This window comes from Galbibacter sp., from assembly GCF_035306585.1.
GTDB lineage: Bacteria > Bacteroidota > Bacteroidia > Flavobacteriales > Flavobacteriaceae > Galbibacter.
Map to the genome: position 1 here is coordinate 1 of NZ_DATGNU010000043.1, position 57,671 is coordinate 57,671.

Below are 57,671 nucleotides of genomic sequence, written 5' to 3' on the forward strand. Positions count from 1 at the left end.
TTTATAGGCAAAAAAGGTGGTGATAGAATTTAAAATTCCTCCGAACATCAATCCGACAATTGGGATGAAAATGACGTTTCTATAGCGAATACGATCGGCTATTTTTAAAAAGATAATACTGGCCAAAAAGGTAAAGCCAAAAGCGAAAAGAGATTTGAACCAGATACCCACTTGAGGTATAAATATCAAGGAGGCCAAAATCCCCATCTTAGCCGCGTCTAACGAACCCGCGGTGGTGGGAGAAACAAAGCGGTTTTGGGTCATCTGCTGCATAATCAGACCACAAACACTCATTCCAACACCTGCTATAATAAGAGCCGCTGTTCTAGGGATTCTACTGATTACCATCACGAGCTTCTGTTGCTCATCCCACTTTAGAAAATTCAATAGGGAAATATCGGTTACCCCAACAAAAATTGATAGTATTACCAACAAGAATAACAGTATAATGAGCTGAGATATCTTCAATTTATTTAAACTAATTCTAAATAGCGAAATTATAAAGAATATCCCGGATAATAAAACCCAAAACTCTTAAGAGTATGTTAGAATTTAATGACTTAAAACCCTATTCTAAAGAATAAAACAACTATTGGAAGAAAAAAAACCCGATACGTTTGTACCGGGAATTTAAAGCTTATATAAAAGGGTTCTCAATGGATTTAAACCTCGAACTCCTTTAGGGTGTTAATAATAATAGATACACAGTCTAACAACTGCTCTTGTGTCATTACTAAAGGCGGTGCAAACCGAATGATATTCCCATGAGTTGGTTTGGCCAGTAGCCCATTGTCCTTTAGTTTTAAGCATATGTTCCAGGCAGTATCACTTTGATCGCTATCATTGATCACAATAGCATTTAACAACCCCTTACCCCGAACCTTGCTAACTATGGAACTTCCTTCGATATATTCTTGTAGTTTTTCTCTAAAGAGCACCCCTAATTTCTGGGCATTATCGGCGAGTTGTTCATCCTTAACTACCGCTAAGGCTTCCATTGCTACCGCGGCAGCAACTGGATTACCACCGAAGGTACTTCCATGTTGTCCAGGTTTAATGACTTCCATAATATGGTCATCAGCAAGTACCGCACTAACGGGATATACCCCTCCACTTATGGCCTTGCCAAGGATTAGCATATCAGGTTTAACCTCTTCGTGGTCTACGGCTAGGATCTCCCCTGTACGAGCTATTCCAGTTTGAATTTCATCCGCAATAAACAATACCTGATGTTTTTCACAAAGCTGCTTTGCTCCTTTCAAATAGCCCTCAGAAGGCACATATACACCAGCCTCTCCTTGAATAGGCTCCACTAAAAAACCTGCTATATGCTCTTGCTCTTTAAGCACTTTTTCAAGTGCTGTAAGATCATCATATGGAATCTTGATAAATCCAGGAGTATAAGGACCAAAATTCTCTCTGGCATCTGCATCGTTAGAAAATGAAATGATGGTGGTCGTTCTACCGTGAAAGTTATTTTCGCAAACGATTATTTTTGCCTGTTGCTCTGGAATGTTCTTTTTCTCATATGCCCATTTCCTACAGATTTTTATAGCTGTTTCCACAGCCTCTGCCCCAGTGTTCATAGGCAAGACCTTATCAAAGCCGAAATACGAAGTCACATAGGCCTCAAATCGCCCTAACATATCATTGTGAAAGGCCCTTGAGGTAAGGGTAAGGGTTTTAGCTTGCCGAGTCATCGCCGCTACAATACGAGGGTGACAATGCCCCTGATTAACGGCCGAGTAGGCGGAGAGGAAGTCGTAATATTTTTTCCCTTCAACATCCCACATGTAAACTCCTTCTCCTTTACTTAAAACAACAGGTAGAGGATGATAGTTATGCGCACCATACTTTTCTTCGAGTGCAATAGCACTTTGGGAACTTAATTTTTCCAATACTGACATTGTGAAATTATAATTTAAATGTGATACTTTACTATTCCTTCTTATCGGAGAGAAATCATCCATGTAGTTACAGCAAATTTGAAACTATTTTTTTTAGCCTCAAAAAAATAGAAGAAAAAATTACAGTGAAAGCAAAAAAGTTCTTAACCTAAAAAATAGGCTAAGAACTTTTTCGGATTCGATCCTTTTAATAATCTACTTCAAAGTGCCCAAAATAGCAAGCACTGTGGAGATGACTACTCCAGATAAAACTGCAATCAATAAAAAGACTATAGCTTTAAGTGCATAGATTAAAACAGGTGAATCATGATGTAATTCTTGCCCCATAATAATTGATTTAAAGATTAATAAAAAAATTTAATTTGGGGCTCTTAAACAGATTCTTAAATTTAACGAATTAATTAATGAATCACAATCAGTTTAAGTATTATTTAACTCAAAATCAACATGTTTAAATCTACAGAGTGATCCATTCCCCGTTATTTCGAGCCGACTTGTATATCTGTTCCACGATGGCAATATCTTTTAAACCTTCGATTCCAGGAACTAATACATCGGTGTCTTCTATGATAGCTAGGGCATCGGTGTCCATCTGTTTGGCTTGTTGATTTCCTTGAAAGGCTTTAAGCATGGTTCCATCACTAGTGGCTCCAGATACGCCTTTGTAAGACTGGAATGGACGTAAAAAATAATTTCCATGTTGGCAATCAACTTTCAAATTATTGATGTTCTCACCAAAACTTGTTTTTCCACTGGCGGTAGAACCATCTTCAAATTTAAAATCAAATAAAGTGGTCTCATCCACCTCATGGTAAATTTCTGGTCTCGTGGTTTGATGTCTAGCACTCACAGCAATTGGTTCCAATCCCTTGGTGTAACGGATGGCATTAAGGGGATATACTCCCATATCATACATTGCCCCTCCCCCTAATTCTTTGATTTGTTTCCAGTGGGAAATGCGACTTTCATAATATCCAGCCTCGGCGTAGATATGGTTTATTTTTCCATAAGGTGTGGTTTTTGCCCATTTCATAATTGTTTGAGTATTGGGCTCATGATGCATGCGATAGCCGATGGATAATTTAACATTATTCTTAGCACAGGCATCTATAATAGATTGGCATTTTTTAGCGGTAATTTCCATAGGTTTTTCACACCAGACGTGTTTACCTGCATTAGCGGCAATAATACTATATTTCGCATGTAACGCTGGAGGAAGCACAATGTAAACCACATCGATCTGCTCATTATCCGCTATGGTATGCATGTTTTGGTAATTGTAGACATTCTTGTCTTCAATACCATATTTGGTCTGCCATATCGGAATCTTCTCAGGACTTCCAGTGACGATGGCTTTGAGTTCACAATGTCGGGTAAGTTGTAATGCGGGTGCTAATAGATCGGTACTATAATATCCTAATCCGACTAATGCAACCCCTAATTTCCTTCTTTTTTTGGCAAATAAATAACTGGGTGAGGCTAAAAATGCCGTAGCGGTAATCATCCCAGTGGACTGAATAAAATGTCTTCTTTTCATAGCGATGGTTGAATTTATTGAAAGTTACTAAATAATCCATAAAAGCACCAATAGTTCACAAAACAATGCCGTATTGTTTACTCAAATTTAATGGAACGAGCTGGCGAAATTTTGGTGATAATATAGGATGGAAGTAGCAACATTAATGAACAAAGTAACAATACTCCTATATTGAGCAATACAACGTGCATTGGATGAATATAAACAGGCGCTTGGGACACATAATAAGAGGCAGGATCTAATGATATAAACCCAAAGGCATCTTGGAGCCATAGGAGTCCTAAACCGATGAGATTCCCCCAAAAGAGTCCAATTGCAATTAGATAAACAGCATTGTAGAGGAAAAGTTTTCTAATACTCCAATTATTACTCCCTAATGCTTTTAGAATACCGATCATTTGAGTACGCTCAAGAATCAATACAAGCAAGGCTGTAATCATATTAATACCTCCAACTATGATCATAATACCAATAATGATCGCTATATTAAAGTCAAAAAGGGAGAGCCATTCAAAAATGGTGTAATACTTATCTGCAATACTTTGGGAGTCGAGAGTAGAGAGCGTAACCCCGTAGATCGCCCTACTCATTTCACGAATCTTATCAAAATCATCGATAAAGACTTCAAAGGATCCAATTTGATCGGCAGACCATCCATTGATCCGTTGAATATGCCTGAGATCCACAAATAAATAGTTTGCGTCAAACTCTTGAAATCCACTGTCATAGATCCCCACAATTGTAAACTTTATTTGATTAGGGATGTCATTGACATCCTCTTTAAGAAAAAAGGCCCAGAACTCTGTACCAACCTCAAACTCTAGTCTATTGGCCAAATAGGAGGAGATAAGAACCTCTTCATTTCTTTTTTTAGAATAATCTGGCAATCGTCCTTGCACTAAAAATTCCCTGAAGGGTTCCCAATTATAATCTTGCCCTACTCCTTTTGCTATAATCCCTTCAAATGTACTCTGGGTTCGTATAATACCACCTTTAGTGGCTACGGCCTGGACATGGTTAATCCCGTCAAGGGTTTTAAACTCTGGGTAGAAATCCTGATCAATGGAAACAGGGTTTACGGAGACCTCTGAATTATTATTGTCATAGTTATAAATTTGCACATGCCCGTTAAAAGCAGCTATTTTTTCTCTAATTTTATGCTGTAGACCTACTCCGGTGGCGATAGCAATAAGCATCATCACCAATCCGAGTGCAATAGCCGAAATGGCAATTTTTATAATTGGTGCTGAAATACTATTTTTATGTCCCCCTCCTTTGATGAGGCGTTTAGCAATAAAATATTCTAAATTCAAACTATGCGAAACTTTAAGATTTTCAAAAATACATTATTATTATCGTTTTTACTCATCATTTCGTGCGCAAATAGTAGCCAAAAAGAAAAAACAAAGGTTGTGGAATCAGCCCCTGATGCTACACTTCAAAAAATTGTTGTAGGTGCCAACCAAACCTCCTTATACCTTCCCTTAATGAGGGATAAGAAAGTGGGCATTGTAGCCAATAACACCTCGGTGGTTTTTAAAGATGATGGAACCTATACTCATCTGGTAGATTCGCTACTGGCTTTGGATATCAAGGTTCAAAAAATATATTCGCCTGAACATGGATTTAGAGGAGAGGCTGATGCAGGAGAACATGTGGTAGGGAACAAAGACACCACAACGGGGCTTCCCATAGTATCCCTTTATGGAGATTCAAGAAAACCGAGTAAAAAGCAGTTAGAAGGCATTGATCTTATGGTATTTGACATTCAGGATGTCGGAGTTCGCTTTTACACCTACACCTCAACCCTTCATTTGGTTATGGAAGCTTGCGCTGAGAGCAATATCCCCTTAATTGTTTTGGATCGTCCCAATCCAAATGGATCTTATGTGGATGGCCCAATGTTAGATGAAGAAAATAGCAGCTTTTTAGGACTTGTTCCAATTCCATTGGTCTATGGGCTCACCATAGGTGAATACGCAACGATGCTCAATGGTGAGAAGTGGCTCAAAGAAGCAGTGCAATGTGATGTAACAGTGATCCCTTTAAAAAACTACACCCATCAATCAAGCTATAGCCTTCCTATTCGCCCTTCCCCTAACCTTCCAAATGACCAATCCATAGCACTCTATCCTAGCTTAGGTCTATTTGAAGGAACACACGTGAATGCTGGAAGAGGAACGGAATTTCAATTTCAGCGATTTGGCGCACCATTTTTAGACAAAGAATTCTTCACCTTCACCTATACTCCTAAACCTAATTTTGGTTCAAAAGACCCCAAACACAACGGTGAATTGTGCTATGGAAGGGACTTAAGTCAAATCACCCCACCAAAAAAAGTAGATTTACGCTGGATCATAGAGGCCTATACACACAGCAATGATAAGTCAAAGTTTTTCAGGACTTCCTCCTTTACCAAACATGCGGGAACGGCAACGCTTCAAAAACAAATTGAAAGTGGACTAAGCGCTGAAGAAATCCGCAAGAGCTGGCAACAAGATTTGGATAATTTTAAAGAAATTAGGAAAAAGTATCTTTTGTACAAAGAGTCGTAAATACCATTATTCAAATTTTGCACCTTCGGGTGCTCTGTATTTCTGAAATGGCAATTTTAAAAGGCGGCCAATATGAGTATTGGAGTCCACATCCGGATAGGTGTCTATCCCATAGACTAGGTCCTCATTTTTCATGGCAGAAAAGGTTCCTAACAAACGATCCCAAATGGAAAATATATTTCCGTAATTGGTATCGGTATAAGGCAACATGTAATGGTGATGCACCTTATGCATATCAGGAGAAACTAGGATCCAGCTAATTGCAGTATCTAATTTTTTTGGTAATCGAATATTGGCATGAGTAAGCTGTGCAAATACAACTGACAACGATTGATAAAGTAAAACCACCCCTATTGGAATCCCTCCTATTAAAACTCCTAAAAGCGTGAAAAAGAATCGAATTACACTCTCTCCAGGATGGTGCCTATTGGCCGTGGTAGTATCCACAAAGTTATCGGTGTGATGAATCAAATGGAACATCCAAAGTGGTTTAATTTTGTGCTGCACCCAGTGGGCAACCCATGCGCCTACAAAGTCTAAAACCAAGATACCTACAAGTACCTCAGCCCAAAGTGGTAGGGAAACTAGGTGAATAATTCCAAATTCATGTTCACTCACCCAGTCACTGCTTTTTAAAAGCAAAAAAGCCAGAAGGAAATTAACCACAACAGTGGTCAGGGTAAAGAAAATATTGGGAATAGCATGCCTAACCTTTTTGTAATTGAAATTAAAAAGGGGAAGGCCATATTCCAAAATCCAAAAAAAGGTAATCCCTCCGACTAAGATCAAACTCCTTACCCAGGATGGAATGGTCTCAAAATATTCAATCAACTGTTGCATACCACAATATACTATTTTTTTTAGCAAAAAAATAGGGTGAAAAAGTGGTTGAGGCTTTAAAAATTGTAAAGTCGCTACATCGGTAGATTCTTTTTCATCTTTTCCACAATCTCAAAAGCTGCAGGACAGATAGCAGTATTTTTAATGGTAAGCGATCCTATTTGCTGGAACTTTTTTCGATCGGTATGGGGATATTCGCGGCATGCTTTGGGTCGCACATCATAAATCATGCAGTAGTTATCATGGTCCAAAAAGGAACATGGCAGCTCCTTTAATACATAATCATTATCCTCATCAATTTGCAAATAAGTAGCTATGAATTGTTGTTCCTTCATCCTGAGATGTTTGGCAATACGAGTAATATCTGCACTTGTAAACAAGGGTCCTGTCGTTTTACAGCAGTTGGCACATGCAAGGCAATTGGTATGGGCAAAAGTCTCTTGGTGGAGTTCCTGCATTTGGTAATCTAGATCCTTCGGCGGCTTCTTTTTTAACTTGGCAAAATACTTTTTATTCTCCGCATACTTCTTCTTGGCAAGCAGTGGAAGCTGCTCTAAATATTTTTGAAAATCTACATTTTCCATACATATGCTATACATAACCCATTACCCGCTACCAGGTGGTAGGAATAAAGCGTTCCTTTAATTTTTAATTGACATACGCTCACCTCTAACGACAGTGAGGTTCTAGGTTCTCCAGTGAAAAGTACCGGCTTAACACCCGTATTACTTTTACTTAGAAAAGGCCAATGCTCTGGTCTAAAATATGACTGGATGCTACGAGTTCCCTATCGGAGAAATTCAGAATCAATTCCTATAGCCATTGGACCATGCAGTCTTTTCCAGTACAAGTTTTTATGGTCTCACTTGGTTAGGTGTTTTACTAATTTTTCCATTGGGATTTAGCTACCACACCATCGAAAGTGTCGCTTTTACAAAACAAGACAATGCTATCAAATCAAACAAGTAGCTACACTTAAAGTGTACAAGTGCTTTGATTGATAGGATTTCTATGGTATATATTTTAAATTTAGCATTTTCAAAGATACTATATATATATTTGTAAGGCCTTTAATTTTTAGGTGAGATTAATTAAAAGATAGACCACTTGCTTACCTACTGTTCGCAATCAAGGATATCCTTTAATTTGCTGTCCATAGTACTGGAGAAACGTATTCACCCAAACTATTGCAATAAAATTAAAAAAACTTCTTTAATAAAGGGCCGAAAAGTATAGGTATAGAGATTAAAAAATTGGAGATGATCCCAGACCACTTACATTTATTTGTCAAATTAAAACCCACCTTATTTCGATGAAAGATCTTTTCGGCAAAGCGCTATTGAATTACCTTTCAGGAGTTTCAAAAGAAGACCTTCGCACTGAGACTTCCCTATCTGAGGAAGACATTTTACCCATGTCTTACCTCTTTAGAACCTATGATCAAATGCCACCAATAGAGAAAAAAGCGCTAGCACTCTGTAAAGGAAGTGTATTGGACATTGGTGCAGGAAGTGGAAGCCACAGCTTATACCTACAGGAGGTTCGACAAATGGATGTCACCGCTATTGACTGCTCCAAAGGAAGCATTGAAACTTGTAAACATAGAGGCATTAAAAAAGTTATAAACGCAGATGTATTTGATTTGCAACAAGGATCTTTCGATACCCTCCTAATGCTTATGAATGGTACAGGTATCTTTAAAAGATATCGAGATGTTACTCGGAAATTAAAAAAAATAAAAAATCTTTTAAACCCTGGAGGACAAATATTAATAGATTCTTCCGATATTATCTATATGTTTGACCAAGAAGAAGACGGTGGACATTGGGTGAACACCCCATATGAATATTACGGAGAATTAGAGTACACCCTAAAATACCAACAGGACACCCAGACCACTACCTGGTTGTATTTAGATTTCAATAGTTTGCGCGCTCTAAGTGCCAATGCAGGATTCAAGTGTGAGCTGATCCTAGAGGGTGATCACTTTGACTATCTCGCTCGCCTTACCAACCATTAAACGAAAAAGAATCGCTTAGTAATCCACTTGTAAAGGATGTAAAAAACTAAACCGATCAACATTCCAAATGTTATACCAGTAATTACATCAAGTGGGTAATGAACCCCAATATAGATTCTGCTATATGCCACAATCATTCCCCAGATAATCAAAACAAATGGTAACCATTTAAAAATCCTATTAAAGATCAAAGAAAAGAAAGTAACCACTACAAATGAATTGGATGCGTGCGCTGAAAAATAACCAAATTTCCCACCACAATAAGACTTCACCAAACGCATCTGGCTCTCGATAAGTACATCGTGACATGGTCGTAATCGCTCCAATCCATATTTAAACGCATTAGACAATTGATCGGATACCGTAACCATTAGGGCTACTAAAACTAAAACAAGGAGGGTTCTTCGCCATTTTAATTTAACTAGGCAGAGCATCAATAAAAAAACATACAATGGAATAGAAGACCATTTATTAGTCATAAACATCCAAAACCCATCCCAACTGGAACTCCCTAGTCCGTTTAAATAAAGAAATAATTCTTGATCAAGATTAATTAGGGTGTCCATAAGGCTAGGATTCGTTATATCGGTTCACTTCACGATCATAAAAATCGTTGGCCGCTTGAATTAAATTTTCAGCCTCCATGGACAATTCCTTTTCATCCTCTGCTGAGAAATCCTCAAGCCACTCCACCTGGTCGTTTTCAAGGTTTATAATAAACCTAGGATAATCCGTATGTATGATAAATATTGCCGTTGGATAGTCCGTATTATCACCCAACAAAAACTTAGGTAGTTCCATTTATAGTTTAATTTAAACAGTTACAATCCAGAGGAATCACCTATGGGTTGGTCAAAATGAGTTTTCGAGATAAATAATTAAATCTAAAATACAAAAATATTGCTGCAATAGTGAGTCCAGATAATAAACCTATCCAAATTCCCATATTACCCAGATCTGTTTTAAGTCCTAAATAGTACGAAATTGGAAATCCGACCAGCCAGTAGGCAACAAAGGTAATAGCCGTTGGCACCTTTACATCTTGAAGACCTCTTAACGCCCCTAAAAAGGCAATTTGTAAACCGTCAGATATTTGAAAAAAGGCTGCCACTAATAATAATTGAGAAGCAATCATAATAACCTGATTATTGTCAGCTAAGTTTACCAGATCATTTTGATCTAAATAAACCGTTGGAAGCCAATTTCTAAAAATAATAAAACACAAGGCAAAGACCACCTCAATTAAAAATGTAAGACAAAACACCGAGATCGCAATTCGACGAAGCTCCTTATAATCTTTGAGTCCTTTCTGATTCCCCACTCGTATCATGGCTGCAACACTTAATCCAACGCCAACCATGTAGGTCATACTCGATAGGTTAAGGGCAATCTGATTGGCCGCCTGAGGGTTGGTTCCAAGAACACCACTAAGCCATACAGCAGCGGTAAAAATTCCAACCTCAAAAAACATTTGTAAGGCCGAAGGAAGCCCTAAATCAGCTACTTTTTTCAACATTGATTTCTCGATGATTCGCCACTTAAAGTTGACTAGATACGGTTTTATCTTATTGTTTTTCATAAATAAATACCATAGGTAGGCAACCATTCCAAAACGAGACACTAACGTCCCAATTGCAGCACCAATGATACCCAATTCCGGGAATCCAAATTTACCGTAAATCAAAAGATAATTTAGCCCTATGTTAACAACATTGGCAACTACAGTGGCGTACATTGGATATTTCGTCTGTGAAAGACCGTCAGAGAATTGCTTCATAGCCTGAAAGACCACTAGGGGTACCAAAGAAAAAGCCACCAAATCCAAATAAGGTAAGGCCAATTCCACCACTTCTAAGGGCTGATCCATGGAGTACATGAGCGGTTTTGCAATTAAGAGTAGACCAAATAAAATAAGGCCGATAACAGTACACAACAACAAGCCATGTTTAAAAGAGGATCGCCCACCTTCAATATCCCTGGCACCATCAGCTTCGGCTACCAGTGGAGTAATAGCCGTAGAAAAACCTATCCCTAAAGACATCGCAATAAAAACAAAACTATTCCCAAGTGATACCGCGGCTAATTCCGTAGTTCCCAGCTGTCCTACCATTATATTGTCGGCAAAAGCGACAAAGGTATGTCCTAACATCCCTAGTATAACTGGAAACGCTAATTTTAAATTATATGAAAACTCTTTTGTGTATTTTGCAAAAACCATCCCAAAAATTTAAGACGGCAAAGATACATCTTACCCATTCGACGACCTAATGTATGCGGAGGTTTCAAAAGTTAAAAAATTGCAAAGATTAGCAGCACACCTTTTGCACCAATGACCACTTATAAACCGATCCTACCAACCAAAATCCATTGCAGCATTCGATATAAATCTAAAGTGTTTTAGCCTCCTGCCAGTAAAGATCCATCTCAGCAAGGGTCATTTCACAGAGCGGTTTATTCAAGGATTTGGCTTTTTGTTCTAAATACTGGAATCGTTGGATAAACTTCTTATTGGTTCTCTCTAAGGCATTCTCTGGATTAATTTTTAGAAATCGTGCATAATTAATCATCGAAAACAAGACATCACCAAATTCAGCTTCCATTTTATCCGGATCCCCATTGTTGACCTCCAATTGAAATTCTGCCAATTCTTCCTTTACTTTTTCATACACCTGTTCTGGTTCTTCCCAATCGAATCCAACGCCAGCAACCTTATCCTGGATACGATTGGCCTTAACCAAGGCCGGTAAGCTTTTCGGCACCCCTGATAGAACGCTTTTATTGCCTTCCTTTAGTTTTAAGTTTTCCCAGTTTCGCTTCACATCCTCTTCGTTTTCTACCTTTATATCACCATAAATATGAGGATGTCGGTGAATTAATTTTTCACAGATTTCATTAGCGACATCTGCTATATCAAAATCATTGGTTTCACTTCCTATTTTGGCATAAAAAACAATATGCAGTAAAACATCTCCTAATTCCTTTTTAATCTCAGCTAGATCATTATCCAAAATAGCATCTCCCAATTCATAGGTCTCCTCAATAGTAAGATGTCTTAGAGATTGCATGGTCTGTTTCTTATCCCACGGACATTGCTCTCTTAGCTCATCCATAATGGTTAAAAGCCTATCAAATGCTTTCAGTTGCGCTTCTCTGGAATTACTCATTGTTTTTGACTTAAGGTTTATTTTTTCAAATGACTGCAATTTACAGTCTTTTTAAAAATTTAAGTAGATCGGAAGGGATTAAATTCACTATCTACCCTTAGACAACACCCAGGATACGCTGCCCTACTGGTCGCTCCCATAAGGGGTTGTGCAAACCTTTCGATGTTCGTCTGACCACATTAGATCACGGCATTGCTCAGATTTTCTGTGGTAGAAGTGGTTATAAGGTTAAATTATTGACTGTATGTCAGCAGCTTATCCTTGTATTTGCGCACTATAAGGGCGTGCTTACGGACTTTCACCCTAAAGTTTTCGCCCATGCTAGGCGCATTAAAAAAAAAGAGCCATCCTACAACAGTGTATGACAGCTCTATTTATTATGATAATAAGTAAAAACTAGGTTATTCGTCCTGCTTTTTCTCATTTTGTTCTTCCTGCTTCCCTTGAGCTTCATCTTGCTCCAGGGTATCAAAATCTGTAATTCCTTTATCGTGGAGCAGGTTATACCACTGAATAATTTTCTTGATATCACTTGCATACACACGGTCCTCATCATAATCTGGTAGAACTTCGAAAAAATATTCTTCCAATTTAATTTTTGGATCCTTATGACTTATCTGAGTTTTACCGCCATTTTCTTTTTCTTTAATCTTGTTAAAGACCTCTTTCAAAGGAACCTCCTCTTCCAAGGTATAAATCGCTATTTCAGAAAGTAAGCTCACATTGTTTTTGAGCCCTACACTTAGCTTCTTTCCATCAATTAAAGATTCCGCAACAAATCCACTACGTGTTTGTGCTTTTAGTTCATATAGCCCTGGTTTCCCGGAAATCGATAATATTTTTTCTAAACCCATATATCACTTTAAATTTTGAGTGCGCAAATATCTGTGCTTTGCGCAAATAAACAAAATGATTATCTCCCTTTTTTAGCATCTGGGAATTTCATCCTGTAATCCACATTTATTTTTCCTTTCGAAATATTACCCAACTTACCTTTTAGCAATCGCTTTTTAAGACTTGATAATTTGTCTGTGAACAAAATACCTTCAATATGATCGTATTCATGCTGAATCACACGAGCAGCCAGGCCATCATATTCTTCCACCACTTTGTTAAAATCAGCATCAAGGTATTCAATTTTAATTCGCTCACAGCGTGAGACATCCTCTCTAACTTCCGGGATACTCAAACACCCCTCGTTAAAGCTCCACTGCTCACCAGTCTCCTGAATAATCTTAGGATTTATAAAAACTTTTTTAAGCCCTGCTAGGAACGCACGCTGTTGGTCTGATAAGTCTTCATCCTCGGCAAAGGGACTCGTATCGATTATAAATAAACGAATAGCGAGCCCAACTTGTGGAGCGGCCAGACCTACTCCATAAGCATTATACATGGTTTCGAACATATTTTCAATAAGGGTATCCAAATTTGGATAATCTTTTGAAATATCTTTCCCAACCCTTCGAAGAACAGGATCGCCATAGGCAGTAATCGGTAATATCATAATATTCTTTTTCGATTAAGAGTGCAAAAATACAAAGTAAATACGAAAAATATAGTGTAAAGAATTAAAAGAAAGGTTAAACACTTATACACTTCGATACTTTTACAGACAAAAGGCTATCATCCTGTTAGGCAATATGGAACGGTAAAAATGAGCGGATTTCCTATTGGACAATTACCTTTTTAGCGGATTGATAATTAGGGGTAGAGATGTTTAAAATATAAACGCCACTGTCCAAATCCGATACACTAAAGGAAAAAGCCATCCTATTGGTCTCTAAAATCTTCACCACCTTTCCGGTAATATCGTAAAAAGCAAGCTTCTTTGTCCCAGGATCATTTGTTGTAATATGTAACATATCTTTACGCTTGACAGGATTTGGAAAGACCTTTAAAGAATTCTCCACAGGCGCTGCGTAAAAAGCCAACATTAAGTCCAGGTTTAATGAAGTTAGTATGGGTGCATTGAAATCAGATTGTTCATGAGCTACTGCTTGGGGCACTATCTCAGCATCCTCTCCCACATTAGCAGGGAATGCCATTTGAATAAATAAAAATATAAGTAGGGTAATTCTCATCTCATTCACTTTATTTTTAGATTAGACTTTATTTAATAATTCGCTATAAAACTTTGGGGAGCTCTATAAACAAATTTAATAAAAATTCCTTTTTCTTTCTACTATATCTGTAAGATGTAGTATTTTTTGGTTGAATTTAACGTTTTAAACCTCAACCCCTTATAATTTAACGATTGTACAAATATGATTGCAAAATTACCGTTGCACTCACTTTATCCAAAAGTTCCTTTTTCCGTCGATCTTTCTTCTTTACCCCTGCATCCAGCATACTTTGAAAAGCAATTTTAGAGGTAAACCGCTCATCTATTCGTACCACAGAAATCTCTGGGAGTTCTTTATTGAGGGCTATGATAAATTGCTGAATTTTATGTTCCACCTCTGAAGGCTCGTTATTAAGCCGCCTAGGCTGTCCTACAACAATGCGTTCCACTTGTTCCTTTGACACATAATCCTTTAAATATTTCAATAAATCTTTGGTGCTTACCGTGGTAAGGCCAGAGGCGATTATTTGTAAAGGATCCGTTACGGCAATTCCCGTGCGTTTTTCTCCATAATCTATTGCTAGTATCCTTGCCATTGTAAAATGCTTTACAACAAAAATACGTCTAAAATCAAGTCTTGGATTTTAGAGCACAAGAACTTATCCATGAAGTTATTCACAATTCATGGTATTGATAAACCAACACGCTTCAATATTAGTGACTTATACCATTATTGTCAAAAGAATGTTAAGAGCCATATTGGTGGCCAACAACCAAGCAAAGGATGTTTTTTATAAACAAATCACCTATTAATGTTATAGCTATCAAATCCTTTTAAAAATACAAACAACAAACTTATATTTGTAACAAAATTTGATATTTATGAATGCACTACGTACGATCATTGAAGCAGCCTGGGAAGACAGGGAGCTGTTAAAGAATAACGATACACAAAACTCCATTAGAGAGGTGGTGGACTTATTGGACAAAGGAAGTCTTCGAGTAGCAGAACCAACTAATAGCGGTTGGCAAGTCAATGAATGGGTAAAGAAAGCCGTGGTATTGTACTTCCCAATACAAAAGATGGAAACTTTAGAAGCTGGTCCGTTGGAATTCCATGATAAAATTCCATTAAAAAGAAATTATGCGGAGAAAGGAATTCGCGTAGTTCCACATGCCGTAGCTCGACACGGAGCATATATTTCTCCTGGAACCATCCTAATGCCAAGTTATGTAAATATTGGAGCTTATGTAGATGAAGGTACCATGGTCGATACCTGGGCAACAGTTGGTAGCTGTGCTCAAATTGGAAAAAACGTACACTTAAGTGGCGGTGTAGGAATTGGAGGCGTCCTTGAACCTTTACAGGCAGCACCCGTTATTATAGAAGACAATGCCTTTTTGGGATCTAGAAGTATCGTTGTAGAAGGTGTTCGGGTTGAAAAAGAAGCGGTGTTAGGTGCTAATGTTGTCTTGACTGCATCTACTAAAATTATTGATGTGACCTCAGATGAGCCTGTGGAGATGAAAGGTTTTGTTCCAGCTCGTTCGGTAGTAATTCCAGGAAGCTATACCAAAAAATTCCCAGCAGGAGAATACCAAGTTCCTTGTGCACTAATTATTGGCCGTCGTAAAGAGAGTACTAACAAGAAGACCTCTTTAAACGATGCCTTAAGAGAATACAATGTAGCCGTTTAGAAGTAAACTCTACCTATAACAGTACTTAAAACCTAGCTTAAGATCTCGCTTTAAGCTAGGTTTTATTTTTTTATTGCTCCACTACCCAATATATTTGCAAAAAAGCACCAAGTTGAGCACAAGCACTAAATTATCCGTGGTAATTATTACCTATAATGAGATTGAGTATATTGAGCAATGCATAGACAGCGTAATTTTTGCCGACGAGATCATCGTTGTTGACTCCTTTAGCAACGATGGAACATGGGAATACCTACAAGGTCGACCAGAGGTTACAGCTCAACAACATCCCTTTGAGAATTTTACCAAACAAAAATCCTATGCCTTAAGTCAAACAACAAATGATTGGATCTATTTCTTTGATGCTGATGAACGCGTTACTCCTAGACTGCAAAAAGAAATCATTCAAACCATCAATGACCCCAACAGTTGTGATGCCTATTGGAATTACCGAAGTTTTATGTTTAAAAACGAGCGCTTGTATTTTAGTGGATGGCAGACAGATAAGGTATATCGTCTATTTCGAAAAAGTCGTTGCTCGTTTGTAGAGGACCGTATCGTTCATGAAACCCTAGAAGTTCGTGGGACCGAGGGAAAATTAAAAGAAAAGCTCCTTCACTACTCTTATAAAAACTACGAGGATTATAAGGGGAAAATGATACGGTATGGTCAGCTAAAAGCCAAACAAGCACATTTAAAAGGAAAAAAATGGTCTATATTAAAGCAATATTTACGACCTGCTTGGAAGTTTTTTAATCATTATTTGCTGCGATTGGGAATACTTGATGGAAAAAAAGGAATAATCATAAGTTACTTAAATGCCTTAGGGGTATATGAACGCTTTCGCGAGCAGCGCGCTTTAGAGCTTAAGAATAAGCACTAAAGAAACTTTTCTTCATACCAGTGAACCTGCGCTGTAAGACCATCTTTTAAACTCGTATTTGGATTATAACCTAGTAATTTACGTGCTTTATCAATAATGGCCGTAGTTTGTAATTGATCTCCAAGCCTTGGAGGATGCATCTGAATCGATGCTTTTATGCCAATAATCTCTTCAATAAGCGTTATACCTTGGCCAGTAGTGTAGGAAAGCTCTGTACCAACATTAATAATCTCACCCCTAATGTGATCCTCTTTACCTATCACTGCGTCCATTGCTTGCACAACATCACCCACATAAGTAAAGCTACGAGAATGATTTTCACTGCCTTGAAAAAGTGGAAATGAAGTTTGTTCAAAAATTGATTTGATCAGTTTGGTGTATAATTTTTCTGGACGCTCTCTTGGGCCGTATACGGAATACAGGCGAAGTGAACAAGCAGAAATCTTTCCACTTCGGTGCGCTCCAAGGACCAATTGTTCAGCCGCCAGTTTAGTAACCCCATAAAAAGACACCGGTTTGGCAGCGGTGGTTTCTGGGAAAGTAGCCCTTTTTCCATAAATGGAAGAGGTGGCTATATTTATAAAAAGTTTTAATTTAGGACTTGAATCACAGACCCAGTCCAATAAATTTTGGGTTGCACAAATGTTGTTTGCTACAAACTGGCTAAATTTGGTTGTTGTAGAAATTCCAGGTTGGGCAGCAAAATGAAAAACATAATCAAAGTCATTTGGAAGTTTTACACTTAAGTCACCCTGTAAATCTGCCTCAATAAAAACAACCCCAGATTTCACAATATCGTGTTGATTCAACTTCTTTAATGACAAATCGTAATAGGGATCAAAATTATCTACACCATATACTTGGTGTCCTTGGGTGGCAAAATATTCTGCACAATGTGAACCTATAAACCCGGCTGCACCGGTAACCAAAATCTTCATCAGTTTGTTTTTTTTTACTTAAAAAGACACCGCTTAAATTCTTTTGGTTATCCTTTATTTTTGTCCTCTTGCTTAACGATCCCATAAGGAGTCCAAGTTGATTTATTAGACTTGGTTTGATCTCTAATCTTTTTATTTCTTAGAAGGGTTTCTTCATTTTTGTATCCTCTGGAGTGATCCAGATGGACACTTGTTGTACTATAGCGAATCTGTTTGGGTTTAATGCCATTGTTGATCATACGCTCCCCTAGCTCCCTGTCCTGACCACCATACTGCATTCGCTCATCAAAACCGTTTACAGCTAAAATATCCTTCTTCCACCCCGAAGCATTATTCCCATTCCAACTCGGTGTAGTTGGTGTCAGAAAGTTTAAAAGTGTGGCTTTTAGATTATTTTTAGTAAGCTTATTTAATTTAAAGGATCTTTTAACCCCATTGTTTACCAGCCAATCGACCTTAAAACAATCCCCTGAGACGATCTCTTTCTTACCTATTTTCTTAGAAGTCTCCATGGGGAGCTTAAAATAGCCTCCAGAGAGAAAATACCCCGTTTGTTTTAATTCATTATGAACTTTTAGAAAATCTGGTCTTGGGATGCAATCACCATCACTCATCACAATGTAAGGAGTTTGGCATGCCACTACTGCTTTATTTAAGATCCTCGACTTTTGGAAACCATCATCTTTTTGCCAAATGTGTCGAATGGTATAAAATACCTCTTGTTGCATCCGTTCCAATAAGTCTTTTGTTTTTGGACCAGAGCCGTCATCAGCGACGATGACCTCAAAATTTTTGTATTGCTGTTGATTGTAACCAAGCAACACTTTTTCAAGCCACTCCTCCGAATTGTACGTGCTTATAATGACTGTAATCTCGAGGTTATCCATAAACATAAAATCTAAATTACTAACAAAAATAAGAAGTCCATTTTATTTATCTTTGCTTTTTAATTATTTAATTACCGCGATTAATTCCAATGAGAAAATTAACCATTATTATTCCTACTTTAAATGAAGCGTTTCACATTGAGGAAGTCATTAAGAGTGCGAGCTTTGCTGATGAGATATTAATAATCGATTCTTTTAGCACCGATAAGACTGTTGAAATTGCTCAAAAATATAAAGTAAAAATATTAAAAAGAGAATTTGATGGTTTTTCAAGTCAAAAGAATTATGCTATTGAGCGGGCCGCTCATGACTGGATATTTATTCTCGATGCTGACGAAAGGATACCACAACCGCTGCGGGAAGAAATACTAAATGTGCTCGAAAACGGAGCATCTAACATTGTAGCTTACGATGTGTTATGTTCTCATATTTTCATGAACCGAAGAATGGAACACAGCACTTTTAAAAACGAATGGAAAATGCGATTGTTTGATCGCAAATTCTGTAGGCATGGTAATAAACTTGTCCATGAGGACATGATTATAAACGGTCAGAAAAGTCGTTTAAAAAACCATTTTGATCATTACACTTACAGAAGCTTTGATCGCTTTATTGCTAAGAAAAATCACTACGCTAGACTACAAGCAGAGCAATATTATAAAAAGAATAAAAAACCGACTTTTTTTCATTTTATGGTAAAGCCTGCTTTTCGATTTTTTAATCAATACATATTTCGAGGTGGGTTCTTAGACGGCTTCCCTGGATTCGCGAGCGCCTACATTAATTCCTATGGCGTGATGACTCGTTATATTAAGCTCTGGCTCCTTCATCATAAAATGAATTAACAATTTACATCGCTATAAATGGATCTCAACGATGAAATTCTAAAAACCATAGACATCCTAAATAAAGGGGGACTTATACTATATCCCACCGACACTGTTTGGGGCATCGGGTGTGATGCCACTAATAAGGAGGCTGTAAAAAAGGTATATGACCTTAAGCAACGTGAGGATAGCAAAGCCCTTATTTGCCTAGTCTCGGACACAAGAATGTTAGAACGCCATGTTTATGAGGTACCAGAGGTAGCTTATGATATTATCCAGTATAGCAATAGACCTACGACAATCATCTACGACAGGCCGATTAATATGGCTAAAAACCTCATTGCCAGTGACAATACAGTGGGCATCAGAGTCGCCTCCGATGAATTTTGTCAAAAGCTCATCAGAAAATTTAAAAGGCCTCTGGTTTCAACTTCGGCAAATTTAAGCGCAGCCCCAACACCAAAAAGCTTTGGAGAAATAAGCTCGGAAATTTTAAAAGGTGTAGACTATGTGGTAAATTTGCAGCTCGAAAAATCCAATTCACGACCTTCATCAATTATTAAAATAAGTAATGATGCCGTTGTGAAGATAATTCGAAAGTAATTCCACTATCAAGCTGATCCAAAAACAATGTCAAAACAATACATCCAAGCTATCCAAGACCCGATATTTGAACTTATAGCCAAAGCTTCTTTGAATTTAGGCATTCGATCGTACGTTATTGGTGGTTTTGTAAGAGATTACCTCTTACATCGAAATGTTCCTAAGGATATTGACATTGTTGCTCAAGGAAGTGGAATCAATCTTGCGAAAGAGGTTGCTAATTTAATACCTGGACATACGAAAATTTCTGTATTCAAAACCTTTGGGACGGCCATGATTCGTCACCAAGAGTTGGAGGTAGAGTTTGTAGGTGCCAGAAGAGAAAGCTATTCTTCAGATAGCAGAAAACCATTAGTGGAAGATGGGAGTTTGGAGGACGACCAAAACCGAAGGGATTTCACCATCAACGCTTTGGCCATATCACTGAATCAAGATGATTATGGAAAGCTACTTGATCCTTTTGACGGAATTTCGGACCTTCAGAATCAACTTATCCGAACTCCATTAGACCCTGATATTACATACTCTGATGACCCCTTAAGAATGATGCGTGCCATTCGGTTTGCTTCACAGCTAAACTTTAAGATTGAAGAGGAATCTTTTCAGGCCATTAAAAGAAATGTCCATAGAATTGAGATTATTTCCAATGAGCGTATTGTAGATGAATTACATAAAATTATACTGAGTGAGAAACCTTCTCAAGGGCTCAAATTATTGTTTCAAACGGGACTACTCTCCAAAATACTCCCAGAGCTGACCAACCTTCAAGGCATTGAAGAGAAGGAAGGACAGACGCATAAAGATAATTTTTGGCACACCTTAGAGGTGGTGGACAATATCGCCAAAAACACCGATGATCTTTGGCTACGGTGGGCAGCGCTTTTACATGATATTGGAAAAGCACCCACAAAGCGGTTTGACAAAAAAATAGGTTGGACATTTCATTCCCATGAATTTGTTGGAGCCAAAATGGTGTACGCAATATTTAAAAGGCTGCGCATGCCACTTAATGATAAAATGAAATACGTCCAAAAGCTCGTAATGATGAGTTCTCGACCAATCGTACTTGCTCAGGATATTGTAACAGACTCAGCGGTAAGAAGACTTATATTTGACGCAGGCGATTACATTGAAGACTTAATGACCCTATGCGAGGCAGACATTACCACCAAAAATCCAAGGCGTTTTAAAAAGTATAGTAACAATTTTAAAATTGTTCGTCAAAAGATTTCTGAGGTGGAGCAGCGTGATCACATTAGAAACTTCCAGCCCCCGATTTCAGGTGAACAAATCATGGAAACTTTCAACATAAAGCCATCACGCGAAATCGGCTTGATCAAAGAAGCGATCAAAGAGGCTATTTTGGAAGGAGAAATTCCAAACCAATATGATGAAGCCTACGAGTTCATGCTTAAGCGTGGTAAAAAATTAGGTTTAACCCCCGTTAATAATAAAAAGTGAAAAAAAGATTTCGAAAAATCGCTAAAATCACCCTAGTCTTTGTCTATTTGGTCATTGTTGCCGGCGCAGTTGTACGAATGACAGGAAGTGGAATGGGATGTCCAGATTGGCCAAAATGTTTTGGATATTACATCCCTCCTACACAGATCTCTCAACTTGAGTGGCAAGCCGATAGGTTCTTTAAAAAAGGGCAAGTGATTATCGTAGACAGTACTTTAAAGGTGGCTATTGAAGATTTTACCACTGGAGACACCTATAACGAATCCCATTGGGAGACCTATACCAAGCATGATTATGCTATTTTCAACCCTATCCACACCTGGACCGAATATATCAATCGCCTTTGCGGAGCTTTGGCAGGGTTTGCAACATTTATAATGGCTATTGCCTCTTTATATTACCGAAAAGAAGACATCTGGGTTCCTATACTATCATGGTTAGCCGTTTTTGGTATGGGGTTTCAAGCGTGGCTTGGCGCAACGGTAGTGTATTCTGTACTTGCCCCAGCTCGAATAACCGTCCACATGTTAATGGCCTTTGTAATTGTCGCCCTTCTACTTGTGATCATCTATAGAACCAGGGAACACAAACCGATCGCTAAACCCAATAAAACCTTTAAAAATCTACTCATTTTTGCCGTATTGTTGACCACGGTTCAGGTAGTATTTGGAACTCAAGTACGTCAGTTTGTCGACGAACAAATTGATCTGTTAGGAGACTCGGCAAAGAGTCTATGGCTTGCAAAACCAGAGTTATCGTTTTACATTCACCGTTCTCTTTCCTCATTGGTGTTTTTAATCAATACCTGGATCTTGTACTTAAACGTAAAGAACAACCTAGGTTTTGAAAAAGTACGTTGGGTATTTTATATTATTTTCCTTGAAATTGCATCTGGTATGGCAATGTATTATTTGGATTTTCCGTTTGGAACACAAACCATACACCTGGTGCTTGCCACCTTATTATTTGGGGTACAATTTTACCTGATTTTGGAAACAGGAAAAAGATTCAATAAAACAAAAACTTTGTAACTTGCAGTTGCAGTAAATCTTAATGAGATGATTTATAAATTTAGAATTATACTTGACGCGCAAGAGGACGTCTTTAGAGATATTGCTATTGAGTCGACAAATTCCATGGAAGACCTTCACAATGCCATTGCACAAGCCTTTGGTTTTGATGGTACCGAAATGGCTTCCTTCTATGTAAGTGATCCTGAATGGAATCAAGGGGAAGAAATTGCCTTGTTTGACATGAGCGAAGCTGGTAATAATGTACGACTAATGAATGAGATCATCATTGAAGACCAACTCGATCAAGACAACCGTAATTTAATTTATGTATACGATTTTTTCAGCATGTGGACTTTTTATGTCGAACTTGCTGATACCACCATCGAAAGGGAAGAAGGAGTTACCTACCCTAGCCTGTTATATGTCCATGGTCAACTTCCAGATTCTCCCCCACAAAAACAGTTTGAGGCAGAAGAAATATCAGATGATTTTGAAGATTCTGATGATTTTGACTTGGACAGTTACGACGATTTCGATTTTAACGAGAATTGGAACTAATCCTCCAAAGTGTATAAAATAGTAGTAAAAACCTTCTACCCTCATAAGAAGGCATTATCGAATGCATAACATCTAACATTGAATAACAAACGCGATTAACAAGTATTATATGATCAATCTGTATCTAACTCAAATTGAAAGCCTTTCCATTCACCGTATTGGAAACAAAAGTAAGAACGAAGGGACCTTCTTTTCAGAACAACCCTATCAGCTGAACGATGAATTGAACGAGCTTCTTAAAGAATTCTTCTTTAGACCTTTTAGAGAAAAAGAAGAAAACTACTTTCGGTTTGATCACGAAGTGGACCTAGAGTACAACGAGCTCTATAACATCGCAACCGAAGTATTTGATAATCCAAACAGTATACATGAGCAATCACAAAAGATTACTAAGCATTTGTACGACCAATCGAATCACCCGCATATTAAAAGCGGCGAAGTATATGTGGCTTATTTAAGTGATGTTGTGGTTGATAATGAAAAAATGAATGCCATCGGAATTTTCAAATCAGAGCTCAAGCATGACTTCTTAGAATTTGAAGAGAAAGATAGCAATATTGAAATCCTCATTAGACAAGGGATAAATATCAATAAACTGGACAAAGGGTGTCTTATTATTAACACCAATAAAGAAGAAGGCTTTAAAATCCTCTCTATCGATAGCAACCGCTACGACACTAAATATTGGTTAGAAAATTTCTTGTCAGTGGACGCGCTTACCGACGAGACATTTTTCACAAAGAAATACTTGAAATTCTGTCAAGATTTTGCCAAAGATGTGGTCCTGCCAGCGGAGGACAAAAAACAAGAAGTGATGTTTATGAATCGTGCGGTAAACCACTTTGCAAAAAATGATGAATTTGAAGAGACAAACTTCCTAAATGAAGTGATGGACAATCCTGATCTTATTCCCGAGTTCAAACACTATAAAACCGAAAAAGGTCCAAAATACAGCATAGAGGATGTATCGACTTTTCCCATTGCTAATAAGGCGGTATCAGATGCACGTAAAAAGATTAAAAACGTAATCAACCTCGATACAAACATCCAAATAAAAATGGATTTCATTAACCCTGATTCAGCAGAGAAGTTTGTTGAAAAAGGATGGGATGAAGAAAAACAAATGTACTATTACTTGGTATACTTTAACAAAGAAGAAAAGAATTAGCCAATTAATTTTTTACAAGAAAAAAAAGTACCTGTTAACCAATAGCATAATTAGACATGGAGACACATAAAATATACAACATGCCTTTCTCTAAAGTCTATCTCCTATATATCCAAAAAGCGCTAAGAAGGGATCGAACAAAACAAGAGGTGGATACAATTATTTGTTGGTTAACAGGATTCACTCCAGCTATGCTAGAGGAATTAATTGACCAACAGGTAGACTTTCAAACATTTTTTAAAAAAGCAAAGCTACATCCCAATGCACAAAAAATCACTGGCGTGGTATGTGGGATAAGAGTTGAGCGCATTGAGCAGCCCTTATTACAACAGATCCGATATCTAGACAAGCTCATCGACGAACTAGCTAAAGGAAAGGCTATGGAAAAGATTTTAAGACCATAGTCAATACCCTAACAGCCTATATAAAGGAATTAATAATTCCTACTGCTTTGCAGTAATCTTTTCATATTCACATCTTCATAATTCCTGCGAACGAACTCTAGTGCAACCCTGAGCACCTGTCCCATGGATCTACAGCGTTTAAATTTCATATCTAAGGTGTAATTATAGAGTTCCATCTTTAATTCTTCTAAATTCTCCTTGGAGGTAATATGATCATTGACCATACAACGTAGTAAAGCTTTAAGGCGTTTTCTAGAGGTGAGAATTCGCTTTGCCAAAAGCGAACGTTCCTCCTTCTTATACTGCTCAATAGAGGCAGGCTTTAACCGCTGTTCTACCATTTGAACCATCTGATAGTTCTCTTTGAAAAATTGAGGCTTATACACCTTAAAATTCCCCTCGTAAGATTGCTGATCAAAATCAATGGCTCTTATTTTAAAAATCACATTGTCAAAATCATGCACTGGAATAATTACATAATTATAAGAACGCATATCCCCTAATAATCGAATCATACAACGCTCATTGAATTTCACAAATTCCTTCGCAATTTGACTCTTTTGGATATCAGTACACTGGGGTAGTGAATTTTTAATGAATTCATCCCCTGGGATGCCAGAGATATGCTCCTCTATTAAGGTATCATCAAATACGGCAAAGTTAATCCGATTAGGAGATAAAATATGTTCGAGTTCAAGACCATACACCCTTGAAGCATCCGCTTTTTTCACATAGAGATACGTATAATTATCATTGAGTACATTTCGAACCTTTATTCGAAAGGGTTTTGAATTTCCAAAGGTGCAAAAGTCAATCGCATCAACATTCAAATATTGAAAAATATCCTCATTCCCATCCGAGAAAATCAACGTATAGACTTTCTTTAGTTGATAATCTATTTCAGGACGCTCAAACTCTGAGTAATAAACACGAATCCACAAGGTATCCTTATCATTCTCATCATAAACCACTACAGAACCCGAGAATCGTAATAAATCATCATACGAAATGGCGATTTCGGTATTCCTATTGTAACGCTCCAAGTATTCATGCAACCTGGGATAAATCGGAAAGGAAGGTTTCTTTCTAGACATTAATCGCTCACTCATAAGCTATCATTTTTTTAAGAATATAATCAAAATTACTTTAATTTCCATAATCGCTGTTTTGATTCTACAGCTGATTTCCGATGCCCAAAACAGATTTCTGATTTGTTATAAGGAAAAAACAACAAACAGGTTCATGAAAAATCTATACCCAACTGTAACAAAATATAATTAACTTCGTCAAGTAACTAGCTACCATTTTTAAAAACATACAATTTTGGAGACCATACTCAATGTCAATCACCTCACTAAGAAATTTCATTTTCTCACTGCTGTCAATGATGTTTCCTTTACGATAACAAAAGGGAATGTCTACGGGATACTAGGCCCCAATGGGAGTGGAAAATCCACCACACTTGGCATGGTTCTCAATGTGGTCAATCAGACCTCTGGATCTTTCACTTGGTTTGAAGGAACCACTACCACCCATCAGGCTTTAAAAAAGGTGGGGGCTATTATTGAGCGCCCGAATTTTTATCCCTATATGAGTGCGGAACAGAATCTTAAACTAGTTTGTAAGATAAAAGAAGTCTCCACGGAGAAGATTCATGAGAAATTAGAATTAGTCGGTCTTTTGGACCGTAAGGACAGCAAGTTCAGAACCTACTCCCTAGGTATGAAGCAACGACTTGCCATTGCCTCTGCCCTTCTTAATGACCCGGAAATCCTGATACTGGATGAACCCACCAATGGACTTGATCCACAAGGGATTCATCAGATTCGAAACCTTATAAAAAAGATTGCTGGCATGGGCACGACTATTTTACTTGCCTCTCATTTATTGGACGAGGTAGAAAAGGTTTGTACACATGCCATTATTTTAAGAAAAGGACATATGATTTACTCCGGGAGAGTAGACCAGATGACAGCCAGTTATGGATTCTTTGAGCTCAAGACAGCGCAAATGGACACCTTAATGGCTTATCTTCAAGAGAACGATCACTTTAGTACGGTAAAGCAGGAGAACGGTTTAATTACGGCCTTTTTAAGCGAACCCATGGAGCCTGCAATCTTCAATCAATTAATGTTTGAACAAAATATTGTCCTCTCTCACCTTATCTGGCGAAAAGAAAGCCTAGAAGAACAATTTCTTTCGCTAACTACTAACACAGCCAATTAATTATGAAGAGATTACTATCAATTGAGTTTATCAAACTTTGGAATAACAAAAGCAGTAAATTTCTAATCCTATCATACTTCATTTTACTCACCTTTATCGCACTCTGTGCAGCCGTTCAATTCGACATAGGAGACTTTCATTTTAATTTAGCCGAACAAGGAATATTCAACTTTCCTTACATCTGGCATTTTACCACCTATTTGGTGGCATTCTTTAAACTTTTCTTGGCCATTGTTATTGTATCGATGATGTCCAATGAGTACAGTAATAAAACACTCAAACAGAATCTGATCGACGGGTTAAGTAAGAAAGAATTCATTCTTTCAAAATTTTATACCGTACTTAGCTTTTCGGTACTCTCCACTATATTCATCTTTGTGGTAGCCTTGATTCTAGGACTTATTTATTCCGATTACAACGAACTCAGTATCATCTTTTCGGATTTAGAATTCTTAGTAGCATTTTTTGTCAAGCTTTTAGGTTTCTTTTCTTTTTGCTTATTTCTCGGAATACTTGTTAAACGTTCCGCATTTGCGCTTGGGTTTTTAATCCTTTGGCAAATCTTTGAAGGGATCCTCTTTGGTGTTTTCGCCTGGAAAGGTAACTCTGAAATGGCATCCAATATCATGCAAATTTTTCCTTTAAGCAGTATGAGCAATTTGATCACAGAACCCTTTAGTAGACTCAATGCCGTACAATCGGTAGCCAATCAAGTAGGTCAAGGGTTTGAAAAGGATTACGCCGTACATTGGTATGAAATACTCATCGTATTAATCTGGACATTCTTGTTTATTTATGGTTCCTATGTCCTTTTAAGGAAAAGGGACTTATAAGCTTTTATCATGGTATCATATTGGACAAGGTTTTACCTGAATAGTAGCACATTATAACTAGGACTTTAATTTTAATAGCTTAATTTTGTGACATGCAGTTTAAGATACAGTCAGAATACAAACCTACCGGTGACCAACCCACCGCTATTGCTCAACTCTCTGAAGGAATTACAAGTCAGGAGCGCTACCAAACCCTATTAGGAGTCACGGGGTCAGGAAAAACATTTACAGTAGCCAATGTTATTGAAAATGTTCAACGTCCAACTTTAGTATTAGCACATAATAAAACCCTAGCGGCTCAATTGTATTCAGAATTCAAGCAATTCTTCCCTGACAACGCAGTAGAATACTTTGTTTCCTATTATGATTACTATCAACCTGAGGCCTATATTCCAGTTACGGGAACCTATATTGAAAAAGATTTGTCCATTAATGAAGAAATAGAGAAACTGCGTTTAAGTACTACCTCTTCCCTTTTATCAGGACGAAGAGATGTACTTGTAGTTGCATCGGTTTCTTGTTTATATGGTATTGGAAATCCTGTAGAATTCCAGAAAAATGTCATCGCTATTGAAAGGGATCAAGTCATCCCCAGGACCAAATTTTTACACCGCTTGGTGCAAAGTTTATACTCGCGAACAACAGCCGATTTTACACATGGAAACTTTAGAGTTAAAGGTGATGTTGTAGATGTATTTCCCAGTTATGCTGATGATGCCTATAGGATTCACTTTTTCGGTGACGAAGTAGAGGAAATCGAAGCCTTTGATCCCAATACCAATAAGGTTAAAGAAAAACATGAACGATTAACGATCTATCCTGCAAATATGTTTGTTACATCACCAGATGTACTTCAAAATGCCATAAAATCCATACAAGATGATTTGGTAAAACAAATAGATTTTTTCAAAGAAGCTGGAAAACACTTGGAAGCGAAGCGTTTGGAAGAACGCACCAATTTTGATTTGGAAATGATCCGTGAATTAGGTTATTGCAGCGGTATCGAAAATTATTCAAGATACCTCGACGGAAGAGAACCTGGAACACGACCCTTCTGTCTTTTAGACTATTTCCCAGATGATTACCTGATGGTGGTCGATGAGAGTCACGTGACCATCCCACAGGTTCATGCCATGTATGGTGGTGACCGAAGCAGGAAAGAAAACTTAGTGGAATATGGTTTCAGATTGCCAGCGGCTATGGACAATCGACCATTAAAATTTGAAGAATTTGAAGCGCTACAAAATCAAGTGATCTATGTCAGTGCAACTCCCGCAGACTACGAACTTCAACTCAGTGAAGGAACCTATGTAGAACAGGTGATTCGTCCTACAGGACTTTTAGATCCCGTTATTGAAGTGCGGCCAAGTGAAAATCAAATCGATGATCTGGTGGAGGAGATTCATCAACGAATTGAGCGCGATGAACGAATTTTGGTAACTACACTGACCAAACGAATGGCTGAAGAACTCACTAAATACCTTAGCCGTATTCAAATTCGTTGTCGCTATATTCACAGTGATGTCGACACCCTTGAACGTGTAGAAATCATGCAAGATCTCAGAAAAGGACTCTTTGATGTCCTTATTGGTGTAAATCTACTTAGAGAAGGATTGGATCTTCCAGAGGTATCGCTTGTGGCTATCTTAGACGCTGACAAAGAAGGGTTTTTAAGATCAGCTCGTTCCCTTACCCAAACCGTCGGAAGAGCGGCAAGGAATTTAAATGGTAAGGCGATTATGTACGCCGATAAGATCACCGCCAGCATGCAACGCACCATCGATGAGACCAATTATAGAAGGGAAAAACAACTAAACTACAACAAGAAGCACAACATTACTCCAAAGGCACTAAACAAGAGTCTTGATAGCTTACTGGCCAAGAACTCCATTTCGACCAATCAATTAGAGAAGGAAGCTGCTCGAAAAGCATCAGAGCCAGAATTAGCGTTTTTACCCAAAGAAAAGATCGAAAAAATCATCAGAGAAAAGCGTAAGGCCATGGAAAAAGCAGCCAAAGCACTCGACTTTTTGGAAGCCGCCCAATTAAGGGATGAAATTGCTGCGCTAAAGGAGCGTATCTAAGAGGAAAAGCACCCTGGTTAGCAATTAATAACCGCCATCATAAAAGTAATGCAAAAAGACAAGCCTAGTGGCCAAAATCAATAAATCTTAATTCAAAGATAATATTATCAACCCCGTAAAGTTCTAACAAACTATAGAAAAAGCGCCCCTTCTCTAAGGAGAAAAGGAGCGCTCTTTAACTAACTAACTCTACTAACCACTTATGAAAAAACTATCTTCTTTAGCTTATGCAATTTCCACCAGCCTTTTTGGCGCTGGAAGTGCAGTCTCTAACTTAGGTAGTGTTACATGCAATACCCCATCAGTATATGTGGCATTGATTTGATCCTTATCAATGGTCTTTGGAAGGGTAAATTCGCGCATAAAAGAAGCATATTTAAACTCTCTACGGTTGTACTTCCCATCTACCTCAGTCTTGGAATCCTCAGAAACTTCAGCAGAAACCGTTAATACATCCTTGTCAAGTTCAATTTTAAAATCTTCCTTCTTCAGCCCAGGCGCAGCAAGCTCTAAAGTAAAGGCCTTATCTTGCTCTTTAATATTTACCGCTGGCATGGTATCACTAAAACGCTCTAAACCTCCAAACCAATCTTCTCTGGCCATGCTATCCAAAAAACTTGGAAAAAATCCGCTATTTCTTCTAACTAAACTCATACCTTAAATTTTTATATTAATGATTAATTTTTTATTGCTCACTTACCAATAGACAAATTTGGTTCCAATTCAATTATAGTGACATTATGGCATGTTTTATTAGGTTTTTAATGACATTTTGTCTTTTATGCCGCGGAATACAAGCCTGTATAGAAAGTCTCATGCCAGTTTGATCTTATCACATTCCTACCTCAAAAGGTTAAAGATTTCTAATTTGTAAATAAGTATCCCCTGTTAAGTCAAGATATTTTGAAAAAAAAACTATCTTAGCACCTTTAAAACTAATTCCCTATAGAATAAATAGATTAATATGCTAGAAAAAGAAGTTATTGCAAAGAGAACCTATACGGATAAAGAGCTACAAGCGCTCAATACCAAATATAAACCTCTTACAATCGAGCAGCGTATTGCTATGTTGTACGAGGATTTTTCACCGGATGAGATTATGCTAACAAGTTCCTTTGCTGCAACATCCGCTTTTTTACTTCATCTATTCTCCAAGGTGAATAAAGAACAAAAGGTATATTTTATAGATACTGGATTTCACTTTCCAGAAACCCTGGATTATAAACAAAAGCTCACTGATCTATACGGGCTTAATGTAGAATCCATCAGCGCCATTAAAGAGGAGCACGATTTTACCGTACAAGATCAAACCTACCGCAAAAACCCAGAATTCTGTTGTACCATTAACAAGGTGAAACCTTTGGATGTTATTAAAAAAAAATACACGGTATGGGTATCTGGTCTTATGAAATGGCAAAGCGACCATAGATCAACACTAAACATATTTGAAGAGAGAGGAAACATTATAAAGTTCTATCCCCTACTCGATGTTACTAAAGAGCAAAGGGACGCCTTTATCGAAAAACACAAGCTTCCTTTCCACCCTTTGGTATTCCAAGGGTATAACTCCATCGGCTGTAAACACTGTACTGTGCCAGGAGAGGATCGTAGCGGCCGCTGGAACAACAGTCCTAAGACAGAATGTGGCTTACATCTATAGACACTAAAATAATAAACTACAAAGGGTTGTCTGTAACAGACAACCCTTCAATTTTTTAAGAAGATTCTTTTTCAATTACACACTTCTTATCGTGAGAGAATACGAACATCCACAGTGTATTCCTTTCCAATTTCTAATCCAGGAACATCCACCTTGCGATAGTTCATTCTACCTTTAATATAGGACTCCACTAGTTCGTTTTCTGATTTTACGGTAAGGACAACGATTTCAGATTCTACATTAACTTTAAAACGAACACTGGCCACTAAGACCTTCTCTGTTAGTGTAAAATTTGGTGTTCCAAGAATAGAAGACAATTCTTTGGAGATCTCTTTAGCCGATGGATTGGGATCAACATGAGCCATTAAAAGCGATGTACTAAAAATGGCGAGCATTAGCATTAACTTTGACTGTTTCATAACGATTGTTTTTAATTGTTGAACAAGACAAAGCTACTTCAAAATAAGAACATATCCCGTTGACATTTAACTAGTTAACGGAATCTTAAATCACATAACCTTTATCTAATCTTTTGTTTTCTTCATGATATATAGCCAATAAAACATACGAATCCTTTTAAGGATAGCGTATTGGTAAATTCAAGGTAGCACTAAGTTTATGAACAGCCATTTTTCATAAATTCTTAGGTGGTATCATAAATCCATGAGTGTTCCTTGTTTAATTTCTTAAACTATTGATGCATTGTTAAAGATAAAAGATATTCCTTGAGAAATTAAAAGTTAAACAGCTCTACAACAAGCTGTTAACCCTAAGGAAACATTACAGGATCGAAAACCAAAAAAGTAGATAACAAAAAACCTCGGATCAACCGAGGTTTTTCTACCAAAATGATACATATAGCAAATCAATAGCTTGCTATACAATATGCTATTGTAATACTTCTTGCACTTTATCAGCTGCTTCTTTAAATTCAATTGCTGAATGTACTGCTAGACCTGAATTATCAATTAATTCTTTAGCGAGCTCAGCGTTGGTTCCTTGTAATCTCACAATAATTGGAACCTTAATGGCATCACCCATGCTTCTATAGGCATCTACAATACCTTGAGCAACACGGTCACCACGAACAATTCCTCCGAATATGTTCACCAAAATAGCTTTTACATTAGGATCTTTTAAGATGATTCTAAAGGCCGTCTCCACGCGTTGCGCGTCCGCAGTTCCACCAACATCTAGGAAGTTTGCAGGTTCTCCACCAGCCATTTTAATTAAATCCATGGTGGCCATTGCTAAACCAGCTCCGTTGACCATACATCCCACATTACCATCTAGATTCACATAATTTAATCCAGCTGCTTTGGCTTCTACTTCGATAGGATCTTCCTCTCTAATATCACGCATTTCTTCATAGTCCTTATGACGATATAAAGCGTTATCATCAATGGTTACCTTCGCATCAACAGCCATGATCTTATCATCAGATGTCTTAAGAACTGGGTTGATTTCAAATAAAGAAGCATCAGAAGACTCGTACGCCTTGTATAAAGCACTAACGAACTTTACCATTTCTTTAAAAGCCTGGCCACTTAGCCCAAGGTTAAAAGCAATTTGACGAGCTTGAAACGGAAGAAGACCTGTAGCAGGATCGATCTCTTCATTGAAAATTAAATGAGGTGTCTTTTCAGCGACCTCTTCTATATCCATTCCACCTTCGGTAGAATACATAATCATATTTCTCCCTGTACTTCTATTGAGTAGTACCGAGATATAGAATTCTGACGTTTCACTATCCCCAGGATAATAAACGTCTTCTGCCACCAATACCTGATGAACTTTTTTACCTTCTTTACTGGTTTGGGGTGTAATTAAGTTCATTCCGATAATAGCATCAGCTATTTCTTCCACCTCTTTAAGGTTTTTGGCAAGTTTAACTCCACCACCTTTACCGCGTCCACCTGCGTGGATCTGTGCTTTGATTACGTGCCAACCAGTACCTGTTTCCTCGGTTAGTCGTTTGGCAGCATCTACAGCTTCCGCTGCAGTTTGAGCTACAATTCCACGCTGTATGCGTACTCCAAAACTTGCAAGTATTTCTTTTCCTTGATATTCGTGTAAATTCATAACGATGCGTTGTATAATTTAAGCGGACACAAAAGTAACAAATGGAGATTAATAAACCCAATTAAGAATAAGAATTTTAATAACTGTTTTACTGGCTTCTTACGGTTTTAAATGAATTACCATAGAAGCAGATCTCTTTTGGAAATCTTCTTTAGTGTGTTATAAATATAACAATGTGTTTTATATTTATTTATATCTAGCAATTATCTGGATTGTATTTGAAGATTATTTAGCTTTGTGGTCTAATTATGTAAAAAATGAACCATAGCGACTTATTATCGATAACCAAACAGTATGGTGGCCCAGTCTACGTATATGATTCGGAAAAAATAATTTCACAGTACAAAAGGCTCACTTCTGCTTTTAAGCATGTAAAGCACCTAAAGCTGAATTATGCCGTGAAAGCGTTGTCCAATGTTGCAATCTTAAGGATCTTTAACTCCTTAGGAAGCGGCTTGGATACGGTATCCATTCAAGAAGTACAACTTGGGTTAATGGCAGGGTTTAATCCAGAAGATATCATCTTTACACCTAATGGTGTTTCTTTAGAAGAAATTGAAGATGTCGCCAAATTAGGCGTTCAAATAAACATTGATAACCTCTCGATTTTAGAACAATTTGGAGCAAGCAATCCCGATGTACCCGTGTGTATTAGGATCAACCCCCATGTTATGGCTGGGGGAAATTCTAAAATTTCTGTAGGTCACATCGATTCAAAATTTGGAATTAGTATTCATCAGATTCCACATATACTTCGCATTATTGACAACACCAAAATGCGCGTAAATGGAATTCACATGCATACTGGTAGTGATATCCTGGATGTGGAAGTCTTCTTGTACGCCTCAGAAATTTTATTTGAAACCGCTAAGCATTTTCAGGATCTAGAGTTCATGGACTTTGGTAGTGGCTTTAAAGTACCTTATAAAGACGGTGATATTGAAACCAATGTAGAAGAACTGGGTAAAAAATTAACCAAACGATTTAATAATTTCTGTAAAGAAATCGGAAAAGATTTAACCCTAGCCTTTGAACCTGGTAAATTCTTAGTCAGTGAAGCAGGTTATTTCCTTTCCAAGGTAAATGTTGTAAAACAGACCACCTCAACAGTATTTGCAGGGATCGATTCTGGTTTTAATCACTTGATCCGTCCGATGTTTTACAATTCATACCATCATATCGAGAATATCTCAAACCCCAATGGAAAAGAGCGCTTCTATTCTATTGTTGGATATATCTGTGAAACAGACACCTTCGCAAGCAATAGACGTATCACTGAGATATCAGAAGGAGACATCCTATGCTTTAAAAATGCAGGAGCCTATTGTTTTTCAATGGCCAGCAACTATAACTCCAGATACAGACCAGCAGAGGTTTTATGGCATAACGGTCAAGCACATTTAATTCGCAAAAGAGAAACCATTGCAGATATTGTAGCAAATCTAGTAGATCCGGATATCGAGGAATTTGCCGCAAAGGAGCTGGTAAAAGAAGCCTGATTTAAGATATAATTATCTTTAGCTTAATCCTGAAAAGAACAATTGAATGTTCCTTTTCAGGATTTTTTTTGTTCTTTATTTGCAGCTACATAATCATTAAAAAAATCATTGATTTAAATGAAATTAGTATCTTTATACGTTTTAAGTCTTAGCAGATAAAAAACACTCATTACAAACCTAATACAGTACCATTTAGAACAAACTGCCCTAAGTGGCAATTATTAATAAGGTAAATTAAAAATTATAGATCAATGAGAACCTACCTACTGAGTTTATTTATCTTCTGCAGTATTCAGAGTATAAATTCCCAAGATATACAATGGATGAGTTGGAGTGAAGCTGTGCAGAAAGCCAGTTCAGAAAAGAATCCAAAAAAGATATTCGTCGATGTATACACTACCTGGTGTGGATGGTGTAAAAAAATGGACAAAAACACTTTCAATAATCCAAAGGTTTTGGACTATATGAAGGATAAGTATTATATGGTAAAACTAGATGCCGAACAAAAAGAAGATATCCAATACAAAGGGAAAACTTTTAAGTTTATTGAACAAGGAAGAAATGGATATCACGAGCTAGCTGCTGCTTTACTGCAAGGCAAATTGAGCTTTCCAACGACTATTTTTCTAAACGCCAATCAAGAGATCTTATCTCCAGTACCAGGATACCAAGGTCCAGAAGATTTTTTAAAAATAGCAAAATACTTTGGGGATGACATCTATAAAGATAAAACCTGGCAAGAATATGATCGGCCTAAAAGCTGAGCCTTTCTAATATAAAAACCAACCGATTATGCCAACCACTAAACTTATTTTGTTCTCTTTGCTTTTATACATAGCCATTGGTTGTGCTCCAAAACAAAGTGACCCCGAGAACCCACTTGAAAAAGCTATACAATCCGAACACCCTAAAATAAAGCCTGTAATTGACAGCGCTGCGCACTATCAAGTACAGATTATGCTTAGCACCATCAAGCGAGATAACAATGGGGTTAAATTTACTGATTATCAGTTTGGTGTAAATGATTCGAATTATTTCTACCCTGCCAGTAGCGTTAAACTCCCGATCAGTCTACTAGCCTTAGAGAAATTAAACAAAGATCCACGTTTTGATAGAAACACCTTATTTTACATCGATGGAGATACGATAGAGACCACCTTTGCCAATGAGATTAATAAAATCTTTGCCATAAGTGACAACCCAGCTTATAACCGATTGTTTGAATATTTAGGTAAAGATTACATAAACCAAACGCTAGAAGAAAAAGGGATTCAACCTGTGCGTATCAGCCACAGACTTTCTACCTCAGATGCCTATAATCCTGTATCAAAGGCCGTTATTTTTCATCAAAATGATACTACCCTTACTCAATTGCAAGCACCCACTAGTGGTCCAGTGGAAAGATTACCTTTACCCTCTATGCTAAAAGGAGAAGGATATATGGATACTAATGACTCCTTGATTAGAGAACCGATGGATTTCGCCACTAAGAACTACCTTCCTATTAACAGTCTGCACGCCATTATCAAACGCGTCATTTTCCCAGAGGCTTTTAGTAAGCAAGAACAATTTGATCTAAGTACGAGTGATCGTGAATTCCTACTCCAGGCGATGTCTTCAACGCCAAGAGCATTGGGTTTTGCTCAAAAAGACTATTATGACAGTTTTGGAAAGTTCTTTATCTATGGTGACACCAAGGAAAATATTCCAGAATCCATTAAAATCTATAATAAAGTTGGTTATGCCTATGGATACTTAACCGATTGCGCTTATATTTATGATGCGCAAACAGGTATAGAATTTATAATAACTGCGAACCTATTGGTAAATGAAAATGGTATTTTCAACGATGGGATTTATCAATATGATTCTGTGGGAATTCCGTTTCTTGCTCAACTGGGCAGGGAACTGCTAAAAAATCTTAACCATTAAATCAAGCCAATCAATAAAATGAAAAAAACCAATTGTTTCATCCTAGTTATTTTATTTACACTTATGAGTATACAAACAAAAGCCCAAGATTTTAAATTAGGCTTTGATCATTTTGCTATTTTAGTACAAGACCTAGAGGAAAGTTCCAACTTTTACCTGGATATTATGGGCTTACAAGAAATCGAAAACAAGACAGAACAACCTCATATACGCTGGTTTGCAATGGGAACCAAAGCCGCATTACATGTTATTGAAGACAAACAACATACGGTCCCAGATGTCAAAGGTGTTCACCTGGCTTTATTCACCAATAATTTAGATGGCTTTATCACCCATTTACGCCAAAATAACATTTATTTTGAAAACTGGCCGGGTGAAGAAAACACTACCAATGATCGCCCTGACGGGGTTCGACAGATATACCTAAAAGATCCGAACGGTTACTGGATCGAGGTCAACGAAAATTAATAGCCATACCGTTATTTAACCCACATTCCCCCTTACTTCCTCTTCCTCTGTAATAAAGTTGGAGAGATTAATGGCAGTCTCTATTAGAGCCAGATGGGAATATGCCTGAGGGAAATTTCCCAACAGTCGTTTAGTTTCAAAGTCCAAATCTTCACTAAACAATCCTAGGTGATTGCTATAAGACAAGAGTTTTTCAAAAAGATAGGTTGCTTTCTCATGCTCCCCAATCTTATTTAAGGCGTTGATATACCAAAAGCTACAAATTGTAAAAGAAGAGGTAGGCAAACCAAAATCATCCTGGTTCTTATAACGATACATGAGCCCGTCGTGCGATAATTCTCTTCCTGTGGCCTGAACTGTGGCAATGAATTTAGGATCCTTAGCATCAATAAAACCGTAAGTTTCCATAAGCAATACCGATGCATCCAAATGGGTTGAATCATAGGACTGTGTAAAACTCTGCACCTGATCATTCCACGCATTATCATGTATACTTTTACGTATTTGTTGTTCTAAGATAGACCACTTTTTAATTTTCCGAGTCTTATGTAGTAATTTGGCGACCCTTAAGGCACGCTCAACGGCCACCCAACACAGCACCTTGGAAAAGGTAAAATGACGCTCCTCTGTTCTAAACTCCCAAATTCCTTTGTCAGGTTCTTCCCAGTGTTTGTTCACCACCCACACAATGCCCTTGGTGATGGTCCACAAGTCTTCGATATTCTCAATTTCGGTTTTAAACTTCATGAACTGTTCATAGATCACATCCATTAGAATTCCGTAAATATCATTTTGCCTTTGAACATAGGCGGCATTTCCGATCCTAACTGGTTTACTACCCATATAACCCCTCAGGTGATCTAGGGTATGTTCGGTAAGCTTTTTCTCTTTGTTAATACCATACATGATTTGCAACTTTTCATCCTTGTCTGGTATAAGATCTATGATAAATTTTAAAAATTCCTTGGCCATGTTTTTATGACCTAATTCTGAAATCACTTTAATCACCATCGAGGCATCCCTTATCCAACAAAACCTGTAATCCCAGTTTCTTACCTCCCCAATGGTTTCTGGTAAGGAGGTCGTCGCTGCCGCTAGGACCGCCCCAGTTTTTTCATAAGAAAGCATTTTAAGTACCACCGAACTCCTTCGAATTTGTTCATTGTACTTTTTGTATTCTGGTGTTTTCTCATTCCAATCCAGCCAGTAGACCTGCGTTCTGGTAAGCTCTAAAAAGGCTTTTTCGACAGTAGGTTCAAATATCTTTTCATTGTAACTCAATTGAAAAAAACCATCCGATTTTAGGGTGATTTCATCCCCTTGAACGACGCTTTGTTTATCAAAATTAGTATAGAGGAAAATAGTATCAAATTTATCATGGTGGGTTAAACTCACCATAAATTCCTCCTTTACATAAGTACTGGTTTCACCCGCTGCATACTCGAGTTTCGGTTGATAGTCAATCTTGAAATTTGGCTTGCCTTTGGTGCGTTCAAAATACCGGATAATATCTGGTGGTGAATGAAACTCATTAGAGATCATTCTGTACCTAGGCATAAAATCCCAAATAGTAAAAGCATCCGTTCCATTATCAAAAATGGTTAGTAGTATACCTGTGTTTTTATAGTACTTTTGATCGATATGATAGTCCTCGCTTACTTTAATAGCAAAGTGCCCACCAATGTCGTCATCGAGGATCTTAGCAAATACTGAAGGAGAGTCAAATTCGGGCAAACAGCACCAATCTATAGACCCATTTTTGGAAATCAGTGCAGCGCTTCGACAATTTCCAATAATACCATATGCTAAATTATCCATTTATTAAGTTTTTTCTAACGTTATTATATGATTAATTCCTTAAATTAACGAAAATATGACTGCTTAATCAAGCAATGGAACAGAAATCTAGGTAATACACTACCGAGAAATCATATCAAACGTGTTTCTAAAATAACCAGAGCTGTGAATTTAAAGTCAACTTAAATTAAGAGTTCATGGACAACAAAACAATCATTGTATCGAATCGGTTACCCCTACAACTACACCTTAGGAATGGTCAACTAAAAATGAAACCTAGCGTGGGTGGACTAGCCACTGGGATGAAATCTGTTCATAAGGATGAAAAAGGTATTTGGATAGGCTGGTCTGGACTTATCGAAGAAGACATCGATAAGGAAACTCACAAAAAAATAGATCGGCTGGTAGCTAAGGAAAATTGCGCCACAGTGAGTTTATCAAAGGACGATGTGGATAACTTCTATTACGGGCTAAGCAACAGAACACTCTGGCCCCTATTCCACTACTTTATGGAATACACAGAGTTCGAAAATGAGTTTTGGGAATCCTATAAAACGGTTAATCAAAAATTTGCCGATGTGGTATTACAGCACGCCGAGGATGGGGATCAAATTTGGGTTCATGATTATCAGTTGTTATTACTTCCAGCGCTCATACGACACCGCAAGCCCAATGTTACTATAGGCTTTTTTTTACATATTCCCTTTCCCTCCTACGAGATTTTTAGATGCTTCCCATGGCGAGACGAACTGTTACACGGTATTTTAGGAGCAGATTTAATAGGCTTTCACACCTATGATTATGAACGTCATTTTTTAAGTTCGATTAAAAGAATTTTAAGATTAGAGGTGAATTTCAATGAAATTGCTTATCACGAGCGCATTGTAAAGGTAGATTCGTTCCCAATGGGGATTGATTATAATAAATTTCATGAAGCTGCTAAAAGCCATAAGAAATTATGTAGTGAGGAACGATCAGAATTACAGCGGAAGCTCGATGAACATTTTCAATCTACCAAAGACACCAAATTAATTCTTTCCATCGATCGATTGGATTATACCAAAGGCATTCCAAATCGTATAAGAGCCTTTGAATATTTTTTAAACAAATATCCCGAATTTCGAGAAAAGGTTCGACTGATTATGCTTTCCGTCCCTTCCAGATCCGACGTTCCGCAATATCAACTCTTAAAGAAAGAGACAGATGAATTGGTCGGTCGGATCAACGGAGAGTTCTCTACTATCAACTGGACCCCGATCTGGTATTTTTACCGTTCACTACCTTTTGACAATTTGATTGATCTTTATAGTGCAGCAGATATTGCTTTGATCACCCCTATTCGAGACGGTATGAATTTGGTTGCAAAGGAATATATCGCCACAAGAACTAGAAAAGATGGCGTACTTATTTTAAGTGAAATGGCTGGAGCTTCCAAGGAAATGAATGAAGCCATATTGATAAATCCCAACAACTTTGAACAAATCGCAGATTCCATAAAATTTGCATTAGAAATGCCTTTAGAACAACAAATCTCCAGAAACCATTTGCTTCAAAAACGACTCAAGAGATATAGTGTTGAGAAATGGGCTCATGAGTTTATGAAATCGCTAAAAGCCACGAAAAATATTGAAAAAGTCACCTTATCAAAGCGCTTAGATGAACAGGAGCGCAAAACGATGTTTGAAAAATATAATTCCGCCAAAAACAGACTACTTTTATTAGATTACGACGGTACCCTCACAGGATTTCAAGACAATCCACAAAATGCACAACCCGATGAAAAACTCTTCTCATTGCTCGATCAAATAAATAACCAAAATCAAACCAATATGGTCATTATAAGTGGTCGTGATAGAGAAACCTTAGAGCAGTGGTTTAAGACTAAAAATTATGCTATGATCACCGACCATGGAGTTTGGGCTAAGGAGAAAAATAATTCGTGGAAGCCCTTAGAACGGCTTCGATCCGACTGGATGGAGATCATACGACCTGTATTAGAGACCTTTGCAGATCGTACACCTGGAACCTTTATAGAGGAGAAAAAGTATTCCCTTGCATGGCATTACCGAAAAGCAGACCCTGAATTGGCGCAAATACGGGCCATTGAACTCAATACCGTAGTTACAAGTTTGATCTCGAACAATGAGCTAACGGTACTCAATGGAAATAAAGTTATTGAAGTTAAAAATAGCCGTGTCAATAAAGGACGTGCTGCCGGCTATTTGTTATCTGAAAAGGATTATGACTTTATTCTAGCCATTGGGGATGATTGGACCGATGAATACATGTTTGAAGAAATTCCAAATTGGGCTTATTCCATAAAAGTTGGTTATCAAAAATCAAAAGCGAAGTACTATGTCAAGAGCACACAAGAGGTTCGCCAACTCCTTCAAGGGTTCGCCAAAAGCAAGTAGGTCGTTTTAATCCATATAAGGTATAAAGTTTTTGAAAAACTCCTGTGAGGACAACTCCAGCACACTACCATGGCGCATCCCTTTTGGAAAGTCAAGCTTATCGGAGATATCGATCCAATGTATAAGATCAGTAGACTGAACTCCGCCATACTGCTTGTCGATATACTTATCAAAATAAACGATCCTTAAGTCGTCTATTTTTAATGAAGTAGGACCTTCAGCCCAATAATCACCCGTGATTGGTGCTGACGCTTGACTATAAGGGCCAGTTAAATTATCGCTATAGGCAATACGGATATTTTTAGCTGCTGGGACTCTGGTCTCATCTTTTAAAAACATTATATATCGTCCATTGTCATATAGAATGCTTGCATCGATTACATTAAAACCAGGCTCATATAACAATGCCGTTTTAGAAAAGGTTTTAAAATCCTTGGTGGTGGTATAATAAATGCGATGATTGTATCCATTCTCCTCACTGGATGCTGTCGCAGGATAGGCTCCTTTTATAGTAGTGGCCCAGTAGATCATATAAGTCCCAGATTCGTGGTCATAAGTAAGCTCAGGAGCCCAACTATTTCTAGCATTTTCTTCGTGTTCCATCACAGGGACATACTGCTGATCGGACCAGTGAATAAGATCCATAGAACTGGCGTATCCTATTCCTTTTTCAGTCCACCCACAGGTCCACACCATATGGTACTTACCATCACCTCCTTTAATAATACATGGGTCCCTCATAAGCTTTTCTTTGCCTATATGAGGCGTTAAAAACGAGTTATCTCCTTTTAAAGCCTGCCATGTAAAACCATCCGTACTATAGGCATAATGAAGACCATCTTCCCCATTTGATTTAAAATATGAAAACAGGTAGATCTTTTCGTTTGAAAGTATTTCATTAGCCTCTAACCAATACTTAAGCGCTGCTGTCCATTGTTTATTTGTCACAGTGTTCCCCATCCCGAATCCATGCCCACCATCTTTGTAAATATGAATTTCAGTGGAAACATCGCTTTTCTTTAATGCCTTGTAATACAACAAACTATTTTCAACTGGCACCGCCTTATCATCTGTGGCATGAACCAAAAAGGCCGGCGGTGTTTTAGCATCAACCAAAGTATTTGGTGAAAAAGATCGTTTTAAGGCTTTTGATGCTTTTTTACCCAGTAAGTTTTCCTGTGATCCTTTATGTGTAAAGTCATCTTCCATTGAAATCACTGGATAAATCAATATGGAGAAATCTGGCCTTGCGCTTAGTGAGGCGAGCTTATCTCTATAGGTGGGATTGTCATACATGGTTGATAAACTCGCTGCCAGATGGCCTCCTGCAGAAAATCCCATCACCCCAACTTTTGCTTGATCAATATTCCATTGCTTGGCGTGGGATCGAATAAACCGGATGGCCTGCTGCGCATCTTGTAACGGCCCATTTTTTTTATCAGCCATCGCTTGATTTGGCAACCTATATTTAAGCACCATCGCTGCTATTCCAATAGAATTAAACCATTTAGCCAGTTTATAACCTTCCTTATCAATGGCTAGATGAGCGTACCCACCGCCAGGGCAAATCAACACCGCAGCACTAGATGGATCCACCCTCTTGGGTAGGAAAACCTCCAGGGTAGGTTCTGAAACATTGGAGACTCGCTCTAATTCACCTAATGCGTTTAACGCGCGATGCTCTTGACCAATATCGACCTTTAAAGTATTTGGAATCGTTTCCCAAATTTTATAAGTCGCATGATCTTGTGCCATCATTAAAAACGGCATAAGAAACAAGGAGACCACCATTATTAATCCACGGTATTTCATTAGGTTATCATTTTAGGTCCATTCTGTAGATCTCCGTACCAGCTAATAAAAAGCAGCCCAGTCCGTAATCTTCAAAATCAGGTTGTTTCGTATAGGATAGTGGTTGACCATCTTTTGGCTCTTTACCCGTAGATTGCATATATCCCAAAAATCCATTTTTATGCAAGCTTTCCTCTACAAGTGCCTTCCATCCCTTTTTAATCACTGGAATATAGGTATCTTTATCGAGAACACCCTGATTTACCCCATAAGCCATGGCATAAATAAACAGAGCCGTACCAGAGGATTCTTTCCCTCCATAATGATTTTCATCATGTAAACTTACATTCCAAAAGCCATCTTTTCTTTGAATAGGCACCAAAGCTTTAGCCATTGCTTGCAAGTCTTCTACATACTGCTTACGATGTGGGGCCTCCTCTGGGATAATAGAAAGTACCCTAGCCAGTGCCGCAATTACCCAACCATTACCACGACTCCAATAAGAGTCTTCTCCGTTTGGTTCAGTATAAGGTGGGTCAAAATCAGCATCCCTCCACCAAAGACCATCTTTGGGATTAAATAAACCATTGGCCCCTTCTTTATCCCTAGTATACATATACATTTGGTACATTTTTTCAAAATACAAAGGATTGTTATCCAATACACCCATTTTTGCCAAGACAGGCATTCCCATTTGAATGGCATCAATCCAATCCCAATCATCGAGTTGAGGAGTGGAAAGCAGCATCGCGGTCTGCGCTCTAGTGTTTTTAAGTTTTGAAGCCTGAGGCTCTAGGTTGTATAAATCGATATAGGTTTGTGCCGCACAATAATTATCAGCATTTCTAGTGGTGTTCCCACCATTAAATCCCCACTGGTGACTCTCGGCCCAATCCAAGGCATATTGATAAAATTCCTCTTTTGGATAAATCTCATGTAAAGCCATTAAACCTTCGTAATACACCGCTCTTGTCCATATATTACTAGGGCGCTCCTTGTTTGTTATGATGGTTTTTCCAGTATCTGGCCATTTATCCATAAAGTAGCCATTGGCCAGGATCATATTTTTTAAGATCTCGTCCTTATCGAAAACATTTTGTGTATAGCTTTGCAGGGTAAAAAGCATTGCAAAAAGCAATAATAAATTAGTTTTAAGCATTGGTTTATTATTTAAAGTTGGTACTATTGTGTGATGTTTCTTTTTACATCGGATTATGTTTTATTAAAGGAGTGAGCCTCACTGGCCCTAACAACCCAGATGGGGTATCATCCCATTTGGTGGCATCAAATTTGTTGTAATCCTTATCAACCATGTTGATCTCATGGAAAATCTTCCATTGTTTTCCTGATTCTTCCATATTCTTGATACGATTAGCCGAGAGGTTGGTCACTTGAATTTTCAAGGTGTTCAAACCCTCTTTAAATAAATTGGTTTGCAGTTCAAAGGGAAGGGCCCAAAGAATTCCTGCATAGGTTCCATTGATCCATACCTTGGCACTTTCTCTAAGATCGCCGAGTTCAAGCTTCCAGTATTCCGCTCTGGGGTTTTCAAGGGTGAATTCGGTTTGATAAACTGCCGTCCCAGAGAAAGTTTTCGCCTTTGGATCACTCAAGGAGGTCCAATCCTGTAACTTTGACAATCTTGTTGATTCAGGAAGCCCAGGGCCTCCCTTTAAAAAGCGTAAAGTCCAGTCAGAAGTAATTTCAGTGGGTTGCCCAATAGGAGTAGTATATACCAAATCAGCTACATCTGACATTTCACCAGTTTTTAAAATAAATGCCGTACCTGGTTCCATCTCCATCTTGACAATTGTTCTATTGTTTTGTTGTTGAATTTTAGCCTTGCCTACCGATCCGTTTAAAGGGTTATAAATCGTAATTTGTGGAGTCGTGAAGTTTAATGGAATTTCGGTAATACGCTGCTGACTATGGTTTACGATATAATAAATCTTTTCTCCATTGAGTTCTCTTCGAATATACTTTAGCCCCTGATCGACCAACGATTCATTTTTAACCCCAGCATTCACCAGGTCTGCGAATAAGTTTTGCGTTGCCTTGAGGGTTTGGGTTAATTTATGTAATTTTTCACTTCGTCTCTCATAGGCGTTAAAACCCGGGACCCCTTCCGGGATGCCCATAAAAATGATTGTTGCTCCTTGGCGCTTTAATTCCATAAGCTTCTCCAAGGTAGGAAGGGGAATGTAGCTGGACTGTGGCACTACTAGGGCCTTATATTCACCTCCTGGAAGGATTAATTTCCCGTCAATAAACGCTATTTGCTTTACAAAGTCATCAGAAATATAATCACTAGCAAAACCGTTCTCGGTTAATTTCTTATGAGTATTGTAAAAAGGGGTATCAAGTAACCACTCCTGGAGCGAATGTATTTTAAACTGGAAAAATAAGCTTCCTCCCAAGTAACGATTCCAAAGATCATGTATTGGAAAATATAGTAGGGTTTCATTATCTGGGCTTCCCTTTTGCAAAAAAGACTGACATCTTCCAATATAAGCGAACAAACCAGAGGCATCTTCCCAAATACTGTTATTTTCATTAAAACTCACCGAGGCGTAAAACTTCCACCCAGGCCAACTAGCTCGCTCAGGGGAATAGGTAGAACCGTGAAGAACCGTATGGTTAATTCCGCTTACCAATAAATCTTCAATCTCTGGCTTGCATTGTGATAAAGCCGTCTTAAAATGTTCTCTAAGCCACGTAAAGGTTTCAGAAGATACTAATGGCTTTCCAGAAATATGTGCTGCTGAGGCCGAAAATTTCAACATCGCAGGATCGGCATCTCCAGGACGAATATTTTTGTCTAACCTTCGAAACCCAGGGATATCATAAGGCATCGATCCGAAGGTTTCACACTCTGGTATATCTGCCCCTGCATAAAGGTCAATCAGATTACCAGGAGATCCATGAGCCTGCAACCTAGTCAGAAAGCCCTTCTGGTGTGCCCATTGTGTCCATGGGCCAACAAAGGATTCCAGTAAAAGCGCTGAGATCGTTTCTCTGTAATCCGCACGGATCCTATTGGTCACAGCATCATTTCTTTTTTCAAACAGACGATTTAAATACGGACGGATATCATACCCTCTTTTCTTGAGAAAAGCCTTAAAAAATTCAGGTGTAAAATCGGTCCCATAGACCTCGTAACTATCGTTAAAAACAGCTCTAAGTCCATAAGAATTCTTGGAAAACACTTGGTCAAAGGGCTGGGTATAATCCTCAAAAGCTTCCTTGGAATAATGATCAACGGTATATCCTTTACCTCCAGGCGCTGCTCTTTTCACTTGTTGTCCTGTTAAAGCTTGGTACACAAAATACAAGGTATAATCATCTTTTTTGGCTCTCCATTGAAGCTGCCCATTTTCAATGTGATCAGTTAAATCTATAAAGCTGTCATCACTGCCATAGGCATAAATACCCAGGAGTTTCATGGGATTTCCCTTGGCTACACTATCCCCAACACGTTGAGAAAGCACCTCATTTTTACGTAATAACTTCCTCTGACTTACTAATTTTTTTGCGGCATGTTGCTGCTCCACTTGAGGACCACCATACGGCCATCCTGTACCGAGGGACATATCAACCCCCATTCCCAAACTATCGGCAATCTTTATGGTATAATCTAACATGTCCATCCATCTTACAGACAGGTATTCAATACTATTATCTTCCTCCCCCTTAACCCCATAAATAGGCGTGATTTCAACCCCTCCAATACCCGCTTTGTTAAAAGAGACTAAATTGTGAAGAATCCCCGTGCTATCAACGGCGCTTCCCATCCACCACCAACGAGTCCAAGGTTTTTCCACTTCAGAAATCTCGGGCCATTGACTATCCTGCTGTCCATAGGTCACAGATAAAAAAAGTAGCCCTGCAACCAAACTAAAATAGTGTAATCTCATTATTCTACTTCTTTTATCTTCACATTCTTTACCTGAAGATTAGCTATAAAATCAGTGCTCTTCTTATTACTCTTCTTTGTGATGAGATTTAAATTTTCAAAAACAAAATTGGATAAATCATATTGATCTGACTCGTTGATATTATAGACCATATCACATGTTAAATCAATATTTTTCATGGTAATATTTGAAGCACTTGAGGTACGAATATTTTTTTGGCCTTTAAGATCAAAAAACTGTGTCCAAGGCTTAATGTAAATCATACTTTTAGCAGTACCACTAATATCTTCTACTTTAATAAATTGATAGTTTTGTTTGGTATCTGGTCGCATCTTAAGCCATAAGATGCGGCTGGCATCTTGCACCTTGCTCCGTCTAAAAAGTACATTGTAATTATGAATAGACTCGCTGCCACAAGTCAAGGTACTGTGACAAAACCCATAGGTATTGTCTTCTATTAATATATTCCTATTTTCCCCATTGTTTTTATCCTGATGAGCAAAAGGCCCTTTGCCTCCCTTTAAGGCTACCGCATCATCATTGACCGACATATAACAATTCTTAATTAGCACATTGGTACACACATCGATATCAACCGCATCCGTACTTGGCGCTTTAACAGGCTTGGAAGGGGAGGTTATTTTTAGATTTAAAAGTTTCACATTTTCACACTTATAAAAATGCGTCGTCCAAAAAGGAGAATCCTTTAAATGCACTCCGGAGATTTGTATGTTCTTACTATTGGACACATATAAAAGTCGAGGTCTCATCTCATCTTTATTCGTACAATCGGGATTCCATTGCCTACGAAGCCAGAAGGCCTTCCAATAACGCAGACCATTTCCATTTATGGTACCTTCTCCAGTTAAGGTAAAGCCATCTACCCCATCCGCGTTGATAATAGCTGGAAAGTACTCCACAGACTCTCCCTCTATTCGGGTCATCATCACTGGAAAATTACTAATATCATCACTCCCTTTCAGTACGGCATCCTTCTTTAGATACAAGTGGGTATTTTGTTTAAAAAACAAAGAACCTGTTAAAAACACCCCTTTTGGAACAACTACCACTCCACCACCTTGATTAGCCGCCAAGTCAATTACTGCTTGTAAGGCTTTGGTCTGAATAAGACTACTATCGCGCACCACCCCATGGTCCGTAATTTCATAGACTTTCCCTAGCTCCGATAAAGGCGTTTGCGTTGTTTCACCAAACCAATCTGGTATGGGGGTCCCATCGGGGAACTCATCCTGGGCATAGGTGCTAAGATGACCCATAGATAAAAAAATCAAAAGTATGAACAGGTGTTTTAAATGGTTCGGTTTCATGGCTTGTTTACTTTGGTATAATTAATGACTAAATATAGTCGTTTAAATTACATTACCTCATCCTCTACCATCCTGTATGGTATGAATTAAATCACAAATTAGCATTAGTATTGAAGGTGATCGCCAGGTTTATGGATACACCTAGGAATCTTCTCCGTAAATTAAATTCAGGTAATCCTCTTTAGGCAATAGCCCGAAAAAGTCTTCGATATCAATGGGGCGCATCAATTCTTCAATAGTCGCTTTTTCATACCGGGTACCAATTAATAATTTTTCCAAGGTTTCCACAGGTTCTTTACCAAAAAAATCACCATAAATTTTAAAATCCGTAATAATTCCTTTTTCAACATAAATCCGAAGATCAATCTCTCCTATAGGAAAACGCTTAGATCGCTTAATATTGAATTTTGGAGAACTTCCGTAATTCCAATCCCATGTCCCGTATTTTTCATCTCTGAGCTTATAAACATCTTGCCATTGCGCTTCGGTCAATGTATAGGTCTGAAAAACTTCCCCTTCATTATAAAGGCCTTTTAAGAGTAGATTTTTAAAGCTTTCGATATCTATTGGTGTATCGAGAAATTCAGATATATTGGCCACTCGACTTCTGACCGATTTATGCCCTTTTGATTCAATTTTGCTCATTTTCACTTGAAGTGCTTTGCTCACCTCGGATAAATCACTATTTAACAACAAGGTCCCATGATGAAACATTCGTTTACCTGTCGAAAACTGAGCATTCCCAGAGATTTTTTTATCATGAACAAGCACATCATTTCGTCCTTTGAGTTCCGCTGGCACTCCGAGTTGATTTAAAATTTTTGTAACCGGAGTCGTGAATTTTCCAAAATTGTTGAGACTCTTTAGATCGTGATTGGTAATAAAACTAAAGTTCAAATTACCAAAATCGTGGTACACTGCACCACCACCAGACATTCTGCGAACTACATGTATCCCCTTTTGTTCTACATAGTTAAAATTGATTTCTTCCAGGGTATTTTGATTTCTACCAATGATTATCGAGGGCTCGTTGATGTAGAAAAGTAAGTAATCCTTACCTGGATTAAAATTTCTTAGGGCATACTCCTCCAAGGCCAAATTAATCCGTGGATCGTTAACATCTTCATTATCAATAAAAATCATTATTTTTTTTTATTTATTAGTTCATCAAAGAATAGCTCAGTAATTTATTAAAAAAACGGAGTAAGAGCTAGTAAGGAGTAAGGTTTTTTGATAAACTCCCTACCTATGAAATACCCATGGCTCCATGATGATATAACTTGCCCTGTTTAAGGAAACCAACGATGTTATAAAGGTACTTTTTCCTGTTCCAAAACCCTGTATCCCAAGCTTTGAATGACATCCTTTAAATGACTTAAAGTCGTTTTATTGCCATCATACTCCACTTTAACAGCACTTGAATAAAATAATACCTGAGCAAAATCAACCCCTTGTTCTTTGGTAAGGGCTCTTCTAATCTTCTTTATAGCACTTGAATGATTTAAGGTGTCCAATTGAACTTTCATTCTTTTCATTACAAATTCCTTTTTTATTTATTCAGATTAATGGCTATGAACCGCCCCACCGGTTAATACATCGTGCAAGGCTTCCACAGTGTGTGTATAATCCACATAGGCTGCCACGTAAGCTCTTCCCATTTCAACGGAATCATCTTTAACCAGTTTTAAAGCAGCGACTTTCTCATACTTTTCACTAATAAACTTTTCTAGGTGAGCGCTAAAGTTTTCTAAAAATGTCTCAATATCCCGGTGTTCTAAAGCAGCGTCCGTCATTAGAACAATTTCATTGGTGGTCCCCGCGGGTTTTAATCCTGTAAATGGAGCACCCTCACCCTCCCTATGAAGTCGTACTAAAGTTTCAAGAAAATGTTTCTCTAAAAGTGCATATACCTGATGATCTAAATCCTGATAAGCGATCGTTTTATTAAACAAGGTGGTGATTTCTTGCTCATCTTTCTCTTGAACCCATTTGAGAACTGGTACCACATCTTTAGATTTTAAAGCTTTATATGCATCTTGAATCACTGGACCATCATAGGAATCACAATGTGCTTGCGTTAGTGAGGGAATTAATGTTAGTATAATGATCACACTAAGAGCGCGAACCCTGCTGAACAAACTAGATTTTATATTTCTTAATTTCATAATACGTTGTTTTAAAATTCCAAGTAAAGATAACAAATATTTTATAAAAGATAAAGTTGTCTTTTATAAAATATTTTAAGTGCGCTATCCTCTCATAGGGCAACAATTATACATTTGTAAGGAAAGAATCTCCATCGATAAATTTATTAGCTAAACTTCCAATGGTTGTTTCGCTAAAGGATCTCAGCAAAGCCTCTTTAGTTTTAGAATATTCAAAGTGCATTGGACAAGGGTGATCATCGGAACACTGATGCAATCCCATTACACATTCTTTAAATACCGCCAACCCGTCAATAGCATTCACAATTTCAAGAATAGGAGTGTCTAATTGAAATTTTTCACAGTAAAATCCACCATAGGGGCCTTTTAAAGAAGTTACAATTCTGCGCTTATTAAGTGTTTGCATTATTTTACCAGTAAAGGCTGCTGGTGCCTCAATTTCATGAGCAATCTCCTTTACACTGAGCTTTATATCTTCATCCACCCTTGAGGCTATAAAAACACATGCCCTAATGGCATACTTACAAGACTTTGATATCATCGTTCGATCATTTTACTTACAAATATATAATATAAAAAAGACAGGTTTGTCCTTTTTTACATTTTTAAATAGTTCACCATAAAAATAACCATGCTACCTTGATGCGCTATAAAATAAATTTCAACCAACAAACAAGTCCTATAATTGTACTAATATGCTATCTATCAATTAAAATGGTCTAAAATAAATCTTGAATTTCCGTAGGTGGCAAAAAAAAGTGAAGAACTTACCCGCCCCCTTATACAGATGCAATTAAGGTTTGTTGTATATTTAACGTTAATTATATATGGAGAAATCTATTTTTTTATATTTTTACCACAATTGAATATGTATTTGCTAGAAGTAAAACACATCTCACTAGACTTTGATGAGTTCTTGTTAAAGTTTTACAGTTTTCACAAGGGTACTACACCAAAAAGGAAGGTCTGACGAATGTATGGGTAATGTAAAAGTTTCTTTTTTTACCTATGGGGTGATATATTATGGTTTTGCAAAACTTATAGCGTTACAACCAAAAAAATTGACGTAATTTAATGAAGTTAACAAAATTATTTAAAGAATTTTTAGAAAGTGAAAAATCAACAGGCATCATTTTAATTGGATGCACCATTGTCTCTCTAATACTTGCTAATTCAGCCATCGGTCCTAGTTATACAGGAATTTGGGAAACACAATTTTCTGGACATAGCATTGAACATTGGATAAATGACGGTTTAATGGCTATTTTCTTCTTATTGATTGGTCTGGAATTAGAACGTGAGATTTATATCGGTGAACTTTCCAAAATAAAAAATGCCACCCTACCAATATTTGCAGCAATTGGAGGTATTGTAGTACCAGCCGCCATATATACTATTATCAACTACGGTACACCAGAACAATCGGGATCCGGAATACCGATGGCAACAGATATAGCATTTGCCCTTGGTATTTTATCCATTTTAGGCAAAAGAGTCCCCAATGCTTTAAAAGTCTTTTTAGCGGCTTTAGCTATAATTGATGATCTAGGGGCCATTATCATAATTGCAGTGTTTTACACCGAAACCCTGATGTTTACCAACTTAATGTATGCCCTAGGCATATTTGCTTTTCTACTTGTTTTGAACCGTTTGAAGGTTAGGAATCTGATACCCTATTTAATCAGTGGTGTATTCATGTGGTATTTTATGCTACTCTCGGGAGTGCATGCTACTGTTGCAGGGGTATTACTAGCCTTCGCTATTCCCTTTGGAAATGGCGATAAAAAATCCACCTCATATATATTACAACATTTTTTACATAAACCCGTAAGTTTTATTATCCTTCCCATTTTTGCGCTCGCCAATACAGCTATCGTACTCAGTGGTGAATTGGGAGATATCTTATCCCACAATTATAGCCTGGGAATTTCAACTGGTCTAATTGTTGGAAAACCACTAGGAATTTTTCTTGGAACCTTTATAGCCTTTAAATTAGGACTTGGAAAACTTCCCTCTAAATTAAAGTGGTCTCATATTTTTGGAGTGGGATTACTGGGAGGAATCGGATTTACCATGTCCATATTTATTACCCTACTGGCCTTCGATAATGCCACCATCATTAACAATGCTAAATTGGTTATTTTACTATCCTCGTTAGTGGCAGGCTCCTTAGGTTACTTTACATTGCATCAAACACTAAAAAATCATAAATAAATCCAGGACATAAAAGTTCTTAAAAGACTTCATAGTACTATACTATATTCTAACCTAAATGGTTCGTCAAAAAGATGGACCGTTTAGGTTAGTTTCATTACCAAATAAACCCATAATGGGCTTAAAAAAGTAAATTTTATTAACAATATTTTCACATTGTTTTTCTTTATATACCATAGCACATAAGCCGTGGCATGAAATCCACCGAGTACCCCGACACTTATTATCGGTTGCTGTTTAGCTAGTTACAGTACACCACAGGATAGTTTCATAATGGCCTTTAGATAAATTTGGTAGTATTAACCAAACCATTTTATTTTATGAAACAAAATTTCTTTCTCTGGCTTGGCACCGTGTTGCTCATTTTCGTATCCAGTACAGTATACGGACAACACAACACAATTACAGGTATAGTGACCGATGCCACAGGGATTCCGATGCCAGGAGTCAATGTGATTGTAAAAGGCACCCAAAGGGGTGTGAGTACGGACTTTGATGGGCTTTATTCCATTGATGCATCACCTGGGGAGGTTTTAGTATTTACCTATGTAGGTTCGGTAACAGTTGAAAAGACTGTGGGCCAGCAGCGCATAATCAATACCACCATGGAATTGGATAGTAATGAACTCGATGAAGTTGTTGTTATTGGTTATGGTACAGCGAAGAAGAGTGATGTCACAGGGGCTTTGGTCAGTGTGAGTTCCGAAGAGTTGTTACAACAACCTGTAAACAATGCCTTCGAGGCGCTTCAAGGTAAAGCCGCAGGGGTGGATATCACCAGTAGCCAGCGACCTGGAACCATTGGATCAGTTCGCATTAGAGGGAACAGGTCCTTAACGGCAAGCAACTCCCCTTTATATGTCGTAGATGGTGTTCCTTTGATGTCACCAACGGCTATTGAAACGCTCAACCCCAGAGACATTCAGTCTATAGAAGTTTTAAAAGATGCTTCGGCTACGGCCATTTACGGTTCTCGCGGAGCTAATGGGGTTATCATTGTATCCACTAAAAAAGGTAGAGAAGGTCGATTACAACTCAACTATTCCACCGTTGTTACTACTTCAACCATTGAGGATAGAGCCCCAGCAATGAGTGCGAGTGAATTTATTACCTTTAGACGTTGGGCTGCTTATAACCTCGATCCAGAAGTATATGCCCATCCTAACAATCCTACCTATGAAAATGACGAATTAATATTTGACAGTGCCATGGACAATCAAACCTCTAGAGACAATGTTCTAAGGGGTTGGAATGGCGGCACTTGGGACCCTTCAAGGGTACGCAATACTGATTGGACAGACATTGTAACTCAAACAGCCTTAACCACAGAACACAATATCAGTGCAAGTGGTGGTACAGAGCACATGAGTGCGTATGCATCCTTTGGCTACCTGGATAATGAAGGTACCCAAAAGGGTCAGTTTTACGAACGCTACACTGCCAAGATCAGTGCAGAACTTAGACCAACAGAATGGTTCACACTAAGCAGTAGTATGAATGCAAGTTGGAGCGAACAAGATTATGGAATGTCTCGATTAGGCGCACGTAGCAGCTCTGGGCCTGATGCCATCTACGGGAATGCAAAAGCCATCTACAATATGGCTGTACCATATGATGCTAATGGCAATATCGTCATCAATCCAGGAGGAGAAACTGGAATTTACACCATTCAAGATGAATGGGAAAAAAGCACCCAGCAATCAGAGTCCATGCGTATCTTAGGTAGTTTTTCTGCCACCTTTGATATTGGTGAGATTGTTAGTGCTTTGGAAGGCTTAAAATTCAAGATGAACTTTGGTCCTGATTATCGAAATTGGAGGGAAGGATCCTATATTGATGGAACATCTGCTTATAAAATTAATGCCGATGGATCTACCGGTACCAATTATGCCAGACTTAGAAATCGCAGGGATTTTTCTTGGACCCTGGATAACATGATCACCTACAACAAAACCATCGCTGAGAAGCACAACCTGGGATTGACCCTTTTACAGACAGCATCTTCATGGAATACCGAAGAATCAGCCATGAGTGCCAATAATATTCCAAAAGAGTCCTACTTATGGAATGCATTTGGTTCCATAGACATTACCAATTCTGACAACAATGCATCAATGAGTTCAGGTCTTGTGGAGCGGCAACTCAGTTCTTATATGGTACGTGCCAATTACGGATTTGATGATCGTTACCTGATCACACTCTCTGGACGATGGGATGGTGCTTCCCAGCTAGGAGAGGGTAACAAATGGGACTTCTTTCCTTCGGCTGCCTTTGCTTGGAGAATTAAACAGGAAAACTTTATGAGTGAAGCTACTTGGCTCAATGACTTAAAGCTTCGCCTTGGATTTGGTACCACCGGTAACGCTGCTGTAAGCCCATATGCAACAAAAGGAGATATTACACAAATTTACTTACCTTTTAACGGTATTGGAAACCTCATTGGTTATACTACAAACGAGCCGTATTATAGCGCGAATCAGCTGACAATGGCTAACCCAGATCTAGGGTGGGAAAAAACAACGCAATACAACATTGGACTTGACTTTGCACTGTTTAATAACCGCATCAGTGGTAGTTTAGACATGTATAAGTCATATACGGAAGATTTATTGATGTCTGTAAATATTCCAACCCTTACGGGGTATCCAAACATCATTTCCAACATCGGAAAGACCAACAACCGCGGAGTAGAACTAACCTTAAATGCTACCCCTATTCAAACTAGTGGTGGTTTTGCCTGGGATACCAATATCAATGTGGCCTGGCAGAAGGACGAAATCGAAGAACTGGCTTATGGTGAAAATGACATGGTGGATAACCGCTGGTTTATCGGGCAATCGATTGCCGTGGAATACGGTTATGACAACCTTGGTGTATGGCAAAATACTGCAGAAGATCTCGCGGAGATGGAGCAATGGAATGCCAACGGTTATGATTTTACTCCTGGAAATGTACGCCCCAAGGACCAAAATGGCGATTATATGATGACCGAAGAAGATCGTGTGGTCCTAGGAAACAGTACTCCTAGATGGGTACTAGGATGGAACAATGCCTTTAGTTATAAAGGCGTGGAACTGAGCATGAATATCTACTCTCGCTTAGGGTATACGGATGATATCGGAGGACAAGCTATGACAGCGCATTCCAATCAAATCAAGATCGACTATTGGACTCCAGAGAATCCAGATGCGGAATTTCAAAAACCGATACTTGGGCAAGCAACCTCAGGTTCTCAAGATGACTTCTCAGGGGTTCTAGGATTTAAAGATGCAGGCTTTGTAAAGATTAGAAACATCTCACTAGGGTATAATTTCTCTAGAGATTTCTGTACTAAAAACGGCCTTAATAACCTGAAAATTTACTTTCAAGCTATTAATCCTGGAAGCATTTATCAGGCGGTAGATTGGTATGATTTTGATGTCAATGCCACCTACTTTAACCGCAGCTTTGCACTTGGAATTGATATCGGAATATAACCAGGAGAATCTATAGATAAACAATACAAAAAACTTAAAAGATATGAAACTCAAATACAACATAGGAATTTATCTTTTCTCATTACTAGGACTTGTGATAGCCTCCTGTAATAAAGATTTCCTCGATGAAGAGTTAACAACACAATACTCTACGGATTATCTTGACACCCCAGAGGGTATTGAAGAACTTACCCGTTCGCTCTACGGAAATATTAGATGGCATTTTGGCTATGAATGGGCATATGGGATGACCCTATATGGAACAGATGAATTCACTAATGCCAATGACCTGACCAATGAAATGTGGAATACCTATGACAACCGCTTAGGCCCCCTTGGCGCCACACCAGAAACGGGGGCAGCAAATAAAAATGCGACATCCCCTGCACAACTTTGGGATCAGTTGTATTATGGAATCTCATCAGCCAATACCATTATTGCCAAGGCCGCTGAAGTTATAACCGATGAGAGTATTAGGAATCGATGCTTGGCCCATGCTTACTTTTTAAGAGGTTATAATTACTACCGATTAACGGCACAATATGGAAGCGTGGTTCTACAAACCGAACCAGCTGAAGGGGTGGTTAGGAACTTCACTAGACCAACGGCAGAGGAGTGTTGGGAGCAAGTAATCTCAGACTTAAGAAAAGCGTATGAACTATTTGAAGGAGAGGTATTCACCTATGGAAAAGGAATCACATGGACCAAGGCTACTGCTGCACATTTCCTGGCAAAGGCCTTATTGTTTAGAGCCTCAGAGCGCAACAATGATTGGAACAGCTCTTACATAGATGCTGATTTAAAAGAGGCTATTGAGGTATCCACTTATGCAATAAATGCCAGAGGTCCACTAACACCGGATTATAATGATCTATATTCCAATTGGACAGGGGTTGATTGTGAGATTGAACAACTGGACGAGATCTTAATGGCCGCTGGTCACAATGCAGACGGTGCTACTAGTGGACGCTTTGGAAATAGAACTTATAATTACTTCAACCCGCAGTTTAGTAGTTTCTCTGGAGGTTGGGTGCGAAGAGGAGTTTGGATCGGTGGAATGGACTTTCAGCGTTGTAGACCAACGGAATACAGTTATGCGGTATTCGACCACGTGAATGATTCCCGTATGTGGAAGACTTTCAAAACGGTATATGGCGCTAATAATGTAGCCGAAGAAGGCTATGATGTTCAACCCGGGGACCCAGGGATTGTGATGATTCTAAATACCAAAGATGATCACACCTATGACAATTACACCTTTGG

General features: G+C 38.1%; 52 protein-coding genes (1 of these 52 running past the window's edge). 23 read left to right on the forward strand and 29 right to left on the reverse strand.

All coding sequences use genetic code 11. From position 1 onward, the window contains the following. The 4 genes from VKY50_RS04380 to VKY50_RS04395 all read right to left on the reverse strand — a co-directional run. On the reverse strand, positions 1 to 468 hold a 468-nt coding region (locus VKY50_RS04380), incomplete at its 3' end, for an iron chelate uptake ABC transporter family permease subunit (protein ID WP_324299243.1). Positions 469 to 662: 194 nt separating this feature from the next. Next, entirely contained in the window at positions 663 to 1,907 is a 1,245-nt protein-coding gene (gene rocD / locus VKY50_RS04385) for an ornithine--oxo-acid transaminase (RefSeq protein ID WP_324299245.1), read from the reverse strand. Positions 1,908 to 2,364: 457 nt separating this feature from the next. Further along, a complete protein-coding gene (locus tag VKY50_RS04390; protein WP_324299247.1) occupies positions 2,365 to 3,444 on the reverse strand; it encodes a Gfo/Idh/MocA family protein in 1,080 nt (359 codons plus the stop codon). 77 nt (positions 3,445 to 3,521) lie between these two features. Continuing rightward, positions 3,522 to 4,757: an ABC transporter permease gene (locus VKY50_RS04395; RefSeq protein WP_324299249.1), complete on the reverse strand. Its 1,236-nt coding sequence runs from the start codon at positions 4,755 to 4,757 to the stop codon at positions 3,522 to 3,524. Between the two features lie 3 nt (positions 4,758 to 4,760). Between VKY50_RS04395 and VKY50_RS04400 the strand changes: the two genes are divergently transcribed. Then, positions 4,761 to 5,999, forward strand: coding sequence for an exo-beta-N-acetylmuramidase NamZ family protein (locus VKY50_RS04400; protein ID WP_324299251.1), 1,239 nt, complete (start codon positions 4,761 to 4,763; stop codon positions 5,997 to 5,999). Between the two features lie 6 nt (positions 6,000 to 6,005). Here the strand turns inward: VKY50_RS04400 and VKY50_RS04405 are convergent, their stop codons facing one another. After that, the gene (locus VKY50_RS04405; RefSeq protein ID WP_324299253.1) at positions 6,006 to 6,839 is read right to left on the reverse strand and encodes a sterol desaturase family protein; all 834 of its coding nucleotides are present in this window, start codon (positions 6,837 to 6,839) and stop codon (positions 6,006 to 6,008) included. A 74-nt stretch (positions 6,840 to 6,913) separates the two neighbouring features. Beyond that, positions 6,914 to 7,423 carry a YkgJ family cysteine cluster protein gene (locus VKY50_RS04410; protein ID WP_324299255.1) on the reverse strand — a complete coding sequence of 170 codons (510 nt, stop codon included), beginning with the start codon at positions 7,421 to 7,423 and terminating at the stop codon, positions 6,914 to 6,916. A 728-nt stretch (positions 7,424 to 8,151) separates the two neighbouring features. Here VKY50_RS04410 and VKY50_RS04415 point away from each other — a divergent pair. Beyond that, complete coding sequence (locus tag VKY50_RS04415; RefSeq protein ID WP_324299257.1) at positions 8,152 to 8,859, forward strand: class I SAM-dependent methyltransferase; 708 nt, start codon at positions 8,152 to 8,154, stop codon at positions 8,857 to 8,859. Here VKY50_RS04415 and VKY50_RS04420 read toward each other — a convergent pair. The 8 genes from VKY50_RS04420 to ruvX form a co-directional block, all read right to left on the reverse strand. Further along, positions 8,856 to 9,425, reverse strand: a complete 570-nt coding sequence (locus tag VKY50_RS04420) for a phosphatase PAP2 family protein (RefSeq protein WP_324299259.1) — start codon at positions 9,423 to 9,425, stop codon at positions 8,856 to 8,858. The two genes, VKY50_RS04415 and VKY50_RS04420, sit on opposite strands and share 4 nt — an antisense overlap. 4 nt (positions 9,426 to 9,429) lie before the next feature. Next, positions 9,430 to 9,660 carry a hypothetical protein gene (locus VKY50_RS04425; protein WP_324299261.1) on the reverse strand — a complete coding sequence of 77 codons (231 nt, stop codon included), beginning with the start codon at positions 9,658 to 9,660 and terminating at the stop codon, positions 9,430 to 9,432. Between the two features lie 40 nt (positions 9,661 to 9,700). Then, a complete protein-coding gene (locus tag VKY50_RS04430; RefSeq protein WP_324299263.1) occupies positions 9,701 to 11,077 on the reverse strand; it encodes an MATE family efflux transporter in 1,377 nt (458 codons plus the stop codon). 169 nt (positions 11,078 to 11,246) lie between these two features. After that, positions 11,247 to 12,023, reverse strand: coding sequence for a nucleoside triphosphate pyrophosphohydrolase (gene mazG / locus VKY50_RS04435; RefSeq protein WP_324299265.1), 777 nt, complete (start codon positions 12,021 to 12,023; stop codon positions 11,247 to 11,249). A 401-nt stretch (positions 12,024 to 12,424) separates the two neighbouring features. Then, positions 12,425 to 12,877 (reverse strand): DUF5606 family protein, encoded by a 453-nt coding sequence (locus VKY50_RS04440; protein ID WP_324299267.1) that lies wholly within the window; start codon positions 12,875 to 12,877, stop codon positions 12,425 to 12,427. Positions 12,878 to 12,936: 59 nt separating this feature from the next. Then, on the reverse strand, positions 12,937 to 13,527 hold the full coding sequence (gene def / locus VKY50_RS04445) for a peptide deformylase (protein WP_324299269.1): 591 nt from the start codon (positions 13,525 to 13,527) through the stop codon (positions 12,937 to 12,939). Between the two features lie 163 nt (positions 13,528 to 13,690). Beyond that, on the reverse strand, positions 13,691 to 14,104 hold the full coding sequence (locus VKY50_RS04450) for a T9SS type A sorting domain-containing protein (protein ID WP_324299271.1): 414 nt from the start codon (positions 14,102 to 14,104) through the stop codon (positions 13,691 to 13,693). Positions 14,105 to 14,270: 166 nt separating this feature from the next. Then, complete coding sequence (ruvX, locus tag VKY50_RS04455; RefSeq protein ID WP_324299273.1) at positions 14,271 to 14,681, reverse strand: Holliday junction resolvase RuvX; 411 nt, start codon at positions 14,679 to 14,681, stop codon at positions 14,271 to 14,273. 286 nt (positions 14,682 to 14,967) lie between these two features. Between ruvX and VKY50_RS04460 the strand changes: the two genes are divergently transcribed. After that, complete coding sequence (locus VKY50_RS04460) at positions 14,968 to 15,783, forward strand: 2,3,4,5-tetrahydropyridine-2,6-dicarboxylate N-succinyltransferase (protein WP_324299275.1); 816 nt, start codon at positions 14,968 to 14,970, stop codon at positions 15,781 to 15,783. Between the two features lie 112 nt (positions 15,784 to 15,895). After that, positions 15,896 to 16,666: a glycosyltransferase family 2 protein gene (locus VKY50_RS04465; protein ID WP_324299277.1), complete on the forward strand. Its 771-nt coding sequence runs from the start codon at positions 15,896 to 15,898 to the stop codon at positions 16,664 to 16,666. Here the strand turns inward: VKY50_RS04465 and VKY50_RS04470 are convergent. Together VKY50_RS04470 and VKY50_RS04475 are read right to left on the reverse strand one after the other, a co-directional pair. Continuing rightward, the gene (locus VKY50_RS04470; RefSeq protein WP_324299279.1) at positions 16,663 to 17,604 is read right to left on the reverse strand and encodes an NAD-dependent epimerase/dehydratase family protein; all 942 of its coding nucleotides are present in this window, start codon (positions 17,602 to 17,604) and stop codon (positions 16,663 to 16,665) included. The genes VKY50_RS04465 and VKY50_RS04470 overlap by 4 nt on opposite strands. A 47-nt stretch (positions 17,605 to 17,651) precedes the next feature. Further along, complete coding sequence (locus tag VKY50_RS04475) at positions 17,652 to 18,497, reverse strand: glycosyltransferase family 2 protein (RefSeq protein WP_414652289.1); 846 nt, start codon at positions 18,495 to 18,497, stop codon at positions 17,652 to 17,654. Positions 18,498 to 18,580: 83 nt separating this feature from the next. On the opposite strand from VKY50_RS04475, the gene VKY50_RS04480 reads away from it, so the two are divergent. The 7 genes from VKY50_RS04480 (at position 18,581) to VKY50_RS04510 (ending at position 24,525) form a co-directional block, all read left to right on the forward strand. Further along, positions 18,581 to 19,336 carry a glycosyltransferase family 2 protein gene (locus VKY50_RS04480; RefSeq protein ID WP_324299283.1) on the forward strand — a complete coding sequence of 252 codons (756 nt, stop codon included), beginning with the start codon at positions 18,581 to 18,583 and terminating at the stop codon, positions 19,334 to 19,336. Between the two features lie 18 nt (positions 19,337 to 19,354). After that, positions 19,355 to 19,921, forward strand: coding sequence for an L-threonylcarbamoyladenylate synthase (locus VKY50_RS04485; protein WP_324299285.1), 567 nt, complete (start codon positions 19,355 to 19,357; stop codon positions 19,919 to 19,921). A 27-nt stretch (positions 19,922 to 19,948) separates the two neighbouring features. Continuing rightward, positions 19,949 to 21,382 carry a CCA tRNA nucleotidyltransferase gene (locus tag VKY50_RS04490; protein ID WP_324299287.1) on the forward strand — a complete coding sequence of 478 codons (1,434 nt, stop codon included), beginning with the start codon at positions 19,949 to 19,951 and terminating at the stop codon, positions 21,380 to 21,382. Next, complete coding sequence (locus VKY50_RS04495) at positions 21,379 to 22,413, forward strand: COX15/CtaA family protein (protein ID WP_324299289.1); 1,035 nt, start codon at positions 21,379 to 21,381, stop codon at positions 22,411 to 22,413. The genes VKY50_RS04490 and VKY50_RS04495 overlap by 4 nt, the downstream gene beginning before the upstream one ends. Positions 22,414 to 22,440: 27 nt before the next feature. Continuing rightward, complete coding sequence (locus tag VKY50_RS04500) at positions 22,441 to 22,953, forward strand: IS1096 element passenger TnpR family protein (RefSeq protein WP_324299291.1); 513 nt, start codon at positions 22,441 to 22,443, stop codon at positions 22,951 to 22,953. A gap of 109 nt (positions 22,954 to 23,062) precedes the next feature. Next, on the forward strand, positions 23,063 to 24,121 hold the full coding sequence (locus VKY50_RS04505; protein WP_324299293.1) for a nucleoid-associated protein: 1,059 nt from the start codon (positions 23,063 to 23,065) through the stop codon (positions 24,119 to 24,121). Positions 24,122 to 24,177: 56 nt separating this feature from the next. Beyond that, on the forward strand, positions 24,178 to 24,525 hold the full coding sequence (locus tag VKY50_RS04510; RefSeq protein ID WP_324299296.1) for a DUF2200 domain-containing protein: 348 nt from the start codon (positions 24,178 to 24,180) through the stop codon (positions 24,523 to 24,525). 29 nt (positions 24,526 to 24,554) lie between these two features. Here the strand turns inward: VKY50_RS04510 and VKY50_RS04515 are convergent, their stop codons facing one another. Further along, entirely contained in the window at positions 24,555 to 25,634 is a 1,080-nt protein-coding gene (locus tag VKY50_RS04515) for a hypothetical protein (protein WP_324299298.1), read from the reverse strand. A gap of 214 nt (positions 25,635 to 25,848) precedes the next feature. Here VKY50_RS04515 and VKY50_RS04520 point away from each other — a divergent pair, with 214 nt between their 5' ends. The 3 genes from VKY50_RS04520 to uvrB all read left to right on the forward strand — a co-directional run bounded on the left by VKY50_RS04520 (position 25,849) and on the right by uvrB (position 29,668). Continuing rightward, positions 25,849 to 26,751 (forward strand): ABC transporter ATP-binding protein, encoded by a 903-nt coding sequence (locus tag VKY50_RS04520; RefSeq protein ID WP_324299300.1) that lies wholly within the window; start codon positions 25,849 to 25,851, stop codon positions 26,749 to 26,751. A 2-nt stretch (positions 26,752 to 26,753) separates the two neighbouring features. Beyond that, complete coding sequence (locus tag VKY50_RS04525) at positions 26,754 to 27,584, forward strand: ABC transporter permease (protein ID WP_324299302.1); 831 nt, start codon at positions 26,754 to 26,756, stop codon at positions 27,582 to 27,584. 92 nt (positions 27,585 to 27,676) lie between these two features. Beyond that, on the forward strand, positions 27,677 to 29,668 hold the full coding sequence (gene uvrB, locus VKY50_RS04530; RefSeq protein WP_324299303.1) for an excinuclease ABC subunit UvrB: 1,992 nt from the start codon (positions 27,677 to 27,679) through the stop codon (positions 29,666 to 29,668). A 225-nt stretch (positions 29,669 to 29,893) separates the two neighbouring features. On the opposite strand, the gene VKY50_RS04535 is transcribed toward uvrB, so the two are convergent. Then, entirely contained in the window at positions 29,894 to 30,322 is a 429-nt protein-coding gene (locus VKY50_RS04535) for an Hsp20/alpha crystallin family protein (RefSeq protein WP_324299305.1), read from the reverse strand. Between the two features lie 310 nt (positions 30,323 to 30,632). On the opposite strand from VKY50_RS04535, the gene VKY50_RS04540 reads away from it, so the two are divergent. Further along, on the forward strand, positions 30,633 to 31,328 hold the full coding sequence (locus VKY50_RS04540) for a phosphoadenylyl-sulfate reductase (RefSeq protein WP_324299307.1): 696 nt from the start codon (positions 30,633 to 30,635) through the stop codon (positions 31,326 to 31,328). An 86-nt stretch (positions 31,329 to 31,414) separates the two neighbouring features. Here the strand turns inward: VKY50_RS04540 and VKY50_RS04545 are convergent, their stop codons facing one another. Together VKY50_RS04545 and sucC are read right to left on the reverse strand one after the other, a co-directional pair. Then, positions 31,415 to 31,747 carry a hypothetical protein gene (locus VKY50_RS04545; protein WP_324299309.1) on the reverse strand — a complete coding sequence of 111 codons (333 nt, stop codon included), beginning with the start codon at positions 31,745 to 31,747 and terminating at the stop codon, positions 31,415 to 31,417. Positions 31,748 to 32,216: 469 nt separating this feature from the next. Beyond that, positions 32,217 to 33,410, reverse strand: a complete 1,194-nt coding sequence (sucC, locus tag VKY50_RS04550) for an ADP-forming succinate--CoA ligase subunit beta (RefSeq protein ID WP_324299311.1) — start codon at positions 33,408 to 33,410, stop codon at positions 32,217 to 32,219. 257 nt (positions 33,411 to 33,667) lie between these two features. Here sucC and lysA point away from each other — a divergent pair, with 257 nt between their 5' ends. The 4 genes from lysA (at position 33,668) to VKY50_RS04570 (ending at position 37,309) form a co-directional block, all read left to right on the forward strand. Then, entirely contained in the window at positions 33,668 to 34,909 is a 1,242-nt protein-coding gene (gene lysA / locus VKY50_RS04555) for a diaminopimelate decarboxylase (RefSeq protein ID WP_324299313.1), read from the forward strand. 251 nt (positions 34,910 to 35,160) lie between these two features. Further along, the gene (locus VKY50_RS04560) at positions 35,161 to 35,673 is read left to right on the forward strand and encodes a thioredoxin family protein (protein WP_324299315.1); all 513 of its coding nucleotides are present in this window, start codon (positions 35,161 to 35,163) and stop codon (positions 35,671 to 35,673) included. A gap of 28 nt (positions 35,674 to 35,701) precedes the next feature. Further along, positions 35,702 to 36,841, forward strand: coding sequence for a serine hydrolase (locus VKY50_RS04565; protein WP_324299317.1), 1,140 nt, complete (start codon positions 35,702 to 35,704; stop codon positions 36,839 to 36,841). A 63-nt stretch (positions 36,842 to 36,904) separates the two neighbouring features. Further along, positions 36,905 to 37,309 carry a VOC family protein gene (locus VKY50_RS04570; RefSeq protein WP_324299319.1) on the forward strand — a complete coding sequence of 135 codons (405 nt, stop codon included), beginning with the start codon at positions 36,905 to 36,907 and terminating at the stop codon, positions 37,307 to 37,309. Positions 37,310 to 37,324: 15 nt separating this feature from the next. On the opposite strand, the gene VKY50_RS04575 is transcribed toward VKY50_RS04570, so the two are convergent. Beyond that, positions 37,325 to 39,127: a glycoside hydrolase family 15 protein gene (locus VKY50_RS04575; protein WP_324299321.1), complete on the reverse strand. Its 1,803-nt coding sequence runs from the start codon at positions 39,125 to 39,127 to the stop codon at positions 37,325 to 37,327. Positions 39,128 to 39,303: 176 nt separating this feature from the next. On the opposite strand from VKY50_RS04575, the gene VKY50_RS04580 reads away from it, so the two are divergent. Continuing rightward, positions 39,304 to 41,520 (forward strand): bifunctional alpha,alpha-trehalose-phosphate synthase (UDP-forming)/trehalose-phosphatase, encoded by a 2,217-nt coding sequence (locus VKY50_RS04580; RefSeq protein WP_324299323.1) that lies wholly within the window; start codon positions 39,304 to 39,306, stop codon positions 41,518 to 41,520. 6 nt (positions 41,521 to 41,526) lie between these two features. Here the strand turns inward: VKY50_RS04580 and VKY50_RS04585 are convergent, their stop codons facing one another. The 8 genes from VKY50_RS04585 to VKY50_RS04620 form a co-directional block, all read right to left on the reverse strand. Further along, positions 41,527 to 43,332 (reverse strand): prolyl oligopeptidase family serine peptidase, encoded by a 1,806-nt coding sequence (locus VKY50_RS04585; RefSeq protein WP_324299325.1) that lies wholly within the window; start codon positions 43,330 to 43,332, stop codon positions 41,527 to 41,529. Between the two features lie 7 nt (positions 43,333 to 43,339). Further along, on the reverse strand, positions 43,340 to 44,470 hold the full coding sequence (locus VKY50_RS04590; RefSeq protein WP_324299327.1) for a glycoside hydrolase family 88/105 protein: 1,131 nt from the start codon (positions 44,468 to 44,470) through the stop codon (positions 43,340 to 43,342). A 43-nt stretch (positions 44,471 to 44,513) separates the two neighbouring features. Continuing rightward, on the reverse strand, positions 44,514 to 47,225 hold the full coding sequence (locus VKY50_RS04595) for a glycosyl hydrolase (RefSeq protein WP_324299328.1): 2,712 nt from the start codon (positions 47,223 to 47,225) through the stop codon (positions 44,514 to 44,516). Further along, positions 47,225 to 48,517, reverse strand: a complete 1,293-nt coding sequence (locus VKY50_RS04600; protein ID WP_324299330.1) for a rhamnogalacturonidase — start codon at positions 48,515 to 48,517, stop codon at positions 47,225 to 47,227. Before VKY50_RS04600 ends, VKY50_RS04595 begins: the two co-directional genes overlap by 1 nt. Before the next feature lie 177 nt (positions 48,518 to 48,694). After that, positions 48,695 to 49,696 carry a lipoate--protein ligase gene (locus VKY50_RS04605; RefSeq protein WP_324299333.1) on the reverse strand — a complete coding sequence of 334 codons (1,002 nt, stop codon included), beginning with the start codon at positions 49,694 to 49,696 and terminating at the stop codon, positions 48,695 to 48,697. Between the two features lie 164 nt (positions 49,697 to 49,860). Beyond that, a complete protein-coding gene (locus VKY50_RS04610; protein ID WP_324299335.1) occupies positions 49,861 to 50,088 on the reverse strand; it encodes a heavy-metal-associated domain-containing protein in 228 nt (75 codons plus the stop codon). 27 nt (positions 50,089 to 50,115) lie between these two features. Beyond that, the gene (locus VKY50_RS04615) at positions 50,116 to 50,718 is read right to left on the reverse strand and encodes a DUF6448 family protein (RefSeq protein WP_324299337.1); all 603 of its coding nucleotides are present in this window, start codon (positions 50,716 to 50,718) and stop codon (positions 50,116 to 50,118) included. Between the two features lie 106 nt (positions 50,719 to 50,824). Continuing rightward, positions 50,825 to 51,259 (reverse strand): RrF2 family transcriptional regulator, encoded by a 435-nt coding sequence (locus VKY50_RS04620; RefSeq protein WP_324299339.1) that lies wholly within the window; start codon positions 51,257 to 51,259, stop codon positions 50,825 to 50,827. 533 nt (positions 51,260 to 51,792) lie between these two features. Between VKY50_RS04620 and nhaA the strand changes: the two genes are divergently transcribed. From nhaA to VKY50_RS04635, 3 genes are all read left to right on the forward strand, one after another. After that, positions 51,793 to 52,932 carry a Na+/H+ antiporter NhaA gene (gene nhaA / locus VKY50_RS04625; RefSeq protein WP_324299341.1) on the forward strand — a complete coding sequence of 380 codons (1,140 nt, stop codon included), beginning with the start codon at positions 51,793 to 51,795 and terminating at the stop codon, positions 52,930 to 52,932. A gap of 320 nt (positions 52,933 to 53,252) precedes the next feature. After that, complete coding sequence (locus tag VKY50_RS04630; protein WP_324299343.1) at positions 53,253 to 56,408, forward strand: SusC/RagA family TonB-linked outer membrane protein; 3,156 nt, start codon at positions 53,253 to 53,255, stop codon at positions 56,406 to 56,408. A 43-nt stretch (positions 56,409 to 56,451) separates the two neighbouring features. Then, positions 56,452 to 57,671 carry the 5' portion of a RagB/SusD family nutrient uptake outer membrane protein gene (locus tag VKY50_RS04635; protein ID WP_324299345.1) on the forward strand. 880 nt of this gene lie beyond the right edge of the window, so the window shows 1,220 of its 2,100 coding nt (coding positions 1-1,220); it begins with the start codon at positions 56,452 to 56,454; the stop codon falls past the right edge of the window.

Excerpts from the sequence above, each read along its gene's own strand:
- rocD (WP_324299245.1), bottom strand. The coding sequence starts at position 1,907 with ATGTCAGTATTGGAAAAATTAAGTTCCCAAAGTGCTATTGCACTCGAA.
- VKY50_RS04390 (WP_324299247.1), bottom strand. The coding sequence starts at position 3,444 with ATGAAAAGAAGACATTTTATTCAGTCCACTGGGATGATTACCGCTACG.
- VKY50_RS04400 (WP_324299251.1), top strand. The coding sequence starts at position 4,761 with ATGCGAAACTTTAAGATTTTCAAAAATACATTATTATTATCGTTTTTA.
- VKY50_RS04405 (WP_324299253.1), bottom strand. The coding sequence starts at position 6,839 with ATGCAACAGTTGATTGAATATTTTGAGACCATTCCATCCTGGGTAAGG.
- VKY50_RS04410 (WP_324299255.1), bottom strand. The coding sequence starts at position 7,423 with ATGGAAAATGTAGATTTTCAAAAATATTTAGAGCAGCTTCCACTGCTT.
- VKY50_RS04415 (WP_324299257.1), top strand. The coding sequence starts at position 8,152 with ATGAAAGATCTTTTCGGCAAAGCGCTATTGAATTACCTTTCAGGAGTT.
- VKY50_RS04420 (WP_324299259.1), bottom strand. The coding sequence starts at position 9,425 with ATGGACACCCTAATTAATCTTGATCAAGAATTATTTCTTTATTTAAAC.
- VKY50_RS04425 (WP_324299261.1), bottom strand. The coding sequence starts at position 9,660 with ATGGAACTACCTAAGTTTTTGTTGGGTGATAATACGGACTATCCAACG.
- VKY50_RS04430 (WP_324299263.1), bottom strand. The coding sequence starts at position 11,077 with ATGGTTTTTGCAAAATACACAAAAGAGTTTTCATATAATTTAAAATTA.
- mazG (WP_324299265.1), bottom strand. The coding sequence starts at position 12,023 with ATGAGTAATTCCAGAGAAGCGCAACTGAAAGCATTTGATAGGCTTTTA.
- VKY50_RS04440 (WP_324299267.1), bottom strand. The coding sequence starts at position 12,877 with ATGGGTTTAGAAAAAATATTATCGATTTCCGGGAAACCAGGGCTATAT.
- def (WP_324299269.1), bottom strand. The coding sequence starts at position 13,527 with ATGATATTACCGATTACTGCCTATGGCGATCCTGTTCTTCGAAGGGTT.
- VKY50_RS04450 (WP_324299271.1), bottom strand. The coding sequence starts at position 14,104 with ATGAGAATTACCCTACTTATATTTTTATTTATTCAAATGGCATTCCCT.
- ruvX (WP_324299273.1), bottom strand. The coding sequence starts at position 14,681 with ATGGCAAGGATACTAGCAATAGATTATGGAGAAAAACGCACGGGAATT.
- VKY50_RS04460 (WP_324299275.1), top strand. The coding sequence starts at position 14,968 with ATGAATGCACTACGTACGATCATTGAAGCAGCCTGGGAAGACAGGGAG.
- VKY50_RS04470 (WP_324299279.1), bottom strand. The coding sequence starts at position 17,604 with ATGAAGATTTTGGTTACCGGTGCAGCCGGGTTTATAGGTTCACATTGT.
- VKY50_RS04475 (WP_414652289.1), bottom strand. The coding sequence starts at position 18,497 with ATGTTTATGGATAACCTCGAGATTACAGTCATTATAAGCACGTACAAT.
- VKY50_RS04480 (WP_324299283.1), top strand. The coding sequence starts at position 18,581 with ATGAGAAAATTAACCATTATTATTCCTACTTTAAATGAAGCGTTTCAC.
- VKY50_RS04485 (WP_324299285.1), top strand. The coding sequence starts at position 19,355 with ATGGATCTCAACGATGAAATTCTAAAAACCATAGACATCCTAAATAAA.
- VKY50_RS04490 (WP_324299287.1), top strand. The coding sequence starts at position 19,949 with ATGTCAAAACAATACATCCAAGCTATCCAAGACCCGATATTTGAACTT.
- VKY50_RS04500 (WP_324299291.1), top strand. The coding sequence starts at position 22,441 with ATGATTTATAAATTTAGAATTATACTTGACGCGCAAGAGGACGTCTTT.
- VKY50_RS04505 (WP_324299293.1), top strand. The coding sequence starts at position 23,063 with ATGATCAATCTGTATCTAACTCAAATTGAAAGCCTTTCCATTCACCGT.
- VKY50_RS04510 (WP_324299296.1), top strand. The coding sequence starts at position 24,178 with ATGGAGACACATAAAATATACAACATGCCTTTCTCTAAAGTCTATCTC.
- VKY50_RS04515 (WP_324299298.1), bottom strand. The coding sequence starts at position 25,634 with ATGAGTGAGCGATTAATGTCTAGAAAGAAACCTTCCTTTCCGATTTAT.
- VKY50_RS04525 (WP_324299302.1), top strand. The coding sequence starts at position 26,754 with ATGAAGAGATTACTATCAATTGAGTTTATCAAACTTTGGAATAACAAA.
- uvrB (WP_324299303.1), top strand. The coding sequence starts at position 27,677 with ATGCAGTTTAAGATACAGTCAGAATACAAACCTACCGGTGACCAACCC.
- VKY50_RS04535 (WP_324299305.1), bottom strand. The coding sequence starts at position 30,322 with ATGAGTTTAGTTAGAAGAAATAGCGGATTTTTTCCAAGTTTTTTGGAT.
- VKY50_RS04540 (WP_324299307.1), top strand. The coding sequence starts at position 30,633 with ATGCTAGAAAAAGAAGTTATTGCAAAGAGAACCTATACGGATAAAGAG.
- VKY50_RS04545 (WP_324299309.1), bottom strand. The coding sequence starts at position 31,747 with ATGAAACAGTCAAAGTTAATGCTAATGCTCGCCATTTTTAGTACATCG.
- sucC (WP_324299311.1), bottom strand. The coding sequence starts at position 33,410 with ATGAATTTACACGAATATCAAGGAAAAGAAATACTTGCAAGTTTTGGA.
- lysA (WP_324299313.1), top strand. The coding sequence starts at position 33,668 with ATGAACCATAGCGACTTATTATCGATAACCAAACAGTATGGTGGCCCA.
- VKY50_RS04560 (WP_324299315.1), top strand. The coding sequence starts at position 35,161 with ATGAGAACCTACCTACTGAGTTTATTTATCTTCTGCAGTATTCAGAGT.
- VKY50_RS04565 (WP_324299317.1), top strand. The coding sequence starts at position 35,702 with ATGCCAACCACTAAACTTATTTTGTTCTCTTTGCTTTTATACATAGCC.
- VKY50_RS04570 (WP_324299319.1), top strand. The coding sequence starts at position 36,905 with ATGAGTATACAAACAAAAGCCCAAGATTTTAAATTAGGCTTTGATCAT.
- VKY50_RS04575 (WP_324299321.1), bottom strand. The coding sequence starts at position 39,127 with ATGGATAATTTAGCATATGGTATTATTGGAAATTGTCGAAGCGCTGCA.
- VKY50_RS04580 (WP_324299323.1), top strand. The coding sequence starts at position 39,304 with ATGGACAACAAAACAATCATTGTATCGAATCGGTTACCCCTACAACTA.
- VKY50_RS04585 (WP_324299325.1), bottom strand. The coding sequence starts at position 43,332 with ATGAAATACCGTGGATTAATAATGGTGGTCTCCTTGTTTCTTATGCCG.
- VKY50_RS04590 (WP_324299327.1), bottom strand. The coding sequence starts at position 44,470 with ATGCTTAAAACTAATTTATTATTGCTTTTTGCAATGCTTTTTACCCTG.
- VKY50_RS04595 (WP_324299328.1), bottom strand. The coding sequence starts at position 47,225 with ATGAGATTACACTATTTTAGTTTGGTTGCAGGGCTACTTTTTTTATCT.
- VKY50_RS04605 (WP_324299333.1), bottom strand. The coding sequence starts at position 49,696 with ATGATTTTTATTGATAATGAAGATGTTAACGATCCACGGATTAATTTG.
- VKY50_RS04610 (WP_324299335.1), bottom strand. The coding sequence starts at position 50,088 with ATGAAAAGAATGAAAGTTCAATTGGACACCTTAAATCATTCAAGTGCT.
- VKY50_RS04615 (WP_324299337.1), bottom strand. The coding sequence starts at position 50,718 with ATGAAATTAAGAAATATAAAATCTAGTTTGTTCAGCAGGGTTCGCGCT.
- VKY50_RS04620 (WP_324299339.1), bottom strand. The coding sequence starts at position 51,259 with ATGATATCAAAGTCTTGTAAGTATGCCATTAGGGCATGTGTTTTTATA.
- nhaA (WP_324299341.1), top strand. The coding sequence starts at position 51,793 with ATGAAGTTAACAAAATTATTTAAAGAATTTTTAGAAAGTGAAAAATCA.
- VKY50_RS04630 (WP_324299343.1), top strand. The coding sequence starts at position 53,253 with ATGAAACAAAATTTCTTTCTCTGGCTTGGCACCGTGTTGCTCATTTTC.